Raw genomic sequence first — 57671 nt, 5'->3', positions numbered from 1 at the left:
CGAAGCGCGGCAGGAGAGCGAGATGAAGGTCCGGCAGTTCGTGGCCGACGCCTCGCACGAACTCCGCACCCCGCTGACCGCCATCCGCGGCTACACCGAACTGATGCGCATGACCGAACACTTCTCGCCCGACGGCGCGAAATCCCTGGCCCGCGTCCAGAGCCAGTCCGAGCGGATGACCACCCTCGTGGAGGATCTGCTGCTGCTGGCCCGGCTGGACGAGGGGCAGCCGCTGAAGATCACCGACGTCGACCTCACCCAGCTGGCCGTGGAAACGGTGAGCGACGAAAAGGTCATGGCCCCCGACCGCCGCTGGCAGCTCGAGCTCCCGGACGAACCCGTGGTGGTCCGCGGCGACGCCACCCAGCTCCACCAGGTCCTCGCCAACCTGCTCTCCAACGCGCGCAAACACACGGACCCCGGGACGAAGGTGGTCACCGGTGTGATGCGCTCAGCGGACGGCAGCGCCGTGGTCACCGTGACGGATAACGGCAACGGCATCGCCCCCGAATTCATCGGCCGGGTCTTCGCGCGCTTCGCCCGGGCCGACGCCTCCCGCGCCAACCCGGCCACGGCGGCTGTGTCTACCGCTGCGGCGCCCGCGGTTTCGTTGCCCGGGCGGGGCACGACGGCGGTCGCCGCCACGGCGTCCGAGGGCACCAGCGGCCTGGGGCTGTCCATTGTGCAGTCGATTGTCGCGGCCCACGGCGGCACCGTCGAAGTCTCGTCCCGGCCCGGACGGACCGAGTTCGCCGTCCGCCTTCCGGCAGTGCCGCCGTCGTCGTAATCCGCCGCGGCCCGGACTTCCACAGCCCCAGCACAGCTTGACCCTAAAGCCCTCTAATGGGCGGCCTGAAAAGTGGAACCATGACGTTCACAGACCAGGCCCCAGGAACCCTGCCCCACTCCCCGGCGACGCCGGCCGGCCCGGTGTTGACCGGCCCCGGCACCCGGCGCGCAGCTATCGTCCCGCGTACCAGCAGTCCGCTGCTGGACGTCACCATTCCCGTTTTCAATGAGGAACGCGACCTCGAAGCCTGTCTGCGCCGGCTCCACGCGTATCTGCGGGGCTCGTTCCCGCACTCGTTCCGGATCACGGTGGCGGACAACGCCAGCACCGACGGCACACTCCAGACAGCGGAGCGCGTGGCCCGCGAACTACGCGAAGTGACGGTGGTCCACATGGCCGAAAAGGGCCGCGGGAATGCCCTGCGGAAGGTGTGGCTGGCTTCTTCGTCGCCCGTTCTGGCCTACATGGACGTGGACCTGTCCACCGACCTCGCGGCGCTGGGCCCGCTGCTGGCCCCGCTGATTTCGGGCCACTCGGACCTGGCGATCGGGACCCGGCTGACCCGTAACTCGCGGGTGGTCCGCGGGCCGAAGCGCGAATTTATCTCACGCGGCTACAACCTCCTGTTGCAGTCCCTGATGGGCGCGCATTTCAGCGACGCGCAGTGTGGATTCAAAGCGATCAGGGCCGACGTGGCCCGGCAGCTGCTGCCGCACACGCTGGACAACGCGTGGTTCTTTGACACCGAGCTGTTAGTCCTGGCCGAAAAGTGCGGCCTTCGGGTCCATGAAGTCCCCGTTGACTGGACCGACGATCCAGATTCGAGCGTGGACATCGTCCAGACGGCCCTCGCCGACCTGCGCGGGATGGCCCGCCTCAGCCGGGACCTGCTCTCGGGCCGCATTCCGGTTCCCGAGCTCCGCGCCGCCCTGGCCCGCGGACCACTGCCGGCGTCGTCCCGGGCGCAGGAACAAAGCCCCGGCGGGAGCCTGTTCGGTCAACTGGTGCGGTTCGGCAGCATCGGGGTGGCCTCCACCCTGGCCTACCTGCTCATCTTCTTGTTGTGCCGCGGTCTCATGAACCCCCAGCTGGCGAACTTCCTGGCGCTCCTCAGCACCGCCGTGGCTAATACGGCCGCCAACCGGCGGTTTACGTTCGGCATCCAGGGCAGCAGCCAGGCCGCGCGCCACCACTTCGAGGGCCTGCTGGTCTTCGGGATCGGGCTGGCCCTCACCTCGGGCGCACTGGCCCTGGTGCACGGCATGTCCGGCACGACCGACCGGTGGCTGGAGCTGGCCACCGTCACCGCGGCCAACCTCGCCGCCACCGCCGTAAAGTTCCTGCTTTTCCGGCTGGTGGTCTTCCGCCACCGGACCGTCCCGGTGCCCGCTCCGGCTGGCGACCCTGCCCTTCCCCTCCCCAGCACAGAAACGGCCAAGTAAATGACCGCAACCATTAGCCCCGCCGCCGAAACCACCAACGGCGTCCCCGCTCCCCCGGCGCAGACCGCCCGGGCGCCCCGGCCCGCCGATCTGCCCCCGGGCGGGGTCCAGAACCGCCGCGGGCGTTTGCTCTTCGGGGCCCAACCGCGCTGGGTGCGGCCCTCGGCGGCCCTGTTGCTGCTCCTCACCGAGGCCCTCTACCTGTGGAACCTCGAAGCGACCGGCTACGCCAACTCCTTCTACGCCGCGGCCATCCAGGCGGGCACGAAGGACTGGACCGCCTTGCTGTTCGGTTCCCTCGACGCCGGCAACGCCATCACCGTGGACAAGCCGCCGGCGGCCCTCTGGATCCCGGCCCTGTCCGGACGGATTTTTGGCTTCTCTGCGTTGAGCATGCTCATCCCCCAGGCGCTGATGGGCGTGGCCGCCGTCGGCGTTCTCTATCTGGCCGTCAAGCGCGTCTCCGGCCCGGCCGCCGGCCTGCTGGCCGGCGGCGCCCTGGCCCTGACCCCCGTGGCCGCCCTGATGTTCCGCTTCAACAACCCCGATGCCATGCTCACCCTCTGCCTGGTGCTGGCCGCGTACTTCACCACCCGCGCGATCGAAAAGGCCGGCTGGAAGTGGCTTGCTGCCGCCGGCGCGGTGGTTGGGCTGGCGTTCCTCACCAAGATGCTGCAGGGCTTCCTGATTGTGCCCGGACTGGCCCTCGCCTACCTCTGGGCCGCCCCGACAACGCTGGGCCGCAGGCTCCTGCACCTGCTGGCGGCCGCCGGCGGCATTGCCGTCGTGGCGGGAAGCTACCTGGCCCTGTTCCAGCTCACGCCGGCCTCGGCGCGGCCCTACATGGCGGGGTCGGAGACCAACAGCTTCCTGGAACTCACGTTCGGCTACAACGGCCTGGGCCGGATCACGGGAACTGGCGGAGGAATGCCCGGCGGCGGCTTTGGCGGCAATGCCGGAGGGCCGGGCGGCAGCGGCAACGTGGGCTTCGGCGGCACGGCCGGCCTCACCCGGATGTTTGGCACCAGTTTCGGCGGCGAGGTGTCATGGCTTCTGCCGGCGTCCCTGATCCTGCTGGCCGCCGGGCTGTGGTTCACCCGGCGTGAGGCCCGCACGTCATCCACCCGCGCTGCGCTGGTGCTGTGGGGCGGATGGCTGGTGGTCACGGCCGGCATCTTCAGCTTTATGAGCGGCACCGTGCATCCGTACTACGCCGTGGCACTGGCCCCGGCAATTGCGGCCCTGGTCGGCATCGGATCCGCGGAGCTGTGGCGGGGCCGGATGCACTGGCCGGCGCGGATCGTCCTGGCCGTCACGGTTCTCGCCACCTCGGCATGGTCGGCCGCCCTCCTGGGCCGCGACCCGGCCTGGCTGCCCGGCCTCCGTGTGATCGTGGTGGCCCTGGGCGTACTGGCCGCCGCGGCCCTCCTGCTCCAGGTCGACAGCATGGCCGCGCTCCCGGTGCGGCTCCGCAAAGCCGCCACGGCCGCCGTCGTGGTCCTCTCCCTCCTGGCCGGCGGGCTGGGAACCGCCGCGTGGACGCTGGCGACGGCGGCCCAGCCGCACTCGGGTTCGATCCCCACCTCAGGTCCGACGGCGTCCGCGATGGGCGGCGGATTCGGACCCTCGGCGGGCCCGGGCGGCGCGACATCGTCGTCCGAACTCTCGACCCTGCTGAAGTCCTCCGGCACCAAATGGTCCGCGATTGTCTCCGGCGCCACCGAAGCAGCCAGCCTGGAACTCGCCACCGGCACCAGCGTCATTGCGCTGGGCGGCTGGAACGGCGGCGACCCCTACCCGACGCTCGCCCAGTTCCAGGCCATGGTGGACCGCGGCGAGATCGGCTACTTCATCTCCGGCGGCATGGGCGGGGGCCGCGGGGGCAACTCCGAGGTCGCCACCTGGGTGGCCGCCAACTACCAGGCCCAGACCGTGGGTAACGCCACCGTGTACAAGCTGGCAGGCTAGGCCGCCATGGCTGGGATCCTGTGCACGCGGACCGGAGTGTCAGACGGAATGTCCGACGGGGCGGCTGCAGGGGCGGTGGAGGGACGTCGCCTGCCGGGAACGGCGCGGGCACACCTGGCCGGGGTTCGCTCGATGCGGGCACGGGTGGAGCTGGCGGTCCTGCTCCTGGCGACGGCCGGGCTGTACCTGTGGAACCTCGGCGCCTCCGGCTGGGCCAACGCCTTCTATTCGGCCGCGGCCCAGGCAGGTTCGCAGGACTGGACGGCCTGGTTCTTTGGCTCGTCCGACGCCGCCAACGCCATCACCGTGGACAAGCCGCCGGCGTCGTTGTGGGTGATGGGACTCTCGGTGCGGTTGTTCGGGCTCAACTCCTGGAGCATCCTCGTCCCGCAGGCGCTGATGGGTGTCGGCACGGTCTGGCTCGTTTATCTGGCCGTCCGCCGGGCGGCGGTACCCGCTGCGGCCGACCGGGTCCTGGCCCACCGCGCCGGGCTGCTGGCCGGCGCGGTGATGGCGCTGACCCCGGTTGCCGTCCTGATGTTCCGGTTCAACAACCCCGACGCCCTGCTGGTGCTCCTCATGACGGCGGCCGCCTACGCCGTGCTGCGCTCCATCCAGGACGCGCGTCTGCGGTGGCTACTGTTCGCCGGGGTGCTGCTGGGCTTCGGGTTCCTGACCAAGCAGCTTCAGGTGCTGCTGGTGGTTCCCGGGTTCGCCCTGGCGTACCTGCTCGCGGCACCGGCCGGAATCGGCAGGCGCGTCCTTCATCTCCTCGCCGCCGGCGGTGCAATGGCCGCCGCGGCGGGGTGGTGGCTGGTCGCCGTCGAGGTCATCCCGGCGCCGGACCGGCCGTATATCGGCGGGTCACAGAACAATTCCATCCTGGAGCTCACCCTTGGCTATAACGGCCTGGGCAGGCTCAGCGGGAACGAGACCGGGAGTGTGGGCGGCGGCAACGGCTGGGGCACCCCGGGCCTGTTCCGGCTGTTCAACACTGAGTTCGGCGGCCAGATTGCGTGGCTGATCCCCTCGGTGCTGTTGCTCGGCGCCGGGTTGTTCTGGCTGGGGCGGCGGGCCCCGCGGACCGACGCCGTCCGGACCTCCGTGATCATCTGGGGCTCGTGGGTCCTGGTCACCGGCCTGACCTTCAGCCTGATGGCCGGCATTATCCACCCGTATTACATGGTGGCGCTGGCTCCGGGGATCGCCGGACTGGCCGGGCTGGGCGGGGTTCTCCTGTGGCAGCGGCGGGAGCAGCCGGTGGCCGCCTTTGTGCTGGCCGGCGCCCTCGCCGCAGCCGGATTCATGGCCACCGCCCTCCTCGGCCGCACGCCGGCGTTCCTGCCGTGGTTGCGCTGGGTGGTCCTGCTGGGCGCCCTCGCGGCCGCGGCCCTGGTGCTGTTCGCCGGGGCACGGGGCGTTCTGGGGTCCGGTGGAGCGCGGGCGACGGGGCTTGGAGGCACGGGTCCCCGCACCGGCCCCGGCTCGCTTTCGCTCCTAACGCGCACGACGGCGTCCCTCGCAGTTGCCGTTGCCCTCTCCGGTCCGCTGGCGTACTCGGTATCCACCGCGGCCACAGCCCATAGCGGCGCGATCGTCTCTGCCGGCCCCGCGGTGTCCGGCCGCGGCGCACCCGGAATGGTGCCGGCATTTGGCGGTGCAGGCGGGTTTGGCGGTCCGGGCGGCGGCAGGGGTGGCGGGATGGGAGGTCTACTCGGCGCCAGCACGCCGTCGGACGCCCTCGTCACCCTGCTCAAGGCTGACGCCGGCACCTTCACCTGGGCGGCCGCCGTCGTCGGCTCCAACAACGCTGCCGGCTACCAGCTGGCCACGCAGCTGCCCGTGATGGCCGTGGGCGGATTCAACGGGACGGACCCGGCCCCGACGCTTGAACAGTTCCAGCAGTACGTGGCCGCCGGGAAGATCCACTACTTCATCGCCGGGACCATGATGCAGGGCGAAACGGGCTCGGACGACGCCGCCCGGATCGCCTCGTGGGTCGCGGCCAACTTCACGGCCCAGAGTGTCGGTGGGACCGAGGTGTACCTGCTGGCGGGGTAGCCGCCGCCGACGCACCCCGCCATTTCGACGGTTCCTTGCCGACTCGACGTTCATAAGCGTCGAGTGGGCGCGGAACCGTCGAAACGGGGCCGATGGCGGCGACGGAGACGGCCTCAGCACAGACCAGGTCTGCGGCAAGACGCCACGCTGCAGCTCGTGATCTCCGTTACCAAAATGTGACTTCTGAATGAAAGTACAGTACCGTTTTAGAGTGCGGCAATCGATCTGGCCGCATATCCGGATTGACGCCATGCTCTGCCGCTTCCCGGATTCCGATGGACCAGGCAGAGGCGGGGGACCCAGTGTTCCCGGGCATTCTGCATCCATGCACCCAAGGGGTTAAGCCGCACGTCGATTATCCGTGCGGCCGGATATTGCATCCGAACCCGACAGCTAACTCCGTAGGCGTTGAGAGGCGAACATGACTGAATTCAAGGTACAAACGCGCCCCGAGGGCGCTAAACGCACATCCGACGCCGACACCGCGCGTCACCGGGCCGAGCCGTCCAAGCGTTCGTCGGCCCTGTCGCGGGTCGGCACCCGCTCCAACGGCAAGCGTGCCGCCGTCGTTGCCACCGCATTCGCCGTCCTGCTGGGGGCCGGCGCCGCGGGGCAGGCTTCCGGTACGTCCGCCCACACCACTGAGGCGGCCAAGGACTCGAAGGCTTCGCTGGAGACCCTGGACTTCGAACGCGTCGGAAGCACCAGCACACCGTCGCCCACGGCCATGAGTGTCGAGGCCCAGGCCTCCACGGTCAAGCCCGCCAAGGCTCCCGCCGCAGCGGCTCCGAAACCGGCTGCCGCCCCGGCGCCCGCTCCCACTAAGCCGGTGGCAGTCGACGACCCCGCAGGCGCCCAGGCCTACGCCGCGTCCCAGCTGCCCGCCCACGGCTGGGCGCCGAGCGAGATGCAGTGCCTGATGAAGCTCTGGACCCGGGAATCGGACTGGAAGACCACCGCCACCAACGCCAGCAGCGGCGCCTACGGTGTGGTGCAGTCGCTGCCGGCCGAGAAGATGGCCAGCGCCGGCGCCGACTACCTGACCAACTACAAGACCCAGATCAACTGGGGCCTGCAGTACGTCCAGGAACGCTACGGTTCGCCGTGCGGTGCCCTGAACTTCCACTACGCGAACAACTGGTACTAAGAAACACCCCGCGGCCCTGCCGCACATAAAGCTCAGGCGAGGCCCCGGATCCACTGGATCCTGGGCCTCGCCCTCGTCTGCCGTCATTTGTCGCCGGCCGCGGCCCGCGAGCCCCGCGGCCGGGTGCGAGCCCCGCTAGCCGTTCGTGCGGCCGGGGATGTACTGCACGGCCCATTTGTTGCCGTCCGGGTCGGCGAAGTACAGGAAGTGCCCCCAGTCCTGGACGTCGACGTCGCTGACGTCCACACCGTTGTCCTTCAGCTGCCGGTGCGCGGCCTGGATATCGCTGACCACCAGCTGGAGGCTGGGCGCAGTGCCGGGCGGGGCATCTATGAGGCCCTCGCCGATCGCAATCGAACACCCGGAGCCCGGCGGAGTCAGCTGGACAAACCGGATGCCTTCCGAGGGGCGCTCGTCGTAGTCGGCGTTGAAGCCCACCTTGTTGACGTAGAAATCCTTGGCCCGGTCCACGTCGGACACCGGCACCATAACAAGTTCAAGTTTCCAGTCCATGGGCACAGGCTAGCCCGGGACACGTTTCGCCGGAACCCCCGACGCCGGCACCCGCGAACGAATACCGGCGGACGGAAGCCTAGACCGCGATCCCGTACAGGCGGTCGCCGGCGTCGCCCAGGCCGGGCACAATGTAGGACTTTTCGTTCAGTTTCTCGTCAATCGAGGCCAGCACGATGGTGACGTTGGCTTCCGAGAGCTCTTCTTCGAGCTTGGCGAGGCCCTCGGGGGCGGCCAGCAGGCAGATGCAGGTGACGTCGGAGGCGCCGCGCTTGAAGAGGAACTTGATGGCCTCGCGCAGGGTGCCGCCGGTCGCGAGCATGGGGTCCAGGACGAAGATCTGGCGGTCCGTCAGGTCCTCGGGGAGACGCTCGGCGTAGGTGATGATGTCCAGGGTCTCTTCGTCGCGGGCCATGCCCAGGAAGCCGACCTCGGCGGTGGGAACCAGCTTGGTCATGCCCTCGAGCATGCCGAGCCCGGCGCGCAGGATCGGGACCACCAGCGGGGTGGGTTTGGTGAACGCCGTGCCGATGGTCGTGCTGACCGGCGTCTCGATGGTCACCGGTTCGGTGCGGACGTCCCGGGTTGCCTCGTAGGCGAGGAGCGTCACGAGCTCCTCGGTGAGCTGGCGGAAGACCGGGGACGGGGTGTTCTTGTCCCGCAGAACGGTGAGCTTATGGGCGACCAGCGGGTGGTCCACAACGAGAGTGCGCATGGGTCAAAACTATCACCCGGACGCTGAGGACCGTCCCGCGCTGCCGGACGAATCGGCGTCGGCGGCATCACCGCCGGGCGCCCCCGCGCCGCCTGCGACGCCGGGGGCACGGTCGCGCAGGTGCGCCTCGTTATCGAACGTCGGGGCGGGCCCGGTGTGCTCCCGGTGCCGCAGCACATGGAAGAGTCTGTGGGCCAGGATCACGATCCCCACCCAGCCGAATCCGAGCACCCAGCCGATGATCACGTCGGTCATCCAGTGGTGGCCCAGGTAGACCCGGCTCATACCCATCGCGAAGATGAAGAGCACCCCGGCGGCGATCAGGCCGACACGTGCGATGGTGCGGTGCACCTGGAGGCAGGCGAGGTAGACCACCAGCCCGATCACCACCGTGGTGTTCAGGGTGTGGCCGCTGGGGAACGACGGCGAGTTCTCGTAAGGGGGGACGGCGTCGGCGTGGTCCGGGCGGGCCCGTCCGATCAGCTTTTTGCCCAGCGACGTGGCGGTAATGGACACGGCCGCGGCGCCGCCGATGAGGATCAGGGGCCGCCAGGTCCGCGAGACCCAGGTCAGCCAGGCCGTCAGGATGCTGGCCAGGATGGGCATCCCGATGCCGCCGCCGATGTTGGTGAACCCGGTGACGAAGGAGTCCAGGCCGGGACTGCGCAGGTGCTCCATAAAGGAGAGGGTGGGTTTGTCCAGGTTGGCCAGGCCGGCGTCATCCACCACGTTGTCGTAGACCTCCGCACTGAGGAGGGCGAGCATCACGATCACGACGCCGCCGATCAGCATGGTGATCCACAGGGCGGCGTACGGCACCACCCACTTACCCCAGCGCCGCATCAGCCAGCTCTCGGTCCTGGTACTCACTGCCGTCTCCCGACTTTCCGGTGCACCGCCCGGGTGCACAGCCTGCTTAGGATCGAAACTACCATTGAGCCATGACTACCCCCGAGCCGCGCCATGCCGAATGGATGAGCCTGGCCCTTGCCGAAGCGCGCCGGGCGCTGGCCACCGCGGACGTGCCGATCGGCGCGGTCGTCATCGGCCCGGACGGTTCGGTGCTGGGCACGGGGCGCAATGAGCGCGAAGCCCTCGGGGACCCGACGGCGCACGCCGAGGTGATCGCGATCCGGGAGGCGGCTGCCCGGCTGCGGGGCAGGCGTTCCCTGGAGGGGGCGGCCGACGACGGCTGGCGGCTGGAAGACTGCACCTTGGTGGTCACGCTGGAGCCGTGCGCAATGTGCGCCGGCGCCGTGGTGCTGGCCCGGATCCCGCGGGTGGTCTTTGGCGCCTGGGATGAGAAGGCCGGGGCCGCGGGTTCCGTGTTCGACATCCTGCGCGAACGCCGGCTGAACCATTGGGTGGAGGTCTACGCCGGGGTCAGGGAGCAGGAGTGCGGCGCACTGCTGCGGGGGTTCTTCGCCGGGCACCGCGGCGCCTGAGGAGCGCCGGCGGCCGGCTGGAAGGCCAGCGGTCAGCCCACGCGAGGCCGCCGGGCTACCGCGCTGCCCGCTCGAGGCCGCCGGGCTACCGGCTAGCGGTGGCCGTGGTGGACGCGCGCAGCGCATCGATCCGCTTTTGCCGCGACGCGGGCGAGTCCAGGCTGAAGGCACGGAAGTCGCCCAGGTCCTCCCTGATCCAGTCCTCCACCTCGGCGATCCGCCGGGTCACGGCCGGCGTTGCTGTGCCGAACACCCAGGCGGCGATCCCTTCCCGGCCCGGATCGTACTGCCAGAGCCCGATGATCCGGCCGCGGTCGACGATGGGGTGGTCCGGAAGGTCGGCCTGCAGCGCCAACGGGGCCAGGGCCGCTTTGCTGTGATCCGCCCCGGCCAGCAGTTCCGCCGCGTTCCGGCGCAGCAGCACCAGCGAATCGGTCCCGGCGAGCAACTGGATCTGTTCCTCGGCCGGTTCCTCGAATGCGGCCAGGAGTTCGACGTCGTCCGGCAGCATCCAGAGCGGGTCCCCGCCGGCGGCGGTGGGAACCTCGACGGCACCGACGGCGGCGAGCGCGGTTTTGCTCTGCGCGACGGTGAAGCCGGTGAACCACTGCGACTGTTTGAAGCTCGCCCCGCCGGTCCAGCCGAGGTACCGCCGGATCAGCTGGGCGCGGACCTCGTGGTCGCCCAGGGTGCTCGGCCGCAGTCCCCAGGGTTCGTAGGCGTAGCGCTGCTGGTCGAGCCGGCCGTTGGCGGGGACCCGCCGGATCCGGCCGTCTGCCTGCAGGATCCCGAGGGCGGTGGGCAGCGTGGTCGCCGCGCCCTTCTTTTTGCCCTCCTCGCCGAGGTTGCGGACCGAATCGCCAAGTTCCTCCTTGAGCTGGCGCGGGTCCATGGGAACCCCGGCCTCCGCGAGGACGTGCAGCACCTGCTCCTCCAGCAGGGTGATTTCCCCGCGGTCGACGCCGAGCCGTCCCACCACCTTGAAACCGGCCTCGGCCGCGTCCCGCCCCAGCCGCAGCGCCCAGCCGAAGTCGTCACTGCCCAGCACATAGGTGCAGCCGCGCGCCGTCGGGAGCTCCAGGATCCGTTGCGCCAGGACCTCCCCGTCCACCTGTTCCCGGCGCAGGCCGGCCCGGGCAAAGAGCGTGAGGTAGGGGTTGGCGCCGCCTACGGAGCGGGCCCAGCCAGCCCGGGCGAACACCTGCTCCGCGGTGCACCCGGCCAGCGAGCCGTCGAGCCCTTGCCGGTGCCACGACCAGGCACGGAGCCGTTCAGGGGTGAGGCTCTTGGCGGGAGGCAGCTGCACGGTCATCGGCTCGGTGGTCATGGGGCCATTCTCCATCAGCTTCGCCCGGCTGGCTCGCAATAATTGCCGGCAGGTGTCGCCCGGGGGCAACTGCCGCGGGCTAGTCCGCCGGGCGGCGTCGCCGAGGGCCGCCAGGACTGCCCTCGCTGTGGCGTCCCAGCCGGGCAGGTGGTCCCGTGCCGTCAGGGCGGCCGTCCGCCAGCCGGAGCGGAGCGTCGGTTCTGTCAGCCAGCGGCGCAGCAGCGCTGCCAGCGGCGCCGGGTCATCGGAGAGGGCGACGGCGGCGCCCGGCAGCGCCGCTCCCCCGCCGTCGGGGGCGGCCGGGAGCGCCGTCCGGGCGGGGGTTCCGGCCGCGAGGGCTTCCACTGCACCGGTCCCCTGCCGGACTACCACCGGGATGCCGTGGGCCAGCGATTCGGTCACTACCAGCCCGTAAGTTTCGGCCTGTGAAATCAGCAGGCTCAGGTCGGCGGCGGCCCATTCGACTTCCAGCGCGGGGCCGCGCAGCTCGCCCGGAAGGCTGACGCGGCCGTGGAGTCCGAGGCGCTCCGTTTCTTGCCGGAGGCGGGCCGAGTAGCGGGGGTCGGCGGTATCGGATCCGGCGAGTGTGGCCGTCCACGGCAGGTCCGTGAGGCCGGCCAGGGCCCGTACCAGCAGCAACTGGTCCTTGTTCGGCAGGAGGGCGGCCACGGCGAGGAGGTGCGGCGGGTGGGAGCCGGTGGCGGCTGGGGCAGGCTCGGTGCCGGGCAGGGCGACGCAGATTTTTGCGGCCCTGGCACGGCCGGCTCCTTCGTGCGGGGTGACCAGCGCGTGCCGGTCACGCAGCGCCGCCGCCGCGAAGTTGCTGGTGCAGATCACTCCGGCGGCGGCGTCCAGGGCGCGGTGTTCCAGCTCCGCGTGCCCCTCCAGCGGCATATGCAGCAGGATCCACGCCGGGGTGCCGGCCGCGGCGGCGGCCTCCAGCTCAGCCGGCGCCCCGAGGGCCACCAGTCCATCCACCAGGGTGACCTGGCCGCCGTCGGACCCGGTGAGCAGTTGGCTAAAGCGCTGCCGGTCAGCCGCGCTGCCGACGGGCCAGCCGCCGTCGGCCCCGCAGGATTCCACCGCTACCCCGAGGTCCTGCAGGGCACGAAGGAGCGCGGCGTTGTAGGCGTTGCCGCCGGAGTTGTGGCGGACGTTGCCGGGCAGGATGAGGCGGACGCCGGGCGCTCCCACGGGGTTTAGCCGGCGTCGAACTCGAGGGAGTAGCTGGCCCAGGCGTCAGGGGTTTCGCGCAGCGTGACGTCGAGGCCGGCGAGGGCTTTCCCGTCCTGCCCGTCCCGGATGCGCCCGGCTACGGAGTCGGCGATGTACTGGGCGACGGCTTCAGTGGTGCTGAGTTTGCCGGCGAAGTCGGGGTGTTCGTCGAGGTTTTTGTAGTTCAGTTCCGCCAGGACGGCGTCCAGCACGTCGCCGGCCTCGCCAATGTCCAGGACGATCGAGTCCTCGTTCAGGGCGCGACGCCGGAAGGTCACCTCGGTGACGAATGTGGCCCCGTGCAGGCCCTGGGCGGGACCGAAGGCAGGCCGAGGGAGGCTGTGGGCGATCATGAAATTACGGCGGACGGTCAGGCTGAACACGGATTACCTCGTGGTTTCTGTTGCCGAATGGTTCGGGACGGGTGAGCCGGTGGCTGCTGAGTCACTGGCGGGGTATTCGATGACGTGGCAGAGGGCGTCCAGGGTGCCGTCGGAGAGGCGCTGGACGACGTCGGGCAGCTCGGCGAACGGCGACGCCCCGGAGAGGAAGGTGTCGAAGACGGGGTCGCTGAGCAGGGAGACGGCGAGGTTGAGCCGGTCCGCGGTGGTGCGGCGGTGCCGGCGGGCCCGGGCCACCACGCCTACCTGGCTGGCGCGGAGGGAGAGCCGGCGGGCGTGGAAATCCTCACCGAGCGGGAGGGTGACCAGGCGGTCGGCGTACCAGGACATCTCGATGATCTCGCCCTCGTCCCCCACCAGCTGCAGGGCGCGGCGGAGCCCGCCCCCGGAGGCCGAGCAGTGGATCACGATGTCGCAGTCCGGCAGGGCGTCGTCGGGATGGCAGAAGTCGACGCCGAGGGTGTCGGCGAACGCGCGCTTGGCGGGGTCGACGTCGATCAGCTGCAGCCGGCCGAGCGGGAAGGTTCCGAGGAGCTTGGCGACCATGCCGCCCACCAGGCCGGCGCCGATCACGGCCACCCTGTCGCCCAAGCGCGGGCCGGCCTCCCAGAGGGCGTTGACTGCGGTTTCGACGGTGCCGGAGAGCACGGCGCGGCGGGCGGGAACGCCGTCGGGGACTTCGGTCAGGGCCTCGACGGGGACGATGTAACGGTCCTGGTGGGGGTGGAGGCAGAACACCGTTTTGCCCTGCCAGTCCGCCGGGCCCTGCTCGACGACGCCGACGGACAGGTAGCCGAACTTCACCGGCGACGGGAAGCTGCCCTCCTGGTGGGGTGCCGCCATTTCGTCGGCAATACACTCGGGCACCCGGGCGTTGTGCACCACCATCTCGGTGCCCTTGCTGATGCCGGAGTACATTGCGCGCACCAGGGCTTCGCCGGGTTGCAGCTGGTGCAGTTCCTCGGTCCGGAGCTCGCCCTGCTCCGGGCCGACCGTCCAGTAGGCGGTGGCCGTGGTGTGGTCCGGGCTCGATACGCGGCCGGTGCTGGTGGAGGTAGTCATCGTGCTTACGAATCTAGCGCCGGGGGCCGACACGGGGAAGCTTCGGGCCGGGCACGGGCGTGGCGGACCCTCTTGCGGCGGCCGTTTTGGGGTTGGGCGCCTTGCTCCGGTAGCCTAGTCAGGTTGGTGACGTGTCCGAGCGGCCGAAGGTGCAACACTCGAAATGTTGTTTGGTGTAAAAGCCAACGTGGGTTCAAATCCCACCGTCACCGCCAAATTGCGGGGCCCCTGCATCCCTAGAAGGGAAGCAGGGGCCTTTGCTTTGCCCTAAATGTAGTCCTGGGTTCGATGGCCCGATTGCATGCGGGAGAGGACAACCTGGTGGAGGGCGCCGTTGGCTTGGCGGGCCACCCTGAGCACCCGATCGGGCACGATCCCTGGGCGCGATCTCTGAGAACATGCTTCCCGCCAGCTGCCCCGGGGATGCGCTCGTGCGTCCTCGTGTCTTGGACGAGCTGCCGGCAGCGATGCCGGAGGCACCGAAGCCAGCCCGGGCGAGAGAACTCTCAATCTGGGCGGGGTGCAGTTCTATCGAGCCCGTCTTCTGGGTGCTTCTTTGGGAGTTCTGGCGTGCGGAACAGTCACAAAATGCGCACAGCAGGATGAAGGTAGTCCGACAGGCTTCCCTCCGAGGATAAGAACAGCTTCGAAAGCCGGAGTGGAACCAGCAAGGAGAACAATCGTGAACATCATCCGGAAAATAGCAGCACGCACCAGCCTCATCGCCGTACCCTTCGGAGGTGGTGCCCTGACCGCCATGGCACAACCAGCCAACTCCGCAACCACCCCTACCCCGTCCGCCACATCAACGTCAGTGAGCGATGCCAGCCACGGAAACAAAACCGATCTCACCGGGGACGCCGCAATCAACGTCAAGGCCGCCGTGCTGGCAGCCAACGCGGGTGCGACCGTCGAGAACATGACGACCGAGGATGACGGCAGTGCAGCTTACGAAGCCCTTATCACCAAGACTGACGGCACGCACGCGACCGTCAAGCTCGACACCAACTTCGCCATCACCGCCGCCGAAGCCGGCGCACAGGGCGGTCACGGCGACTGATCCTGTCGCACTCCTTCGGGCGGGCGCCCCATTGCGGGAGCCGTCCGAAGACCACCGGCGGGCGCTGCCTAACAGCAGTCCAAGTCGTCATCACAACGCCCGGTCTCGGTGCAGCATCCGGCATCCATCCAGATCGCCTCCCTAGCACGTGGGCTTCAGGCGTGGGCAGGTTCCCTCAGGCAGCGTGGGTTAGGTGGCGGCCGGGGTTAGGGATTGGATGAGACTCTCGATGCGGCTCTTGATCTCGTCCCGGATCGGTCGGACAGCATCAACTCCCTGCCCGGCAGGGTCTTCCAGGATCCAATCCTCGTAGCGCTTGCCCGGGAAATACGGACATTCATCGCCGCAGCCCATGGTGATCACGACGTCGGAATCTTGCACCGCTTCGGCGGTGAGGACCTTCGGGATTTCGGCGGACATGTCGATCCCCAGCTCGGCCATGGCCCGCACGGCGGCCGGGTTGACCTTCTCAGCCGGCTGGGAGCCAGCGGACCGGACCTCGATCCGGCCCTCGGAAAGGGTGGTGAGGAAGGCTGCGGCCATCTGGGAGCGTCCGGCGTTGTGGACGCAGACGAAGTGGACGGAGGGCTTGTCGGTCATGAGGGGACCTTTCGATCGGCCGCGGGTCGATCTGCCGCGGGAACTGCTGGGCCGGCAACGGTTGGGTAGAGGACTCGAATCAGGTAGAAACCGGCGGCGCCGCCGAGTAGCTGGGCGAGGATGAACGCCGGCGCGGATGCCGGAGCAATGCCGGCGACGGTGTCGGTGATTGTCCGGGCCACAGTCACGGCCGGGTTGGCGAAACTGGAGGAGCTGGTGAACCAGTAGGCCGCCGTTATGTAGCCGCCGACGGCAAAAGCCACCCGCTCCCCCCGGCCCGAACGGACCGTGCCGAAGATGACAAGGAGCAGCCCAAACGTGGCGATAATTTCGCCGAGCCACAGCCCTGACCCTGCGCGTTCATGTGTCGAGAGCGTCACCGGGTCCAGGCCGAACATCAGGTTGGCCAGCATGCTTCCCGACAGGCCGCCGGCGAACTGGGCCGGGATCAGGGCCAGTGTGGTGCGAGTGTCCACCGCCCCCAAGGCCCGTTCGACCAGGGTGACCACGGGGTTGAAGGATGCCGAGACCGGTTGCAGCGCCAGGATCAAGGCCACCAGCGCCGCGCCTGTGGCGGTGCTGTTCTCGAGAAGCTGCAGCCCGACGTCGTTAGGGGACAGCCGCGAGGCCATGACACCGGACCCGACTACGGCCATCACCAGGAAAGTTGTCCCGGCGAACTCCGCCACGGCCCGCCGCAGGAGTATGCTCATCGGCTCAGTCCGCTGATCAGCTTGGAAAGGTTCGTCAGGGCATCGGTGCGCGCACGGTAATAGACCCACACGCCGCGCTTTTCCCTCTCCAGCAGCCCCGCTTCATGGAGGATCTTCAGGTGGTGGCTAATGGTCGGCTGTGAGAGCTCGAAGGCGTCATTCAGGTCGCACACACAGGCTTCACCGCCTTCATGGGAGGCCACCAGGGACATCAGCCGCAGCCGCACCGGATCACCCAGCGCTTTCAGTAGCGGCACGACTTCCCCGGCCTCCACTTCCGACAACGGTTCCCTCGACAGGGGCGAACAGCGCGCCACGGACTGGACGGGAGCGACGTTGACAGATATAGACATATGTCTATATTTACACCTATCGATGCCTAGCCAACGCAGGGCTACAGACTCGCCCGGGAGGAAACCGGCCACACCACTGCAACGAGTGCGAAAACGTATACAATGGGGACCTATTTCCGTACAGATCTACGTAACATCCCTAGCCCCTAGGCGCCCCGGCTGTTCGGAAAACCCGTCGGTAAGGCCTGCCAGCAGAATAGTGATGCCGCCGTCGAGCTCTTTCTTTCCGTCATAGTCAGTCAAGACCGGGACGAGGGACCGCAGATGGGGGAAATCCTTCGGCGGCAGCCGGTACAGGCCCAGACGGAGCAGGGCCTCGTTTTTCTCAGGGTCGACGACGACCTCCTGCAGCTCGTTGAGGACATGCCCGTACAGGAAGCCGTAGTAAGCGCGGTACACGTGCAACGCCTCAGGAGCGGCAAACCCTGCGCCAACCAGCAGCGACAGGATTTGTTCCAGCGGCCGGAGTGTTCCCATCGGCCGACGGCCCAGCGGGGTGGAAAGAGGCCGCGTCACCAACAGCGGCACGACATTCGGATGCCGCAGTGCGAGGTCCCGGAAATCATGCGCGATGCGCCGGAGCTGGGCCCGCCAGTCAGGATCAGCAGGATTGACAGGCAGCTCATTGAAGACCAGCTCCGTGACACCATCCAGCAGGTCGGCCCGGCTCCGGGCGTACCGGTACAGTGCCATCGGGTCCCGGCCCAACTTCTGCCCGAGCCGACGCATAGTAAGGGCCTCCAGCCCCCAGCCGTCTACCAGCTCCAGTGCGGCCGAGAGCACCAGCTCCCGACTCAACCGGCTCTTGCCCACCGAACCCGAGGGCGGATCGTCCGCGACCATACGGCTCATCCCCTCCGCCCCGACGGTAACAGCCGTGCCTGCGCCACCACCGGGGGCTATCACTGCTCCGCCACCGGGGCTATCACTAAGCATCCTTGCCTCTTCTGCAGTCTACGCGCGACGTCTGCTGCCTGGAGGAAATGACGTCGGCTTACCCTCGGGACCATCAGCAATGATGAGGCCTGCGGATGCCCGGCTACCAACACCCAAGATCGGCGCGTGTCGCGGCGAGGGCGCCGGCAAGCCGACCGGCGTTGTCTTTCCGCACCGCCTCCGTAGGCAACACCGGGGAAACATCGCTGGTACAGACCAGCAGCGCGTCCGTGACCTCCGCCACCAGGTCCGGGAACCGGCTGCTCCGGTAATCACCGTCGGTCTCTGAATGGCGGTTTAACGCATTCACTACATGCACGGCGACCTGCGATCTGCGCTCCATGCCAAGCTTCGCCAGAATACTCGAGATCATGTTCTTGACTGTTTTTTCCGAGAGAAACATTCTGTGGCTGATCTGACGGTTACTCAGTCCCCGGCCAAGGGCAGCAGCCGCGACAGCCTCCTGGCGGGTGAGCATCCCAAGTTTCTCCTCCCGGTCGGGCTCAACAATGAGCAGGTTCGGAGCCCGGAGAGCCGGCTGAAACACGCCACTGAAGGCGGTGTACCCGTCCAAGGCTCGGGAGATCAGCCGGAGCTGTTCGGCGTTGTCGTCCTTTTTGGACAGACACCCCCAGGCGCCGGACATTATGGACTCGATCAAGACTGCTTCGTCGGCCGCCGCCGTCATCAGGAGGCACCTGATACCCGGTGCCGACACGGCGATCCCACGGCAGACCGCAGCACCGGAACCGTCCGGAAGATCATCATCAACAATAACCAGCGCCGGCCGAAGCGCAGGGATCCGCCGCAGTGCCTCGAGCGCCGACGCAGACTCCCCCGCAACGCCCACACCCGAGGACTCCAACAGATAACGCAGACCGCGCCTCACGACTTCATGGTCGTCCAAAAGGTAAACACCCTGGCCCCTCAGCGGCAGGGCCACTTCGACCTCCGGTTCAGCCCGCATTGCTGCTCCATCCAAGCCTCCGGGACTCCAAAGGCGCCGTCGTCCGTCACTGTCGTCGGCCCCGCCCGATGCGAAGACGAACCCGGACCCCATCCGGTCAGCCCGGCCCCGGCGCAATTATCCACGCGGACCTTGCCCCCAAACTAGACCTGATGGCTCCGAAAGAACACCCCGATCCCGCCTTGCCCCATTTCAAGGAACCGGCCTTCGGCGAACCGGCCGCCGCTTCCGTCCGGGCCCATCAGGGTCGGAGCGCAGGCGTCCTGCAGCACGGAGGGAGCGCAGAACGGTCTTCGCTCCCGAGCCAGCGTCGCTCTGCCCCGTCTACTGAAGATCGAGGATCCCAGGTATCCAAGGGCGGCCCGCACCCCCTCAACTCTTTGATCGGGACTCACATTCGAACTTCGCGGGAGTGACCGTGCCCGGCTTTTAACATGGGCCGCTGGCCTCACGCCAGGCCCGGACCGCTCTGTCCATTCGCTTACACGCCTCCTCCATATATAAGCCAGGCGAATAAGGGTGCTGAACGCTTGCTAACTGCTGAGGACGGTTTATATTCTGGGTCAAGTAAGGAGTTAAGCAGTTGGCTTCCACGGATCTGCTTACGGGGAGACGTAATGGAACACAAACTGCAACTCACAATCCGCACCGACGTGGACGCCCTGGGCCTCGGCCTTCAGGTCTCCGGTTGCCTGACCGGCGCTGCGTACCCTGTCCTTCTGCGCGCACTAGCAAGGGCCGGACAGGTATCTAAGGGCCCGCTAACCTTGGATTTGCGCGGTGCCAGGCATCTGGACCCTGACGTGCTACTCCATCTGCGGGCCTTCAGCGGCTCCGCCACAGCACCAGCTCCGAACAACGCCGAACCCGGAAAAGGACTCCCCGGGGTCTTCCTAAAGGAACCGTCCGAACTGCCGGTCTGCCTCGCTCACGTCGCTATCGACGGAGCCGTCCTGGAGCACCTCACGGACGCTCAGGGCGCTCACGCCGCCGGCTGCACCGTCACCCACGGACCCGCCGGGACCGAGCTCATCGACGACCTCCAGCTCTGCCAATACTACGAAGGAAGCCTCGACCCGGCGTCAACCGTACGTGCCCTCTCGGATGAAGCGCTTGGCCGATTGGTCGACGCCCTGTACCGCCACCTTGATTCACCCGGCCCGTCCTTCGGGGCCCGGACCTGGTTCGAGCTCGCGACCGATGAGATGGACCGACGGGACCTCCCCGGCTCTTCACTCAACGAGTCCGCCTCAGACAAAGGCACTGTGATGGCTCGAAAGCTCCAACTGCCCTCACAGACCGATGAACACCGCGAACCCGTTCAGCTTTGAACAGGGCCGCGGGTTCATAGTTGGGCTGTGGAGGCGTGCCCACGCCCGTCATCGTCTCCCGGGCAGGAATAATGCACCAACTATCCCAAGCCGCCTACCTTCGTGACGCAGCTTTCGCCATAATTCCGGTAGTGCCCCCGGCCTCGCAACTGATCGATCTTCTCGGAAGAACACCTGCCAGTAAAGACAGCCGTACCGTTTTATTAGTCGGGCCTGCGGTGACGGCCTGCGGGGGCCAACAGACGGGGTTTACTGCGCCCTATCCCGGCAATCGAATGCCGCGGTCGGGGACGCCGCTGGCTATTGGGCCGATTTGGGCGCATGCTGGTCGTGGATCCGCAGCTTGAAGGCGAAGTTTTTCGCCACGGGCGGTCCCCGCGTACCAGGCCGCCTAAACACCGGTCCGGGCTGCGTCGGAGCCGTCAAGCAGCCGGCGGCTTCGAAGGCGGAAATCAATCATCCCCGTGATCGGCGCAGTCACAGCCAAGACGCCGACATTCTCTCGGGCCCGTCGCCACCCTGATTTTCATAACGGTGACAGGATTTGGGCGTCCCCGGATGCCACAAGACACAAGCTATTCCCTATCGCCCGCCAGCCTTGCCCATGCCGTGCTGCCCTGTTGCCAAACGGAAGGCGACGTAGATGAGCCAGGGAGATATGCAGTTACGGGGAGCAGGATCGATCTTAATCGGATCGAAACCACTCGGTTACGGTTCTCCTACATGTGGTGGACTGCCCTCAGCGTGCTGCAACTCCATGTGTTGTGAGGTAAGTGCGCCACCACTGCAGGCACTCGTCCGCCAATTCCAACGCATCGACCGTATCGGTCGGGTCCTCAATGAAGCGGAAGCTGGCCCTGGAGTTGTCATGGATCGCCATGCCTTGAACCCCCTCCGTGGCACGTTGGTTGGCGGTATTCGCCACCGCCCAGCACCGGCGCATGGAGAGAACCCTGGCCTCGATGTCCATCAGATCCTTACCGAAGGGAACCGTGTCATCGGTCATGATCCAGTCGCGAAGGTTCCAGCACAGGATGAAGAAGACCATTATGTCTGCCTTCAGGGTTTCCGGATCCGAACCGCTCTCATATCCGTTCGCAATTTTGGTCCGTGTGCGCCGCATTGCGTCCCACAAGTCGGTCCACACCGGGGGACCGTACTCCATTGCAACGTCCGAGGCGGCTTCCGTCCCGGCGCTCCCGGCAGTCTCGGGAATTTCTGGACGTTTAGGTTGACTACCGCTTCCGGTACTTGACATGTCTTGAGACTATCCCGGGCAGTGTCTTACTGACTACATCACCAACACCCAGTTGATTATTTCAGAGGAGCCGTCGTTGCGCCCCTCTCCAATGATCCCCAACCGCCGACGCATGTCGGCAACCGCAGCGCCAAACCATACGTAGCCTTGTGAACATGGAACTCGTCGCTCAAGGAGCCGGGTGCCGCAAGATCGTGGAGTTCGTCAACGGCTTCGTCGTCATGGCAATCCATCACCGGTCGGGCAGTGGCCCCGTTCCCTAACGCCGACGGCCGGCTCTGGTCATCGTTTTGGACGGCGGCAAGGTTATCGGCGCCTATTTCTCCGGCCGGACATTTCTGACGGCTCCTTCTGATTCAGCGGCTTGATGGTGTTCATTCTTCTGACGTGCTTCACGCAGGTGAGAGCCCAGCTTCTCTTCCGATTCCCGCCGGCGTTGCCCTACGGTAGGCACCGGCTGCGTACCCGGCGCCGACTGCCCGTGCTGATGCGAGCTTTGGTCCTGCTCGTCCTTGCTGTGTTGATCGCTCATAAGGGCATCGTCCCACCGCCCCTGCTCTGGAGGAAGCCCAGTTGGGAATCCCGAAACATCCTCGTCTTCCTGATGGCAGCTGTGGCACCTGGCCTCGAATTTTATTTCGCCGGTAGTGTTTTCGGTTTCCGCCTAGGCACTGTCAGCTGCTACTTTCGGCGCCCCAGCGGGTGTACCACGGTATGGTTGTGATCGTAGACGTGCTGCACGTTCCATTCAAGGAAGCTGCGAGGTGCAGGTGTGAACGAGTATGAGGCATCATTGGTCATTAGGTCCGGAGCCGAGCAGCTGTCGGCGGCGTCTTCTGACCCCCGTTCGGAGGAAGGCTACGCGGCGGTCAAGGCCAATATTTCCGAAGCGCTTGAGCGCATAGCGGAAGCTCTTGGTAACTTTGAGTCCAGTTCGGGGGCACCGCGCCGTTCAAGCGGATGGGTTCAGGACCTTCGCCGCGTAGCGGACGACCTGGGGGAATGACAGGGCTGAAACGCCGATGACAGCGAGTGGCCCTGACGGGGCGCCTGAAGCACGTTTTGACCGGGCTGTGCTGGTCTTCAATCCCGGCAAGTCTGGTATGACCGCCAGGATCAACGGGCTGCGACGGGATCTCGCCGCCGGAGCCCCGGAACTTCAGGTTGATTTGCTGCCGACCGGCTTTGCGGGGCATGCGCGAGACCTTGCACGGTCCGTCGCGGCGGCAGGGTCCACGCTCATTGTTTCAGTAAGCGGTGACGGCGGGTACAACGAGGTTGTCAACGGGGTGATGGACGTTCCGGGCAGCAAGGCGGTGTGCACGGTCGTCGCGGCAGGCAATGCCAACGACCATCACCGGAGCATGCCTGCAATATCATTGCCGGAGGCTGTGCGGATAGGACAGGGACAGGTCCGGCACATCGACCTGTTGCGAATAACATTTGGGGAGGAGCCGCAGGCACAGGTTCACTACGCCCATTCCTACATCGGTTTCGGACTTACGCCCCTGATGGCGATCGGAATCGAGAGCGGAGGAAAGGGCAAAATCCTCGAACTCCTGTCCGTGGCGCGCACGCTCTCCCACTTGAGCCCCTTCGAGCTCGTTCGGGCAGACGGGGCCATCGCCTGCTTGGACAGCCTGATCCTGGCCAATATTTCGCGGATGGCCAAGTATGGGAGGGTCAGCGAGGCGGCGGGTCCCGACGACGGCCGTTTCGAGGTTGTGACGCTCCCCCATTCCGGCCACTGGAAGATGGCACTGATGACTCTTCGGGCCGTGACGTTGGGGCTCGGGAATCAGCCAAGCGTCAGTAGCTACGCGTTCAGCACGCGCGACGCTGTTCCTTGCCAGATTGACGGCGAGGTCAGACATCTTCCCGCCGCCACCCATGTTCTTGTCGAAAGCGCGAAAAATGCCCTGGCGGTTCTCTGATCCTCGGCGCCCTTGACATGTACTCAATGGGGCGGCCAGCACCCAGGGAATCTCCGCCGGCGATGACGAACACGGACCATTGATGGCCTTCGCGGCACCACCGGGACTACGGCAGGAGACTCAGCGCCGTCGTCATCGGCTTCGGCGCCACAGCCCGTGGGTGCACAACGCCCTCATCGCCGACGGCATCCATGACCTCCAGAGCCTGACCAACCGCGGGGGCGCCACCATCGGTTCGTCCATCCATCCGTGCTGATTCTCCAGTCCGATCTCGGTCCCCGATGCGCCGTTCCTCCAGCTGGCGCCCTTCCTGGCCGAAAGCGACATCGTGGTCACGCTCAAGAAAATCCCAGTCCACCACTGAGGTATTTGCGGACCGAGGACCCGGATGTTTTCCGACCCTGATCGCGGACGTTTCCTGCGATGAGGGAATGGGCTTCAGCTGGACGAAAACCACCATCTGAGAGATCAGCGAAGCACGGTTGCCCTTCCTTGAACCATCTTCGCCAGTTTTAGGGCGCAGCAGCAATTTTGATGGAAGGGCGCTGCCCGGACTGGTAGGCAGACGCGATGACTGGTTCGAGTTCGTCAATTACCGTCCGGTTCCCGGGTAGAACCACATGGGCGAGAAATTCCGACTCAAGCGTAGCAACCCCGGCTGCCACCGCTGCGAGTTTCGCGTCTATCGACAAAGCGAAAGAATGCCAAAACCTTCGGGCGCTGAGCTCCGACACTCTTACTGTAACCTCCGGGCCGTGGACCTTCCCGGAACCACCGCCGACACCAGCGACCACGTGCGGATCCGGTAAACAGATGACGATGCGGAACTGCCTTCCGCCGGCCCTGAACGCGATGGCTGTGAAATCGCCGCGTTGGCTGGAACGGACGTCGGTTGCCCCGAAGGTAACGAGCGCCCGCTCGGCATGTTCCTTTGAGTCCCCAATGCTGAATGAGTCACCACGCGTGTAGAAACTGCGGTTATCAAGAGGTCCCATAGTCCAACTATGCACCCCCTTGCCAAACCTTCGAGACTTCAGCCTATCGGCGGGACGAACAAAGCAGCACGAAGGACTCTTTGGGGAATTCCAGGTGCACAATGTTGGGGCGGCCTGGTGTCCGAGGGGCGCGCCCCACACACACTCTTATAGGCGTAAGCTATCGATGCGCGCGTGCGAAGCAACTGCGCCCGCGCGGAGCCCGGCATCGGACCCTGAGCCGATGTCGCCCGACGTCAGTCCCAGCGCCGGCACCCGGCGTCGGACCCTAAGGCAGGACCCCGAACCGGGGCCGAACCAGACCGAGCCATCGAGGAGCCGCATGGACACGCGCAAACTGAAGTACTTCCTTGCGGTGGTTGACCACGACGGCTTCAGCCGGGCCGCGGAGCATCTGCTGATCGCGCAACCCTCCCTGTCACAGACCATCGCCGGGCTGGAAAGAGAGCTAGGGGTTCCGCTCTTCCACCGCATCGGCCGCCGGGTGGTCCTCAGCGAGGCGGGCAACGAACTTGTCGGCCCGGCCCGGCTGGTGATGCGGGACCTGGACGCCGCGCAGTCAGCGGTGCGGGCACTTCAGGGGGTCCGCAGCGGCCGCCTCGACATCATCACCATGCCCTCCCCGGGCATCGAGCCGCTGACCTCCATGATCGCCAGTTTCACCCGCCAGCATCCTTCGGTCCGGCTGAACGTCAGCGCAGCGTTCACCCCTGAAGAGGTCATCGAATCCGTCCGGACCGGCAGCACCGAAATCGGCCTGGCCGGGTCGCCCGATCCCATCCGCGTGCCCGGCGTCCAGGTCATGGAACTGGAACGCCAGCCCCTCATCCTCATCGTCAACCCGCAAGCCGACACCTTCGGCCCCGGACCTGCCATCCAGAGGGAGGACCTTGGCGGCCACCGGCTGATAGCCAGCCAACGCGGTTCCCTGATGCGCTGGCTGGTCGACGACGCCCTGGCACGCGGCGTCAACACCGAGATCGTTGTCGAGGTCGCGCACCGGACATCGATCCTCCCCCTCGTCCTCGCCGGCGTAGGACACGCGGTGATGCCCTCGTCCTGGGCGCCTACAGCCCAGAAGTCCGGGCTCCGGACCCTGCTGATCGAGCCGGTCTCCCAGCTTGATGTCGCAATCCTCAGCCGAAAGGAAGACCTGACACCTGCTGCGCGGGCTTTCCTGAAGGTTGCCGAACTGCACGTCACGCCCTGATTCCGCGGGGATCCGCCCGAGTCCATAGGTCGAGCCTATGTGGCGCATCGGATCTTGGTCTTGGACGCCCAGAGGCGTCAGCCCGTCTACTTGAAGAGGACCAGCAGTGTGACGCTGCTAACACACACTCAACGAGGAGGTAGGCACGTGAGCGCCACCCAAACATTCAGCATCGCTTCCATTCCGGCCGACGGCGTCGGCAAGGAAGTCATCTCGGCCGGACGCCAGGTCCTGGACGCCCTCGCGGAGAATTCCGGAGGCAAGTTCGCCTTCGAATGGAACGAATTCCCCTGGGGTTGCGGCTACTACGAAAAGACGGGCCAGATGATGGACCCGAAGGGCCTGGACGCCCTGAAAAACTTTGATGCCATCTACTTCGGAGCTGTCGGCTGGGAAAACGTCCCCGATCACATCAGCCTCTGGGGCCTTCGGCTGAACATCACCCAGAATTTCGACCAGTGGGCCAACGTCCGGCCGGTGAAGTTCCTTCCCGGTATCGAGTCCCCGCTCCGTAAGGCCGACACCACGGAGCTCGACTGGGTGGTGGTCCGGGAGAACAGCGAGGGCGAGTACGCCGGGCTGGGTGGCCGGAACCTCAGCGGCCGTGGCCCCGGCAACGAGGTTGCGCTGCAGACCGCGCTGTTCACCGAAAAGGGCTGCGAACGCATCATGCGCTTCGCCTTTGATCTCGCACGGACGCGGACCGTGAAGAAGGTGTCCTCGGTGACGAAGTCCAACGCCCAGCAGTACGGTATGGTCCTGTGGGACGAGACGTTCCAGCGCGTGGCCCCGGACTACCCGGACGTTGCCACCGAAAGTGTCCTGGTGGATGCGATGAGCGCGAAGTTCATCCTGAAGCCGGAAGAGCTCTCCGTCGTCGTGGCGTCCAACCTGAACGCGGACATCCTCTCCGACCTGGGGTCCGCCCTCGCCGGCAGCCTGGGCCTGGCCGCGAGCGCCAACCTCAACCCGGAGCGCCGCTTCCCGTCCATGTTCGAACCAGTGCACGGCTCCGCCCCGGACATCGCCGGCAAGGGCATCAGCAACCCGATCGGCGCCATTGCGAGCGCCGCCCTGATGCTGGACCACTTCGGCCTGCACGCCGAGGCGCGCCAGGTCGAGGCCGCGATCGAGCGGACCACCGCGGCCGGATACCTGACCCGCGACGTCGGCGGCGATGCCGATACCACCGACGTCACCGACGCCATCATCAAGGCCCTGACCCACACCCTGGCCGCCGTCTAGCCACACCGGCCGGCCTCCGGAACATCGGGGGCCGCCACCAGCCCGGGACGGGCGGCGCAGCACAACCACCGCCCGTCCCGACACCCCTGACTTTCGAACGCTCTTCCAGCGACATTCCACAACGAGGTAGGAATTATGGATCACATCTCCACCGCCGCAAAGGCACCGCGGAACCCCAAGGTCCGCTGGTACCGGCAGCTGTACTTCTGGGTACTGACCGCCATTCTCATCGGCATACTGGTCGGCTGGCTCGCCCCCGCCGCCGGCACCGCCCTGGAACCGATCGGCACGACGTTCGTCAATGCGATGCGGATGCTCATCGGCCCCATCGTGTTCCTGACCATCGTGGGCGGCATCGCCGGCGTCGCAGACCTCAAGAAGGTCGGCATGACGGGCCTGAAGGCGCTGACCTATTTCCAGGTCGGCACCATCCTGGCCCTGGTGTTCGGCCTGGTCGCCATCAATATCTTCCGCCTCGGCGACGGCGTCAACGCCGACGCAGGCTCCATCAAGACCTCCGAATCCGCGGCCAAACTCATCGACGCCGGCGCCAAGCAGGAGTGGTGGCAGTTCATCACCCACATCATTCCCAACAGCGTGATCGGCCCGTTCGTTGAAGGCGACATCCTGCAGATCATCTTCATCGCCGTCGTGTTCGGCATCGCCCTGAACGCCATCGGCAAAGCGGGCGCCCCCGTACTGGACGGGGTGCAGCGGCTGACCGGGGTCATGTTCAAGATCCTGGGCTTCATTATGAAGGCGGCCCCGATCGGTGCCTTCGGCGCGATGGCCTACGCCGTCGGTAAGTACGGCGTCTCCTCGCTCACCAGCATGGGCGGCCTGATCGCCCTGTTCTACGCCACCTCGATCCTGTTCGTTGTGGTGGTCCTCGGATCAGTGATGGCGTTCCTGAAGCTGAACATTTTCTCGATGATTCGCCACCTCAAAGAGGAATACCTGCTGATCCTGGGCACCTCCACCGCCGAACCAGCCCTCCCCGGGCTGATGCGCAAACTGGAACACGCGGGCGTGAAAAAGGAGACCGTGGGGCTGGTGGTGCCCACCGGGTACAGCTTCAACCTCGACGGCGCCGCCATCTACCTCTCCCTCGCTGCCGTCTACATTGCGCAGGCCACGAATACCGACCTCAGCATCGGCCAGCAGTTGGGCCTTATCGCGGTCATGCTGCTCACGTCCAAGGGCGCGGCAGGCGCGGCCGGCGGCGGCTTCATCGCCCTCACCGCGACCCTGGCCACGATCGGGACCATCCCGGCCGCCGGCATCATGCTCATCTTCGGCATCGACAAGTTCATGTCCGAATGCCGGGCCTTGGTCAACTTCACCGGCAACGCCGTCGCCACCCTCTTCATCGCCTGGTGGGACCGCACCCTCGACGCCGACCGTGCCCGCCGCGTCTTCGCCGGAGAGGTAGTCGAACCACTCCCCAGCAACGCTCCCGTCCCCACCGGCGAGCCCACGGACGGTGCCCGCACCGTCCACGCCGCCAGCGCATCAGACGAGGCAGGCACCACCGGCCCGTCACCGGCCGCAGACGGCCGCCGCCCCGCCTACTCGGAAACGCTCTAACGTGACCCCGGCAGAAAACACCATCCGCACCCTTATCGCACCCGACAAGTTCAAGGGCAGCCTCACGGCGGCTGAGGTCGCGGATGCCCTGGCGGCGGGGCTCCGCTCCGCCGCCAGGACCGGCGGGGTGCTCTGCGAACTCCTTCCGCTGGCGGACGGCGGCGACGGGAGCGTGGACGCCGCCGTCGCGGCCGGCTTCAGTCGGCATGATTGCACCGTGGCGGGCCCCACGGGGCAACCGGTCCAGGCCAGTATCGCGTTCGACGGCGTCACCGCCGTCGTCGAGGTGGCCAACACCTGCGGGCTCGGGACGTTGGCGGGCGGGCGGCTGGAGCCCCTCAACGCATCAAGCCGCGGCTTCGGTGAGGCGGTCCTGGCCGCCCTCAGCCTCAGGCCGGTCCGGATTGTCATGGCCCTGGGCGGGAGCGCCAGCACCGACGGAGGGATGGGCATGCTCACCGCTTTGGGCCTCAGCTTCCGCGACGCGACGGGCCGGCCCCTCACCGGCAGCGGCGGGGACCTGGAGATGATCGACCGCATCCACGGCGCGTTGCCCCCGGAATTGGCCGGCACGGAACTCGTCGTCGCCAGCGACGTCAGCAACCCCCTGCTCGGTGCTGCCGGCGCGGCGGCTGTCTTCGGGCCGCAGAAGGGCGCCGGACCCGCGGAGGTCGACGTCCTCGACGGCGGCCTGGCGCGGCTGGTTGCCAGGATCGCGGAGGCAGGATTCGACGACGCCGCGACCGTGGCGGAGCACGACGGCGCTGGCAGCGCCGGCGGGATCGGCTTCGCCTGCCTGCTGCTCGGGGCGCGGCAGGTCTCGGGGGCCGATTACTTCCTGGATCTGCTGGACTTCGACGCCCGCAAGGACCAGTGCGACGTCGTCATCACGGGCGAGGGGAGCCTCGACGAACAGACGCTGGCCGGGAAACTGCCCGCCGCCGTCGCCCGTCGTTCCGGAACCCGTCCCATCATCGCCGTCGCCGGACGCTCCCTGCTCCCCCGGGAACGCTGGCACGAACTGGCCCTCACCCGGGTGTACACCCTGGCCGACTACACGGACCTCGACTCGGCCAGGGACCCCGCGCTGTCCGCTGCGTTGCTGCGCCGGATCGGCACGGACATCGGAACGAGCCTGCTGTAGCTTCGCGCTCCCGGGTGCCGGCTCCCGGCGCCCGGCAGAACCGTTGCCAACAGGACCCCGGCCGATTAGCGTGTCCTGACGTGGACATGACCTTCGACGCGGAACTGTTCGAATGGCGCGGACCGGCGCCGTTCTACTGGCTGACCCTGCCCGCGGACGCATCCGATTTCGTCCGGGCCGAGGCCGCAGAGGCAACCTACGGGTGGGGTGCCATCCCGGTGGCCGCGCGGATCGGCGACACCGAGTGGGAAACCTCGCTGCTGCCCCGCAACGGAGACTACGTCCTTCCGGTGAAGAAGCACGTCCGCCTGCAGGAGGGGTTCGGCGACGGCGACACCGTGACCGTCTCCCTGTCCGTGGCGCCCCGGGGTGGCCGGGCCGCCAACGGCACCGGCCCCACCATGTGAGGCCGTGATTCCGCGGCGGTTCGGTTCTGGCGCGGCGGACAGGGCCGGACGCGACGGTTCGTGCCCGGCGCGGCGGTTTGCGCCCCGCGCTACGCAAAATACCCAGCGCGGTGGGTATTCCGGTCGCGAGGGGTATTTTTCGCGTCGAAGGGCAGGATACGCAGCGCCAAGCGTCCGGAGCACCACAAGATGACGCCCGCTCGGCCACCCATCACCCCGCCGTCTTCGACACCCAGTAGAATTGGGGCGTTTGCAGCCCGCGTCGAACGGTGAAGGAGGCCCCGGTGCGTACATCCCGTGCCCGGACACCCTTCCATTCGCTCCGCGCCGCCATGGTGGCCGCCACCATGGTGACGCTCGCCGCCGCCGCGCACGTGATCGCCGGCGGCCAGCTTCCCGCCCCCGCCATCCTGGCCGCCGTCCTCGCCCTCACCGGCCTGACGTCCACCGCGGCCACCCGGCTGAAGCTGAACCTCCCGGCCATGGCAGCCCTCCTCGGGGCCGGCCAGGTGATCCTGCACGAGGCATTCGCCGCTTTCAGCACCCCCGCCGCGGCCGACGCCGGCACGGGCGGCACTGCCAGCGACGCCGGAGCCGCCGGCTCTGCGGGCCTCGCCAGCGCTGCTGCCACTGCCGCGCACCACACGGGATTCGTGCAACTGCCGCATCCGGCCGGACACCTGCAGCTGCACGAACTGGACTCCGTGGCCTCCTGGTCGATGCTGGCGGGCCACGCACTGGCCACACTCGCCTGTGCCCTGCTTTTGGCCAAGGGTGAAGATGCCCTCTGGTCGCTCGCCGCATGGCTCCGGCCGCTCATCGAGCTCCCCGCCCCTGCTCCGCTCAGGCCTGCAGTCGCCCGCGCCGTACCGCCGCACCCCAGGGCCGCCGTTCCGCTCCCCTGGCGCAACCTCCGGGCCGACTGCCGCCGCGGGCCGCCCGCCGTCGTCGTTCCTTCCTAACCCTTCTTAAGGCACCGGCCGTACCCTCCGCTGAACCCAGCGACGGGAGGCCCGCCGTGCCTCCCTGTTTCCGCGCGCCGCCTTGCCGCCGCGCCCGCCTGAAAGGCACCCGTTTTGACCACTTCACAGCACAAATCTGCCCTCCGCCGCGGCCTCACCGCAGCCGCCGTCACCGCCGCCACCTCGGCCCTTATGCTCGCCGGGATCAGCGGCGCATCGGCCCACGTCGAAGCAACCCCGGACCAGACGGCGGCGGGCTCGTACGCCCTGCTGACGTTCGCCGTCCCGCATGGCTGCGGGGAATCCAGCACCACCAAAATCGCCATCAGCCTGCCGAACGAGCTCGACGACGCCCTGCCCACCGTGAACCCCAGCTGGACTGCAGCGAAGGTCACCGAGAAGCTGGCGCAGCCCAAGAAGCTCGCGGACGGTTCCTCTATCACCAAGCGCACCAGCCAGATCGTCTACACGGCCAAGACCCCCCTGAGCCCGGAGCTCCGCGACACCCTGGTCCTGTCCGTGAAGCTGCCGGACGAGCCCGGAAAGACCCTCTACTTCCGGACCCTGCAGACCTGCGAAACCGGAACGGTCGACTGGTCACAGATCCCTGCGGCCGGCCAGGACGAGCACGATCTGAAGTCCCCGTCGCCGTCGGTGACCATCACGGCGGCAGCGGCGGACAGCCACGGCGCTGCCGCCTCCGGCGCGCACGACGCGGAGGCAGCCGGGTCTGTCACGGCAGCGTCCTCCGCGAAGGACGACGACGGCGGCCAGGCCCTGAGCTGGGCGGGCCTGGTTGCCGGTATCGGCGGCCTGGTGCTGGGCGGACTGGCCCTGCTGCGGAGCCGGCGGGCCACCCCCGCGCGGGTTCCGGCCGGCGGCACCGCACCCAAGGACTAGCGCGCCCGAAGTCGACGGCGCCACGGTGCTCCACCCGGTTGATGCCCGGAAATCACAATCCGGGCGTCAATCCGGGCCCTGCGTCGTGGCGTCGTTGACTAAGGCAACTGTGGAACATCACAGTTATGCCATGAGGTCTCAGCAGATGAAAAACAAACTCGTATTCATGTCCGTGACGGCGGCTGCCGGGGTGGCGCTGCTGCTCAGCGGCTGCGCGACCACCCAAAGCCAGACCCAGGCCACCAGCAGCTCCTCCACGCCGTCTGCGTCCGCCAGCGATACCAGCCAGCCGAGTTCCGCTGCCGCGACCCCGACGGCCTCCGGCGCGGCCACCGCGACGACGGCCACCACGTCCGCGTCCGGACCTGCCCTCTGCAAGGCTGCGAACCTCAAGGGCTCCCTGGACGCCAGCGGCGGCGGCGCTGCCGGCAGCGTCTACATGCAGCTGATCCTAAAGAACTCCGGCTCCGCTTCCTGCCTGCTGAAGGGCTTCGCCGGAGTGTCCCTCACCGCCAGCGCCACCGGAAACCCGCTTGGAGCAGCCGCCACCCGCGACGACTCCACCCCGGTCGCCAGCGTGCTGCTGGCCCCGGGGCAGTCCGGTAAGGCCACCCTGCGCTACACCCAGGCCGGGAACTACCCCAGCTGCACCCACGTCCCGGCAGCCGGCTTCCGGGTCTACCCGCCCGAAGACACAGCATCACTGTTCCTCCCGGCCGCGAAAGACGCCTGCAGCGAGTCGGCCATCAAGCTCCTGACCATCGGGGCCTTCGCGGCGATGTAGCTCGGCGCGTCCTGCCGGAGGCCGGGCGGCGATGAGCCCGCGAATTACTGTCGGTGCCGTAAGGCATGATGGAGGAATGAAGGGGCAGGAGCTCGCCGGCGGCACACTCGAGGCCGAGGCAATGGACCGGTTCAGCCGGCCGACCCGTGAGTGGTTTTTGGGTGCCTTCAGCGCGCCCACCCCGGCCCAGAACGGCGCGTGGAATGCCATCTCCTCCGGCTCCCACGCCCTGGTGGTCGCGCCCACCGGCTCGGGCAAAACGCTCGCAGCTTTCCTCTGGGCCCTGGACCGGCTCCTTGTCTCCGTCCCGGCGGAACCCGAGGAGCTGCCGGGCCTGGACGCCGCAGCCGCCAAGCCTGGACGGCGGAAAACGCCCAAGCGGAAGACCCGGGTCCTGTACATCTCCCCGCTGAAGGCCCTCGGCGTCGACGTCGAACGCAACCTGCGCGCGCCGCTGATCGGCATCACCCAGACCGCCAAGCGGCTCGGGCTTCCCGCGCCGCTGACCACTGTGGGTGTCCGTTCCGGAGACACGACGGCGGCGGACCGCCGCTCGCTGCTGAGCAACCCGCCGGACATCCTCATCACCACGCCCGAGTCCCTCTTCCTGATGCTGACCTCCAAGGCGCGCGAAACCCTGGACGAGGTCGACACCATCATCGTGGACGAAGTCCACGCCGTCGCCGGCACCAAACGCGGCGCCCACCTGGCCGTCTCCCTGGAGCGCCTCGACGCCCTCCTGCCCAAGCCCGCGCAACGGATTGGGCTCTCCGCCACCGTGGAGCCCAAAGAACTGGTGGCTCAGTTCCTCGCCGGATCCGCCCCGGTGGAAATCGTGGCGCCTCCATCGAAGAAGACCTGGGACCTCACCGTTTCCGTTCCGGTCGAGGACATGTCCGACCTCCAGGGCGCCGCCGGGGCCTTCGATTCGGGGCCTGCGTCGGGGCTGCAGCCACAGGCGTCCATCTGGCCGCACGTCGAGGAGAAGATCGTGGACCTGGTGCTGGCGAACCAGTCCACCATCGTGTTCGCCAACTCCCGCCGGCTCACGGAGCGCCTCACGGCCCGGCTGAACGAAATTTACGTCGAACGCCAGCTGATGGCGGAGGGCGGAGGCTGGGACGACGCCGCCCCGGCGTCGTCCGGCGGCCCCGCCACCTCGACGGCCACGCCGGCGCACATGATGGCCCAGGCCGGCAGCACCGCGGGCGCGGACCCGGTGCTGGCCAGGGCGCACCACGGGTCCGTATCCAAGGACCAGCGCGCCCTGATCGAGGACGACCTGAAGTCCGGGCGGCTGCGCTGCGTGGTGGCCACCTCCTCGCTGGAACTCGGCATCGACATGGGCGCCGTGGACCTGGTGGTGCAGGTCGAATCCCCGCCGTCGGTGGCCAGCGGGCTGCAGCGCGTGGGCCGCGCCGGCCACCAGGTCGGCGAAGTCTCCCAGGGTGTGCTCTTCCCCAAGCACCGGGCGGACCTGGTCCACACGGCCATCACCGTCGAACGGATGCTGGACGGCAAGATCGAGCGGCTCTACGTCCCGGCGAATCCGCTGGACATCCTCGCCCAGCAGACCGTCGCCGCGACCGCACTCGGCGGGATCGACGTCGAGGAATGGTTTTCCACCGTCCGCCGCTCCGCGCCTTTCGCCTCGCTCCCGCGCTCCGCGTTCGAGGCCACCCTGGACCTGCTGGCCGGACGCTACCCCTCGGACGAATTCGCCGAACTGCGGCCCAGGATTGTCTGGGACCGCAATGCAGGCACCATCGAGGGACGCCCGGGCTCGCAGCGGCTGGCCGTGACCTCCGGCGGCACCATCCCGGACCGCGGCATGTTCGGGGTCTACATCATCGGCACCGAGGCGGAGGGCACCGGTAGCGACGGCTCCAGCGAGGGCAAGGCCCCCAGCCAGGCGTCCACCGCCAAGGGCGGGCGCCGGGTTGGCGAGCTGGACGAGGAGATGGTCTACGAATCCCGGGTCGGGGACATCTTTGCCCTCGGCGCCACCAGCTGGAAGATCGAGGACATCACGCACGACCGCGTCCTCGTCTCCCCCGCCTTCGGCCAGCCGGGCAAGTTGCCGTTCTGGCGGGGCGATTCGCTCGGCCGGCCGGTGGACCTGGGCCGGGCCCTCGGCGCATTTATGCGCGAACTCTCGGCATCCGACGTCGGCCCGGCCACCGAGCGCTGCAAGGCCACCGGCCTGGACGACTTCGCCGCCAACAACCTGATCCAGTACCTCGCCGAACAGAAACTCGCCACCGAGGTGGTCCCCAGCGACACCACCCTGGTGGTGGAGCGGTTCCACGACGAGCTCGGCGACTGGCGGGTGGTGCTGCACAGCCCCTTCGGCATGCCGGTGCACGCGCCCTGGGCCCTGGCCGTCGGCCAGCGCCTGCAGCAGCGCTACGGGCTGGACGGCTCCGCGATGGCAGCCGACGACGGCATCGTGCTGCGGGTGCCGATGATGGAGGACGAACCGCCCGGCGCCGAACTGTTCCTTTTCGAGCCCGAGGAACTCGAACAGATTGTCACCGCTGAGGTCGGCGGCAGCGCACTGTTCGCCTCCCGCTTCCGGGAGTGCGCGGCCCGGGCCCTCCTGCTGCCGCGGCAGACGCCCGGAAAGCGCCAGCCGCTCTGGCAACAGCGCCAGCGCTCCGCCCAGCTGCTGGACGTCGCCCGGAAGTACCCGACCTTCCCGATCGTGCTCGAGACCGTGCGCGAGTGCCTGCAGGACGTCTACGACCTTCCCGCCCTGAAGGACATCGCCGCCTCGATCGAGCGGCGCGAACTGCGGATCCTGCAAACCACCACGCAGCAGCCCTCGCCGTTCGCAAAGTCGCTGCTCTTTGGCTACGTGGCGCAGTTCCTCTACGAGGGTGATTCGCCGCTGGCCGAACGCCGGGCCGCCGCCCTGGCGCTCGATTCGACCCTGCTCAACGAGCTCCTGGGCAGGGTGGAACTGCGCGAACTACTCGACGCCAAAGTCATCGAGGCCACCGAGCTCGAACTTCAGCGCCTCGCCCCGGACCGCCGGATGCGCGGACTGGAAGGGGTGGCCGACCTGCTCCGGCTGCTCGGCCCGCTTACCGCCGGCGAAGTCGCGGCCCGGCTCGAGGCGCAGGACCAGCCGGAGGGGGCGGATGCGGCGGCCGCCGGGGTGGCCGGCGAAGCCGCGGCTGCGCCGGATGCGGCTGAAGCCGCGCCGGAGGAGGAAGCCGTCGCGGCGGTTGCCGTGGGCGCCGACGCCGCAGAGGCCGCCGCGCACTTGGCCGCGCTGCAGCGCGCAAACCGCGCGATCAAGGTCAACATTGGGGGCGCCGAGCGGTTCGCCGCCGTTGAGGACGCCGCGAGGCTGCGGGATGCGCTCGGCGTTCCGTTGCCCATGGGTGTGCCGCTGGCGTTCATCGAGCCCGTCGCCGACCCGCTGGGCGACCTCGTCTCGCGCTACGCCCGCACCCACGGGCCCTTCACTGCCGGCGAAGCAGCCACCCGGCTGGGACTCGGCGTCGCCGTCGTCGGCACGGCCCTGAAACGGCTGGCCGCTGACGGCCGCGTCGTCGAGGGCGAGTTCCGCCCCCACGCAGCGGCTCCCAATGCAGCACCCGCGGGCACCGACGGTGCGGACGACGGCGGCGCCGACGGTGCCGCGGCCGCCGCTCCGGCCGTCGTTCAGCCTCTGGCGGGGGCCAGCGAATGGTGCGACGCCGAGGTACTGCGCAAGCTCCGGCGCCGGTCACTGGCCGCGCTGCGCGCCGAGGTCGAACCTGTGGACACGTCGGCGTACGGGCGGTTCCTTCCAGCGTGGCAGCACGTGCGGACCCCCGGCGGCCGGGGCCAGTCGGCACTGCGCGGGCTGGACGGCATCATCACCGCCGTCGACCAGCTCTCCGGCATCCCGATTCCGGCGTCGGCCTGGGAACCCCTGGTCCTGGCGAGCCGGGTCTCCAATTACCAGCCCGCCATGCTCGACGAACTCATGGCGGCCGGGGAAGTCCTCTGGTCCGGGGCCGGCTCCCTGCCCGGCAACGACGGCTGGGTGAGCCTGCACCTCGCCGACTCGGCCGAACTGACGCTGAACCCCGCCATCGACTTCGAGCCCGGGGACGCCCAGCAGCGGCTCCTTGACCACCTGCAGAACAACGGCGGCGGCTACTTCTTCCGGCAGCTCACTGACATTGCCGGCGGGATGGACACGGTCCTGAGCGACCAGGACGTTGTGTCCGCGCTCTGGGATCTGGCCTGGGCCGGCCGGATCACCGGCGACACCTTCGCCCCCGTCCGCGCCCTCATCGCCGGCGGCCACACCGCGCACCGCCAGGTGGGGCGGGCTCCGCGGGCCCGCGCCCCGCGGCCCAGCCGGCTGGGCCGCGCCCACGGCAGCGGGCTGCTCGGGTCGCCCGGGCTCACCGGCGGCCGCTACGGTTCGGTCAGCGGAACCACACCCACACCGCCCCTGGCCGCGGGGCGCTGGTCCGCCCTCCCCTCCCCGGAACTCGACGCCACCATCCATGCCCGGGCCACCGCCGAACTGCTGCTGGACCGCTACGGCGTGGTCACCCGGGGCTCGGTCATGGCGGAAAACATCCTGGGCGGGTTCGGCCTGATGTACAAGGTGCTGGCGCGGCTGGAGGAGGCCGGGCGATGCCGCCGCGGTTACTTCATCGAACACCTCGGCGCCGCGCAGTTCGCGGTGCCGGCCACGGTGGACCGGCTGCGCTCCTATGTTGAGGACGCCCAGCTGGAGAATGCCGAACCGGTCGCTTTGGCGCTCGCCGCCACAGATCCCGCCAATCCCTACGGCGCGGCCCTGCCGTGGCCTGCCCTGGACGTGGAGGCGGGAACGGGCCACCGCCCCGGCCGGAAGGCCGGCGCCCTGGTGGTGCTGGTGGACGGCGCCCTGGTCCTCTACGTCGAACGCGGCGGCAAGACTTTGCTGGCATTCAGCACCGACGCCGGGCTGCTGGCCGCCGCCGGCGCCGCGCTGGTGGGGGTTGTGACCCGGGGCGCCGTCGACAAGCTGATCATGGAGAAAGTCAACGGCCACGGCATCCTGGACACACCGGTCGCAGCCGCCCTGGCCCAGGCCGGCGCCTATTCCACCCCGAAGGGACTGAGGATCCGTGCCTGAGGGGGATTCGGTTTTTCGGGCCGCGGCGCAGCTGCACGCCGCGCTGGCCGGCAAGGAGCTCCTCGCCTCCGACTTCCGGGTGCCCCGGTTCGCCACGCTGAAGCTGGGCGGCTGGACTGTCCAGGAAGTTGTCCCCCGCGGCAAGCACCTGCTGATGCGGGTGACTGGCCCGACGCCGAAGGACCCGCTGACCATCCACTCGCACCTGAAAATGGAAGGCACGTGGCAGGTCTATCCCCCGGGCGGGCGCTGGCGGAAGCCCGGATTCACGGCCCGTTGCGTGCTCCGCACCGCGTCCGCGGACGCCGTCGGATTCTCCCTGGGCATTCTCGAGGTCATCCCCACCGCGGAGGAAGCCAGTGTGGTCGGCCACCTCGGACCGGATCTCCTCGGCCCGGATTGGGACATGGCGGAGGCCGAACGGCGGCTGCTGGCGGACCCCGACGTGCCGATCGGCGTCGCCCTCCTGGACCAGCGCAACCTCGCCGGCATCGGCAACATCTACCGCTGCGAGGCGTGCTTCCTCTCCGGCATCCACCCCGCAGCCCCGGTCTCCGCGGTGCCGGATTTGGCCGCGATGATCACCGACGCAAAGGTACTGCTGACGGCGAACCTCGGCCCGGGGCGGCGGGTGACGGTGCTGAACGCCCGCGGCGTCCCGGTGGGCCGGACCGCGGGACGGCCCGGCTACTGGGTGTACCGGCGCGAGCACCAGCCCTGCCTGAAGTGCCGCACCCCCATCCGGCGCGGGGTTTTGGCCAAGGCCAGCGGAACGGAGGAACGGGACATCTACTTCTGCCCCACCTGCCAGCCCCCGCCAGGTATGCAGAACGGGTGAGGCGGGGCGCGGTGTGCCGGGGCCGCGGGGTGGGCCGTTCCGAGGGGTGGCCTGTCGACTCGGCGACGTGCCAGCGACGCGCAAAATGCCTTAGGCGACGGTAATTCCCCTAGCGAGCGGTAATTTGCGCGTCGAGGGATGTTTTGCGCGTCGAAGTCGATGGCCTGCAAACGTCCGGGGCGGAGGGAACCGCGCACTCCGTCAGGGAGCCCCACCAGTTCCCGGGCCACCAGACGGTCAGAGAGTGGCCACCGCCGGGTCGGCTGCTGATACCGGTGGTTCGGGCGACTCCTCCTCGGGCACCTTGGCCTCGGGCACCGTGAACCGCGGCAGCAGGAGTTGCACCAGCGGGCCGATCGCCAGCGCGTAGAGCACCGTCCCGACGCCGACCGAACCGCCCAGCAGCCAGCCGGCGGCCAGCACCACCACCTCGATGGCGGTCCGCGCGCCCCTGACGGGCCACCCGGTGCGCCGTGCGAGTCCGGTCATTAGGCCGTCCCTCGCCCCGGGGCCCAGGCGGGCGCCGATGTAGAGCGCCGACGCCACACCGTTCAGCAGCACGGCCCCCACCAGCAACGCGATCTGGCCGCCCAGGTGTGAGAACTTCGGAATCAGGGCCAGCCCGATGTCGGCAAAGACGCCCACCAGCACCGCATTGAAGACCGTGCCGACGCCCGGCCATTGCCGAAGCGGGATCCACAGCAGCAGGACCAGGAAACTGACGATGATGACAACCGTGCCCAGGCTCAGGCCGGTCCGGCCCGCGAGTCCCTGGTGGAAGACATCCCACGGAGCCGTGCCGAGGCTGGCACGGATAACCATGGCCAGCGAAACGCCATATAGGGCGAGGCCAATCTGGAGCTGGAGGAGTCTGCGCGTCATCATGCCTTCAATCATTGCCAAAACTGGCCTTGCAATCCATAGCCAGTTTGAAATACTGGCCTTATGTCCGCCTCCCTGAATCCGAGTTCCCTTGCACGCCTGCTGGGTGAGTGGAACGTCGGCGCCTCGCCCGCTTACCGCGAGCTGGCCGACGTCGTCCGCCTCCTGGTGCTGGACGGGCGGGTCCCCCTCGACGTCGCACTGCCCAGTGAGCGGGCACTGGCCGCGACCCTCGGCATCAGCCGCACCACGGTGACGGCGGCTTACGCCCTGCTGCGCGAACAGGGGTACCTCAGCAGCGGCCAGGGCAGCCGGAGCCGGAGCTGCATCCCCAGCCAGGGGCCCGTCCATGCGGGGGCGAACGACGGCGGACTCCGGCTCAGCGGCGCACCCGGGCTGGCGGTGCCGGACGGAATCATCGACCTCGCCTACGCCTCGCTGCCCGCCAGCGGCGAAGTGGTGCACCGCGCGTTCGCCGCGGCGCTGACGGAACTGCCGGCGCTCCTGCCCGGATTCGGGTACGACGCGCTCGGCGTCGGACCGCTCCGTGAGGCCATCGCGGCCCAATACACGGCGGCCGGCGTGCCCACCACGGCCGGGCAGATCCTGGTCACGTCCGGCGCGCAGCACGCGCTGAACATAGTTTTGCGGACCCTGGCGGGGCGTTCGGAGCGGGTCCTCGTCGAGCATCCGAGCTACCCGAACGCCCTCGACGCGATCCGGGCAGCGGGCTGCCGGCCGGTCACGGTGGCCATGCCCGCGGCAACTTCCGACGGCGGCCACCATTCCGGCGGCCTGCGCGCGCCGGGCGGCAACGGGCACCCCGGCTGGGACCTCGACGCGATGGAGTCCGCACTCCTGCAGCAGCGGCCGGCGATGGCGTACGTGGTGCCCGACTTCCACAATCCCACCGGCCGCCTGATGCCCGACGAGCAGCGGCGCCGCCTTGTCGCTGCTGCCGCGGCGGCGGGCACTGTATTGGTGGCCGACGAAACGCTCCGCGAGCTGAACCTCGACGGCGTCCGCTCCACGCCCATGGCCGCGTTCAGCCCGGCGGTGGTTTCCCTCGGATCCCTGAGCAAGTCGCACTGGGCGGGGCTGCGCACCGGCTGGATCCGTGCCAGCGAGCCCCTGATCCGCCGCTTCGCCGCCGCCCGCACCACCCTGGACCTCGGCGGCCCCGTGGTGGAGCAGCTCGCCGCGGCGCACCTCGTGAGCGATCTTGCCGAGCCGCTCCCGGCGCGGCTCGCGTCGCTGCGCGGAAACCGGGACGTCCTGCTCGATCTGATCCGCAGCCAGCTTCCGTCGTGGCAAGCGGAACGGCCCGACGGCGGGCTGTCCGTCTGGTGCCGGCTGCCGGCGCCGGTGAGCACCGCCCTGGCCGTGATCGCCCCGGACTTCGGCATCCGGCTCGCGGCGGGACCAAGGTTCGGCGTCGGCGGCGCGTTCGAACACTACCTGCGCGTCCCGTTCACCCTGCCGCCGGAGCAACTGGAGACTGCGGTGCTCGCCCTCCGCGCGGCCCAGGATCGGCTGGACAGCTCGCCCCAGCTGCGCCGGAACCTGGCCGCCCAGCCCGCCGTCGCCATCGCCTGACCGCTGGGCCACCACGCCCGTTTCGACGGTTCCCTGCCGGTTCGACGCCCAGAAACATCGAGGCGGCGCGGAACCGTCGAAGTGGCGAAGCGTGGTCGCGTGGAAACGGGGGGGCCGCGGAGGAGGGACCTAGGCGTAGACCTTCGCGAGGAACCCGGCCCACGCATCCGCCGTCGCCGCGGAGTCGCCCCGGCCGCTGAAGTCGTGCACGGTCATGCCCACCGGCGCTCCGAAGTTGTTGCGTCCGAAGAACCGGTACATCGTGTCGGCGGTCCGAATTCCGAGGAAGTTTTCGTTGGCAAAGTCCACTTCGCCGGACAGGTGGCCGACGCCGTCGATGTCCAATGCCACCCCATCCCCCGGGGCCGAGCCAGCCACTCCGAGGGCCTTCTTGAGCCGGTCGAAGCCATCCGGCGCCTGCGACGGGGCCGGGGCCTGGATATCCGTGAAGACCACGGGCCTCCCGCTGAAGTGCTGCAGGTACTGGCCGAGGGTGTGGAGGTAGAAGGCGGTGTGCTTGCTGGCGCCGTTGTACTGTTCGACCCAGTTGTCCGCAAAGATGCCGCTGTGGACGTAGTGCAGCCGCGCCCGGCCGCCGTCGGCCGGTTCCAGAACGTGCTCCAGCTGGTTGAACCAGCCGTCAGGTCCCTCCATCCGGGACACCAGGTGGGACGGGTAGTCCTCGACGGTGCGGACCGCGGGCCACTGGTCGGTGGGGAACATCCAGGCGGGAGTGTCCTTGGTGACGGCCTCCCAGACCTGCTCGGGGGTGCCCGGCAGCTCAGCGTCGTAGACGATCTCGAATTCGCGCTTGTCAGTCATTGTTCTGCTCCTTGGCTTGTGGGGTCGCGCCCTGGGGGCTGCGTGGGGTGCTATTCGGCGGCGTCTTCAACGCCGGGTGGAGCGCGACGACGAGCCGGTGCTTGCGTCCGGCAGGCGGCCTAGCGGCCGGGGCCCCGTCCTGGCTGGCCGCGGGACCGGTCGGTCCGCCGTCGTGGTACTTGTCCACGAGTCGGGTGACTGCGACGCCGAGTTCCTCCGCAAACGCCGCCCGGTCGGCGGCCGTCCTGAACGTCACCTCGCCATCGATCGCAAAGGTGGCGAGTTTCTGCCTCGCCGCGGCGGCACCGGCGATCAGCTGGCCCACCTCCTGGACCATACGGGCCGCGAGCGCCAGCAGCCAGAACGCGGAGAACCGGTCCGAGAAGCGGCGCGGGTCCGGGGCCACGGACGCCAGCGCCGACGGCGAAATCAGGTACGACGACGCCGTCGCCCGCAGGAGGCGTTCGGTGACGTTTCCCCGCCGGCGCTCCTCGATGAGTTCCACCAGCCCGTGCCGTTCGAGCGCTTTCAGGTGGTAATTCACTTTCTGCCGCGGCAGCCCCACCTTCGCGGCAAGCTGCGTGGCGGAACCGGGCTCGGCAAGCTCACGGAGGATCCGGGTGCGGATCGGGTCCAAAGAGGCCTCCGCCGCGGCCGGGTCCTCGATCACTTCGATGTCTAGCATGCTCCAAGTCTCCTTGCCGACAGTTTTATTCGTCAAGAACTTTTTTGTCGTCGGCGCCGTTTCGACGGTTCCCTGCGGGCCCGATGCTCAGATACGTCGCGCCAGCACGGAACCGTCGAAGTGGCCGGGGCGGAGGCCGGCGAACGGGAGCGAGGGGTGGGCGCAAGGGCGGGGCACGTAGAATGGACCGGTGATGCAATCCCCCCTGCCCGTACGTGACGGCGTGAATGCGACCCGCCTTCGCCTGCCGGAGGAGGGGCCGTGGGACACCGCCATGGAGTACATGATGCACCGCTGGGGCCACATCGACCCGCAGGGCATCGAGGACCGCTTTGACGCCGGCGAGATCGTGGGCGAGGCCGGCGTCCCGCTGGACCGCACCACCCCCCTGCGCCGCCACACCTTCATCTGGTACTACCGCTCCCTGCCGCCGGAGACGCGTATGCCCGTGGAGCTGAACATCCTGCACCAGGATGAACACCTGCTGGTGGTGGACAAGCCGCACTTCCTCCCCACCACGCCGGGCGGCACCTACATCCAGGAATCGGCCCTGGTCCGGCTGCGCAACCAGCTGGAGCTGCCGGACCTGATCCCCATGCACCGCCTCGACCGCATGACCGCCGGGATCCTGCTGCTCTCCACCAACCCGGAGACCCGCGGGAAGTACCAGGTGCTCTTCGAAAAGCGCCAGGTCCAGAAGGAGTACGAGTGCGTGTCCGCCGCGGAGCCCGCCGCCGGGCACCCCGCCGTCGACTTCCCCGTGGTGGTCCGGAACCGGATGACCAAGTCCCGCAGTTACCTGCTCGCCGAGGTCATCCCCGGTGAGCCCAACGCCGAGACCCGGATCGAGCGGCTGCGCTGCTTTGACGGGCCCGCCCGGGCGGGAGCGGCCGACGACGGCGGCCCGCGCCGCGCGCTGTACCGGCTGGAGCCGCACTCGGGCAAGACGCACCAGCTGCGAGTGCATATGGCGTCGCTGGGACTCGGGATCGTGAACGACGCGTTCTACCCCGACCTGCTGGATAAGGCGCCGGACGACTACACCAGACCCCTGCAGCTGCTGGCGCGCGGCATCCGCTTCGTCGACCCCATCTCGGGCGCCGCGGTGGAGTACCGCAGCCGGCTTACCCTTTCCGAGTCCCGCTAGCCCGCTAGCCCGCTAGCCGCGGGCGCGCCGCGCGCCCACCCGCATCGAACCACACCGCGCCCACCCCGCCGGATATGCGATACCTTGTGCCCATGGACCTGGCCAACGCGGACACCTGGGGAGCCGCGATCTATTTCTGGATCATCCCCGTGGTCCTTGGCGACGCCATCTTCCCGCCGGTCCCCTCCGAAATGCTGGTCATCACCGGCGGCGCCCTGTCGGCCGACGGCCGCGCCAACGTTTTCCTCGTGGCGTTCCTCGCCGCGGTGGCGTCCTGGCTCGGCGACCTCCTGGTGTTCCAGCTGTTCAAACGGCGGCTCAGCCATGTGCTGGACCGGTGGAGCTGGGGCCGGAAATTCCACAGCGGGGTCCACCTCGCCATCGCCCGGGCCGGCCGCTCGTCAACTTACGGGGCGATCATCGGGATCCGGTTCATCCCCGGCGGCCGGCTCGCCACCACGGCAGCGGCCGGGATTGCCAACGTGTCCACCCGCGGCTTCAGTTTCTGCGCGGCCCTGGGCGGCACGCTGTGGGCGGTGTGGTCCGTGGCCCTCGGCTACGTCACGGGCTCGGCCACCAAGCTGCCCTTTTGGGCCAGTTCGCTGATCGGGGTGGGAGTGGGCCTGGTGATCGGCGCCGTCGTCGGAGTGATCGTCACGCGCCGCCGCGGCAGCCGCTCCCCTGTGGTGGAGCCCGGTTCCCCCGGCGCGGATCCCGACGCCGAACTCGACTTCTAGGCCGGCGCTGCCGCCGACGGGCCGCTAGACCGGGGCCCAGCGGCCGCGGTTGCGCCGAAGCACCGTAAGCGTCCCGGTGACTGCCACGCGCTCGACGGCGTCGCGCATCATGGCGGCCGACTCCAGCGCCTGGCTGTTCTCCGCGGCATAGGCCGTGGCGTCCACCAGGAAACGCAGGTTCAGCTGCGGGACGCCGCCGGCGAGTTCCAGCTGGTTCGACTCCATGTGGTGCCGCGTCCCGAGCACCTCCACGGCCGTTGCCATCACGGCCTCCGGCGGGTTGCCCGGCTTGAGCCCGGTGATTTTGAGTCTGGTCTGGAACGACGGCATAAAACCACCCTAGCCGGAGCCAGCAGGACGCAAGCCAGCGCGGACCGCCCCGGCCGAGAGCGCCCCGGCCGAAACCCCGGGCCCCTACCCCGTATTGCGCAGCCCGGCAGCCACACCGTTGACGGTGATCAGCATGGCGCGCTGGAGCCGCTCGTCGATCTCGGCATTGGACATGTCCGTCCCGGCAGCGGATTCGGCGCGGACACGGCGGAGCAGCTCCACCTGCAGGTAGCTGATCGGATCGAGGTACTGGTCCCGGATTTCGAGCGAGCGCTTGAGGGTGGGCTGGGCGTCCAGCAGCAGGTTCTCACCAGTCAGGTTCTGGATTTCGGCGACCGTGAGCTCGTACTCGGCCCGGATGGCGTGGAACAGGTGGTGCAGCTCCTCCGGGACCAGGGTAGAGACGTAGTAGCCGGCGATGTCCATGTCGGTCTTGGCCAGGGTCATTTCGACGTTGGAGAGCACCGAACGGAAGAAGTGCCACCCGTCCATCATCTCCACCAACTGGGCCGTGTGGCCGGCCTCGCGGGCCGCCTTGAGTCCCGAGCCGACGCCGAACCAGCCGGGAACGATCTGCCGCGACTGGGTCCAGCCGAACACCCACGGGATGGCCCGGAGCCCCTCCAGCCCGGCCCCGGAATCGGGGCGTTTGGACGGCCGGGACCCGATGTTCAGCGACCCCAGCTGCTCCACCGGGGTGGAGGCCATAAAGTAGGCCGGCAGGTCCGGGTCATCGATCAGTGTCCGGTACCGGGCGAACGCGGCGTCCGAGATGGTTTCCATCACGTGGCCGTACCGCTCCCGCTGGTCCTCGGAGGTGCGCGGGGTGCGGTGCAGCGCGGAACCCTGGAGCACCGCGGCGAGGGAGAGTTCCAGGTTTTCGCGGGCGAGCTCCGGCAGCGAGTACTTGTCCGAGATCACCTCGCCCTGTTCGGTGAACTTGATCTCGCCCTCCAGGACGCCGTTGGGCTGGGCCATGATGGCGTCATAGGTGGGCCCGCCGCCGCGGCCCACCGACCCGCCGCGGCCGTGGAAGAGCCGCACCCGCACGCCGTGCTTCGCTGCGACGTCGCGCAGCTTCCGCTGGGTTTTGTAGATTTCCCACTGGCTGGTCATCACCCCGGATTCCTTATTGGAGTCCGAATAGCCAAGCATGATCTCCTGCACGTCGCCGCGCAGCCGGACCACCTCGCGGTAGGAAGCGTCGGAGAGCAGCGCATCGACGATCTCGGCCGAGGCCCGCAGCTCCTCCACGGTCTCCAGCAGCGGGGCGAACCCGATCTTCGCGTAGGGCGCCTCACCGAAGACGTTCACCAGCCCGGCCTCGCGGGCCAGCACGACGGCGGCCAGGACGTCGTCTGCGCCGCGGGTCATGGACACAATGTAGGTCTCGATGACGTCCGGGCCGTAGGTGCGCAGGGCGCGGCGGATCTCGCGGAAGACGTCGTAGGTGCCGTCCGCGACGCCGTCGAGCTTGATCGGGTGGCCGGAGAGCGGTCGCCGGGACGCGAGCTCGGAGCCGAGAACCTCCAGCCGCTCGGCCCGGCTCAGTTCGGCGTACCGCACGCCGGGGCCGCCGAGCCGGTCCATCAGCTGGCCGACGGCGTCGTGGTGGTGGTCGGCGTGTTCCCGGATGTCCAGGGTGGCCAGGTGCAGGCCGAAGGAGGAAATCGCGCGCCGGACGCGGGCCAGGGCACCGTCGGCGGCGAGGGCGGCGTGGTGGTTCCGGAGCGAGGTTTCCAGCAGTCCCAGCTCGGCCAGGAGTTCGGCGGTGGCGGCGTAGTCCCGGCCCGGCTCGTGGGCGGACCCGGCCGCAACCCGGCGCCCGGTGTTGAGCAGCTTCGCCTTGATGCAGGTGAGTTTGAGCCTGTACGGTTCCTGCGCGTTCAGTTCCAGGACGCGGCGGTCCAGGCCCGGCAGGTTCTTCAGGTCGACGTCGATCGAGTCCAGCAGTGCCTGGTCCGCCCCGGCGAGCGCCGTGGAGTTGGACAGGATGGAGATCAGCCCGTCGATCAGGCCGATGCTGATCCGGACGGCGTGCTGGTTCTGGATCTGCAGGATTTCGCGGGTGACGGCCGCGGTGACGTTGGGGTTGCCGTCCCGGTCCCCGCCGATCCAGGACCCGAAGCGGATCGGCGCCTTGGTGACCGGCAGGCTGACCCCGTGGTCGCCGAGGAGTTCGGAGAGGTCCGAGAGCATCTCCGGCATGGCGTCCCCGAGGATCCCGGTTAGGTAGTAGATGGCGTTCCGGGCCTCATCCACGGGGGTGGGCCGGACCTGCCGGAGCTCGTCGGTCTGCCACATCTGGTCGATTACCTCGGCCAGCTGGCGGTCCTGGCGGCGTCGGGCCGCGGTCCCGTCGAGGGTGGCCTCGGACAGCACGTCGGAGAGCCGGCGGATCTTGTCCAGCACGGAACGGCGCGAGGCCTCCGTGGGGTGCGCGGTGAAGATCGGCCGCACGTCGAGCTCATCCACCACGTCCTGCAGCACACCCGGGCCGGCCTGCTCCGCGATGTCCGCGACGGCCCTGGCCAGCCAGCCGTCCTTCTCCTGCCGGTTCCGCAGCCCGCGCACCCGGTGGACCTGCTCGGCGGCGTTGGCCAGGTGGAAGTAGAACGCGAAGGCCCGGACCAGGTCGGTGGCCTGCTCGAGCGGCAGGGAGCCGAGCAGTTCCCGGACCTGGGCGACGACGTCGTACGAGCTCCAGGGACCCGTGGCGTCGGCGCCGCCGCGGGCAGCCTCCTTGGATTCCTTGGTCAGCAGGCGCACCTGCTCCACGAGGTCCAGGAGTTCCGGGCCGTGCTGGCGGACCAGGGATTCGCCGAGCAGGGTGGACACCCGGCGGACGTCAGCGCGGAGTTCGGAGGCGAGGTCCGAGGCGGAAGTCATTGCAGTGTCAGCCATGGAAACAATCTTTCGAGGGTTCGACTTGGCTCGTACACTGCGCTGGATACTGTGAGCCGGGTTACTTATACCCATGGGATGTTACCCGGCTCACGGTGCGCCGTGGAATCCGTCTCAGATAGTGTCCGCCCCCTTGCCGTTCGAGGCCCGGGGCCTAGCGGGCGATCTTGAAGTTGAAGTCCGCGTTCCCGAGGGCACCCCAGAGCCGCAGCCAGACCGGCAGGAGCATCTCCGTGCCGCGGGCCGTGGTGATGTCGCCCAGGTCGATGATGTCGCGGTGCCCCAGGTCCGCCAGCAGGCCGGACACCGCGGCCTTGGCGCCGGCGTCGTTGCCGGAGACGAAGACCGAGTGGTCGCCGCCGGCCACACTTGCCGGGTCCACCATGATCGCGGCGTTCATCGTGTTGAGGGTCTTGACCACCCGGGCGTCGGGGAACGCCCGCTGGATCTGCTCGCCGAGGCTGTCCGTGTTCACCGGGTTCAACGACGGCGGGAAGCCCTGGGAGAAGTCGAGCGGGTTCGCGATGTCCACAATGACCTTGCCGGCCAGGTTGTCGGCGCCGGCGGCGTTCAGCGCCTCCAGGGATCCGGTCCCATTGGTGGCGTTGACAACAATGTCGCTGCCGGCCGCGGCCTCGGCGAAGGTGGCCAGCGCAATGTCGGAATGTTCCGTGTGCCACTGGGCGAAGGGGACGCCGCCCATCGGGCCGGCCTCGGTCCGGGCCAGGGTGGCCTGCGGGTCCCGGGTGCCGATAGCGACGTTGTGGCCGAGCTTTGCCAGGGCGCCTGCGACCGTGGGGCCAACGGTGCCGGTGCCGAAGACTGCGATTTTCATGGGGACCTCACGGGTTTCGGATTATGGGGTAGACAGAACCGTCTACCATCTGGCGAGACGTTATCAGACAGAACTGTCTACGGCAAGACCCGGCAAGCTGGATAGACAGACTGGTCTGTGTACCATGAAGCTATGACCGCGACAGCCCCAGCGCCCACTGCCGGGCCCCGGGCTGTCCGGACGCCGGCCGGCCAGGCGAAGGACAAGATCCTGGCAACGGCATTCCGGCTCTTTTATGCCCAGGGCCTCCGGGCGGCCGGGATCGATACGATCATTGCCGAGTCCGGCGTCGCCAAGGCCACCTTCTATAAGTACTTTCCGGCCAAGGACGACCTGATCCTGGCCTATCTCGAGCGGGTCGACGGGGTCTGGAGCGGGCAGCTGCACGCCGCCGCCGACGCCGCTGGGCCGGCACCCGCGGACCAGCTGGTGGGCCTCTTCGACGCCCTCTCCACCGCGTGCCGCCGGGACGGTTACCGCGGCTGCGCGTTCATCAATGCCGCCGCCGAATCCGCCGCCGGCACCCGGGTGCACGAACGGACTGTCGCCCATAAGCAACAGATCCTGGCGTGGATCAGGTCCCTGGCCGCGGAGGCCGGCGCCCCGGACCCGGACGGCCTGGCGCGGAGCCTGACCCTGGTCCTCGACGGCGGCCTGGCCAGCGGGGTCCTCGACGCCGACCCCGCCGCGCCCGCCGCAGCCCGCGCCACCGCCGCCGCGCTGGTCGCGGCCGCCCTCGCACCCCCGCCCGCTACCAGGAGTGACGCCCGTGACCACAGCTGAGACCCCCGCCGACCCGCAGCTTGCCCGCTGGCAGCGCTTCCGCACCAGCCGGAACACCGCCCTCGCGAGTGACTACGGCTGGCTGACCCTGACCTCGTTCCAATGGCTGGAGGACTCCCCCGCCGCCGTCGACCTCGCGCCGGGGCTGTGGTCAACGGACGGCACGGCAGCGTTCCTCACCGCCGCCGCGGCGGACGGGCTGACGCTGGTGGAGTCCGGCGACCCCGTGGACGGGACAGTCAGCGCGGAACTGGCCGACGAGGAATCCCTCCTGTGGGTCCAGTACGGCGGCACGGACGGCCGGCAGGTGGTGGTGGAACTCGCCATGCGCGCGGACAAATACGCGATCCGGACCCGCGATTCGGCGTCGCCGGTCTTCACCGGGTTCAGCGGCGTTCCCACCTTCGACTACCGGCCCGACCTCGTCATCGAGGCGCGCTACACGCCCTACCCCGAGCCGGTGGACGTGCCCATCGGAACCGCCAACCCGCTGGTCGACGGTGTGCACCGCTCCGTCGGCGAGCTCGTCTTCCGGCTTCCCGGCCAGGAGCACGAAAGCCGCCTGCAGGCCGAAGAAGAGAAGCTCGGTGCCCTGACGGTCACGTTCCACGACGAGACCAACGGCGAGAGCACCGACGAGTGGCGCAAGGTCTCCACGGCCCGGCCGCGGCCGGACAACACCGTGATCCTGGACTTCAACCGGGCCATCAACTACCCCAGCGCGTTCACCCCGTACGGCACCTGCCCCATGCCGGTGAAGAACAACAGCCTGGACTACCGGATCGAGGCCGGCGAGAAGCAGCCCTTCGCCTAGCGGTACCCCGGACAGGCGGCCGGGGTCAGGCGATCGCGGAGACCCCGGTGACCGCGCGGCCCACGATCAGGGTGTTGATCTCGTAGGAACCCTCGTAGGTGTAGATCGCCTCGGCGTCGGCGAAAATCTTCGCCATCCGGTAATCGGTGACGATCCCGTTGCCGCCCAGCAGGGACCGGCCCATCGCCACGGTTTCCCGCATCCGGGCGCTCACGTAGGACTTCGCCAGCGCCACCTGGGGCATATCCGCCGCGCCCCGGTCCTGCAGCTGCGCGATCCGGACCATCATGCCCATACTCGCCACCGCGTTCCCCAGCATGGTCACCAGCTGCTGCTGGACCAGCTGGAACTTCGCCAGCGGCCGGCCGAACTGCTGGCGTTCGACGGCGTGCTGCCGGGCGACGTCGAACGCCGCCAGCTGCTGCCCCACACCCTGCCAGGCGACCATGATCCGCGACCCGCGCAGCAGCTCGTTGGTGTCATCGAAGCTGTTGATCCCGGCGAACCGGTCCGATTCGGCCACCCGGACGTCCTCGAAGACAATGTCGGCGTTCTGCACGGTCCGCAGCGCGATCTTGTTCTCGATCCGGCTCCGGCTCACACCCGGCAACGTGGCGTCGACGATGAACCCGCGGATGCCGCCGTCGGCCTCGTCGCGGGCCCAGACCAGCATGTAGTCGCAAAACGTCCCGTTCCCGATCCAGCGCTTGGCGCCGTTGAGCACCCAGTAATCGCCGTCCTCCCCGCCGGAGACCCGGCGGGCGGTGGTCTCCATGCCGCCGGCGACGTCGGATCCGTGGTCCGGTTCGGTCAGCGCGAAGGCCCCGGTGGTGCGCAGGTTGGCCGCGTCCGCGAGCAGCCGGGCCTTCTGGTCCGCCGAGCCGAACCCGTAGAGGGACTCCACGAAAAGGTCATGGTGGACCAGGAAGAAGGTGGCCAGCGAGGTGTCCACCCGGGTCATCTCGGCGATGACGAGGCCGGCGAAGAGGTTACTGTAGCCGCGCTGGGTGGGCGCGCTGAGTTCGAGCGCCGCGAGTTTGGGCAGGATGTGTGCCGGGAACTCGGCGTCGTTCCACCACCGGGTGGCGAACGGCGCCACCTCGCGGGCCAGGAACTCCCGCAGCTCGGCCACTTTCGCCTGCTCGGCGGCGCTGAGGAGCGACTCGAAATCGAAGAAGTCGGCGGTCGGCAGTCCGGAGAGGGCCGGGTCCACGGGGGCAGTGGCGTCCACGGCGAGGGTCACTTCGGTCCCATCCGGATGGCGCCGTCGAGCCGGATGGTCTCGCCGTTGAGCATGGCGTTCTCCACGATGTGCGCTGCCAGGTTGGCGTATTCGGCGGGGCGGCCCAGCCGGGACGGGTGCGGTACCTGGCTGCCCAGCGAGTCCTGGGCCTCCTGCGGGAGTCCGGCCATCATGGGGGTCTCGAAGATCCCGGGGGCGATGGTGACGACGCGGATCAGCGAGCGCGCCAGCTCGCGGGCGATCGGCAGGGTCATCGCCGCCACGGCCCCCTTGGAGGCCGCGTAGGCGGGCTGGCCGATCTGCCCGTCGAAGGCTGCGACGGAGGCCGTGTTGATGATGACGCCGCGTTCGGCCCCGCCCAGCTCCGTGTGCGCGGGCTCGGTGGCAGCCATTGCGGCCGCGGCCAGGCGGATGACGTTGAACGTGCCCACGAGGTTGATCTGGATGACGCGGCTGAAGGTCTCCAGCGGGAGCACTCCGTCGCGGCCCAGCACCTTGCCGGGGGTGGCAATGCCGGCGCAGTTGACCACGATCCGCAGCGGGCCGAGGGCGACAGCGGCGTCCACGGCGGCCTGCACCTGCTCTTCGCTGGTCACGTCCGCGGGGACGAAAACGGCGCGGTTTGCCGTGTCGGCCCGGCCGCCGGCCTGTGCGTTCAGTTCGGCCGCGAGGCCCTCCCCGGCGGAGGCGGGGAGATCAACCAGCACAACCGAGGCGCCGGCAGCGAACAGCCGCCGGGCCGTGGCGGCACCCAGCCCGGATGCACCGCCCGTGATCAGCGCGACAGTACCCAAGACGTCCATACATCCTCCTTGATGTGGAACCGCACCCCGGCCGTGGACTTCACGCAGCCCACCGGCGCCAGGGAACATTAGTTAGTACAGGTTAACTGGAATGCCAATATTGCGCACGTCGGACGCGGGAATCCGTGCCGGGGATACCGCCGCCACTAGGCTTGGTCCCATGACCGCAGCATCCGCCCATGCCCCCGCCACGAACTGGTCCTTCCGCGCCGACGAGGCCGCCCGTTCCGTGACCCGGCTGTTCGGGCAGCGCCTCTTCTTCCTGCCCGGCACGCACATCGCTGCGATCACCCGCCCGTCGGGCCGGCTGAAGAACCTCGCACGGCCGTGGCACTACTGGTGGCAGGCGCACTACGTTGACTGCCTCGTGGACGCCGGACGCCGCGAACTCGGCGGCGAGGGCCACACGCCGGCGAAGTTCGACGGCGACAACCTGCCCAGCGCCGGCAAGCTCGCGTCCCGCCTGGTCACCGGCATCCGGCTGCGCAACTTCCTGACCGTGGTCAACAGCTTTTACGACGACATGGCCTGGCTGGCCCTTGCCACCCTGCGGCTCGAGACGCTGGCCGAGGACACCCGCAAAAGCTCCGGGCGGCGGCGCAACGCCAAGGTCCTCAAGAGCCTGACCCTGCAGTTCGACTCGGCCTCGACCGACGACCTGGGCGGCGGCACGTTCTGGAGCAAGAAACGCGACTTCAAGAACACGCCGGCCACGGCCCCGATCGCCCTGTACTACGCCCGCACCGGACAGGCGGCCCGGGCGCAGGCCCTGCTGGACTGGCTGGACGCCAGGCTCTTCGACCCCGAGCAGGGGATGTACCAGGACGGCCTCCGGATTGCCCCCGGCGGCGACCTGGTGCTGGAGAGCGCCATCTATACCTACAACCAGGGCCCGGTACTTGGCGCCCTGCTGGAGCTGGGCGGGGAGGCGAACCTGCAGCGGGCGGCCGCACTGGTGGCGGCGGTGGGGCGCAGCCTCACGGTCGAGGCGCCGCTGATGGGCCGCAAGGCCACCGTCCTGCGCTCCGAGGGAACCGGCGACGGCGGCCTGTTCACCGGGATCCTGGTCCGCTACCTCGCCCTGGCCGCCGTCGACGAACGGCTGCCCGACGAGACCCGGACCGAGGCGGCCCGCCTCGTCACGGACACCGCGGAGGCCTTCTGGGAGGGCCGGCGCCTGGTGGCGGCGCAGGAGCCTCTGGCGCGCAACGGCGCACGGCTGGTCTTTGCGGCCCGGCCCGAGCTGCCGGCCCGGCGCAGCTACCCGGCGGGTTCCGCCGTTGAACTCTCCACCCAGCTGCAGGCCTGGATGGTGCTGGAGGCAGCGGCGTCCATCGCCGGGAAGCTGCCCGTCGTCGAACCTGCCAAGGTCGACGCCGAGCGCGGGGCAGCCAGCGCCCCGGACGTTTCGGACGCTTCGGAGGCCCTGGAGACGCCCGAGGCCAATTAGGTCACGCAATAGTTTCGTAATTCATGTGATCCTCCTCACTTAAGGCACTCTCGGCTTGGTTGCTTAGGTTTGGCTAACCTACAGTTTTTCGTAGTGAGCATCCCCTAACTTCCCCGCTCACGGAGGTTAGGCACCTACGACCTTTTCCTTGCAGAAAGTAGCCTCATGAAGATCCGCAACAACGCGCTGGCCGGCATTGCCCTCGCCGCCACCGCCGCGCTCAGCCTCGCAGCCTGTGGCACCGGCGCCTCCTCCGGCAGCACTACCGGAGCCGATGGCAAGCCTGCCCGTGAAATCACCGTCTACAACGCCCAGCACGAATCACTGACCAAGGAATGGGTGGACGCCTTCACGGCGGAGACCGGCATCAAGGTCACCGTCCGCCAGGGCGACGACACCGAGATGTCCAACCAGATCATCCAGGAAGGCGCGGCCTCGCGGGCCGACGTGTTCCTCACCGAAAACTCCCCCGCCATGGCCCAGGTGGAAAATGCCGGCCTCTTTGCGGACGTGGACAAGGCCACCGTCGACCAGGTCCCCGCAGGGTTCCGCCCGTCCACCAACAAGTGGACGGGCATCGCCGCCCGCTCCACCGTGCTGGTCTACGACAAGGCCAAGCTGAGCGCTGACAAGCTGCCCAAGTCCATGCTGGACCTGGCCAAGCCCGAGTGGAAGGGCAAGTGGGCGGCGTCGCCCTCCGGCGCCGACTTCCAGGCGATCGTCTCGGCCCTGCTGGAACTCAAGGGCGAGGCCGCCACCGAGGAATGGCTCAAGGGCATGAAGGAGAACTTCAAGGCCTACAAGGGAAATAGCACGGCCATGAAGGCCGTCAACGCCGGTGAAGTGGATGCCGCCCTGATCTACCACTACTACTACTACGGCGACCAGGCCAAGACCGGCGAGAACTCGAAGAACGTCACGCCGTACTACTTCAAGAACCAGGATCCCGGCGCGTTTGTCTCGGTCTCCGGCGGCGGTGTGCTCAAGTCCTCGAAGAACGCCGCAGCCGCCCAGGCGTTCCTGAAGTTCATCACCGGCAAGAAAGGCCAGGAAGTCCTGCAGAAGGGCACGTCCTTCGAGTACCCGGTGGGCTCCGAGGTCGCGGCCAACGGGAAGCTGGTACCGGTGAAGGAACTGCAGGCACCCACGGTCGATCCGGCCAAGCTGAATTCCGCCAAGGTCACCGACCTGATGACCAAGGCAGGCCTGCTCTAAGCGGTGACAAAAACGCTGGCTGCTCCCGGAACCACCGGCGGCACGACGACGGCGGGCAGGGCCACGCGGCCCCGCCCGCCTTTCGGCGTCTCGGTTGTGTCGATCCTGGCCGTCCTGATCGCCCTGTTCTCCCTGGTCCCGCTCGGCTACGTGGCGTTTATGACGGTCGCGACCGGCTGGGACACCGCCGTCGGCCTGATCTTCCGGGCCCGGGTGGGTGAACTGCTGCTCAACACCGTGCTGCTGATGGTGATCACCGTGCCGCTGTGCGTGGTCCTCGGCGTCGGCGGCGCCTGGCTGGTCGAACGCACCAACCTCAAGGGCCACAAGTGGTGGGCGGTGCTGCTGGCCGCGCCGCTCGCGGTGCCGGCGTTCGTCAACAGCTACGCGTGGGTCTCCGCCGTCCCCTCGATGGGCGGGCTGTGGTCCGGCGTGCTGATCGCCACCCTGTCCTACTTCCCCCTGGTCTACATCCCGGCCGCCGCGACGCTCAGCCGCCTCGACCCCGCCATCGAACAGTCCGCCGCGTCCCTGGGCCTTGGCGCGTGGCGCGCCTTCTTCCGCGTGGTGCTGCCCCAGCTCCGGATCGCGATGACCGGCGGCGCGCTGCTGGTCTCCCTGCACCTGCTGGCCGAGTACGGCGCGTTCGCGATGATCCGCTTTGACACCTTCACCACCGCGATCATGGTCCAGTACCAGTCCACCTTCAACGGAACGGCCGGAAACATGCTGGCCAGCGTGCTGGTCTTCTTTTGCCTGATCCTGCTCCTGGTCGAAGTCCGCGGCCGCGGCACTGCCCGGTACGCCCGGGTCGGTTCCGGCGCGCAGGCCAGGGCGCTGCGGCTGCCGCTGCACGCCTACCAGCTGCCGGCGCAGTTCTCCCTTCTGGCCCTCACCGCCCTGGCCTTCGGGCTTCCCCTGACGTTTGTGGTGCGCTGGATCGTCGCCGGCGGCCCCGCTATCTGGTCCGCGGACGAGTTCCTGCCGGCACTGCTGCAGACCCTCGGCTACGGCCTGGCCGGGGCGGCGGCCACCACCGTGGTCGCGTTCCCCATGGCCTACCTCGCGGTGCGGCATCCGGGCTGGTTCAGCAAGGCCCTGGAACTCTCCAACTACGTCACCAGCTCCATGCCGGGGATCGTCGTCGGCCTGGCCTTCGTGACCGTGAGCATCCGGATGGCCCCGGACCTCTACCAGACCACGGCCCTGCTGGTCTCCGCGTACGTGTTGCTGTTCCTGCCCCGCGCCCTCGTGAATATCCGCTCAGGGCTGTCGCAGGCGCCCAAGGAGCTCGACGAGGCAGCCCAGGCCCTCGGCAAACCGCCGCTGCTGGCCTTCCTGCGGGTCACCCTGCGGCTGACCGCACCGGCTGCCGCCGGCGGGGCCGCCCTGGTGTTCCTGGGGATCGTCAATGAGCTGACGGCCACCCTGCTGCTCTCGCCCAACGGCACGCGCACCCTGGCCACGGAATTCTGGAGCAAGAGCAGCGAAATCGACTACGCCGGCGCTGCGCCGTACGCCCTGTTGATGATCCTGATCTCGGCGCCCATGACCTACCTTCTCTTCCAGCAGTCCAAGAAAGCAGCGGGACAGTGACCGAACAAAACCCCTCCCGGCTCCCCGAACCCCGGATCGCGGCCTCCGTGGCGCCCAGCACCAACAGCCACCTGGAAGTCGAGGCCGTCACGAAGAACTTCGGCTCCCAGGCGGTCCTCAAGGGCGTCAACCTCTCCGTCGCCAAGGGCGGGACGACGGCGATCGTGGGACCCTCCGGCTCGGGCAAGACCACCCTGCTGCGCCTGATTGCCGGTTTTGAACACCCCGACACCGGCACCATCGCCCTCAACGGCCGCACCGTGGCCGGGGACGGGCTCTGGGTCCCCGCGCACAAACGGCATGTTGGCTACGTCGCCCAGGACGGCGCCCTCTTCCCGCATCTGACCGTGGGGCAGAACATCGCGTTCGGCCTCGACGCCGGCAAACTCGACGGCGGCCACCGCGGCGTCAAGGCACGCGTGGCCGAACTGCTCGAAATGGTTGCCCTGGACCCGGCCATGGCCAAGCGGCGCCCGCACCAGCTCTCCGGCGGCCAGCAGCAGCGCGTCGCCCTGGCCCGCGCGCTGGCCCGCGAGCCGGAACTGATGCTGCTGGATGAGCCGTTCTCCGCGCTCGACGCCGGGCTGCGTGTCGCCACCCGGCGGGCCGTCGGCACTGTCCTCCACGACGCCGGGGTCACCACCATCCTGGTCACCCACGACCAGGCCGAGGCGCTGTCCTTCGCGGACCAGGTGGCCGTGATGCGCGGCGGCAAACTCGCCCAGATCGGCAACCCGTTTGTGGTCTACACCCGCCCGGCGGACCGGGCCACCGCGGAATTCCTTGGCGACGCGGTCATCCTCGACGCCTGGATGGAAGGCTCCCTGGCCACCTGCTCCCTCGGCGGCATCCCCGTCCGCCGGCCCCCGGCGCAGGGCCGCGTCCAGCTGATGCTCCGCCCCGAGCAGATCCGCATCGCCGAGGACGGCCCCATCCGGGGCACCGTGGTGGACACGGACTACTTCGGCCCCGAAACCACCGTCCGGCTGAAACTGGCCGTTCCCCCCGTCCTGGCCGAAGGGGCCGTCGCGGACCACCGCTACCCCGGCGGCGGCGAGGTCATCACCATCCGGCACTGGAACGCCTCCATCGCCCGTCCCGGCACCGAGCTGTGCCTGCGTGTGGTGGGCGAGGCCGTCGCCTTCCCGATGGAGGACCCGGCCGACGGCTGAGGCCCCCCGCTGTCCGCACATACCCGGCGTTGCGGCGCTGCCTGGCCATGCCCGGCCCGCGGTCAGCCCTAGGTGTACTGGGCCGGGACGTTGTTGACACTTAGGGCTTGAAAACGAGGAGGACCTCCGGGCTAAGTGGAGCTGTCTAATTCACACACTTCGCGCTCGGAGGTCCTCGTGTCCCACGTTAATGCCCGACTGACAGTTCATGGAAGA

Annotated in this window: 49 protein-coding genes, 1 tRNA gene and 1 riboswitch (1 of these 51 running past the window's edge); of the genes, 29 read left to right on the top strand and 21 right to left on the bottom strand. The window is 68.6% G+C overall.

The window, feature by feature from the left end; all coding sequences use genetic code 11:
- From AC1DHY_RS14500 to AC1DHY_RS14480, 5 genes are all read left to right on the top strand, one after another.
- A protein-coding gene (locus AC1DHY_RS14500) for a HAMP domain-containing sensor histidine kinase (RefSeq protein ID WP_476880353.1) crosses the window boundary here: on the top strand, positions 1–787 show its 3' portion. It extends 767 nt beyond the left edge of the window; only the last 787 of its 1554 coding nucleotides appear in the window; the start codon falls outside the window, past its left edge; it ends in the stop codon at positions 785–787.
- 80 nt (positions 788–867) lie between these two features.
- Entirely contained in the window at positions 868–2232 is a 1365-nt protein-coding gene (locus AC1DHY_RS14495) for a bifunctional glycosyltransferase family 2/GtrA family protein (RefSeq protein WP_476903812.1), read from the top strand.
- Complete coding sequence (locus AC1DHY_RS14490; RefSeq protein ID WP_476903811.1) at positions 2233–4200, top strand: glycosyltransferase family 39 protein; 1968 nt, start codon at positions 2233–2235, stop codon at positions 4198–4200.
- Positions 4201–4206: 6 nt separating this feature from the next.
- Positions 4207–6261 carry an ArnT family glycosyltransferase gene (locus AC1DHY_RS14485; RefSeq protein ID WP_476903810.1) on the top strand — a complete coding sequence of 685 codons (2055 nt, stop codon included), beginning with the start codon at positions 4207–4209 and terminating at the stop codon, positions 6259–6261.
- A gap of 253 nt (positions 6262–6514) precedes the next feature.
- Positions 6515–6684, top strand: a riboswitch (cyclic di-AMP (ydaO/yuaA leader).
- Positions 6683–7408: an aggregation-promoting factor C-terminal-like domain-containing protein gene (locus AC1DHY_RS14480; protein WP_476903809.1), complete on the top strand. Its 726-nt coding sequence runs from the start codon at positions 6683–6685 to the stop codon at positions 7406–7408. (Overlaps the previous riboswitch by 2 nt.)
- Positions 7409–7543: 135 nt before the next feature.
- On the opposite strand, the gene AC1DHY_RS14475 is transcribed toward AC1DHY_RS14480, so the two are convergent.
- The 3 genes from AC1DHY_RS14475 to AC1DHY_RS14465 form a co-directional block, all read right to left on the bottom strand.
- The gene (locus AC1DHY_RS14475) at positions 7544–7921 is read right to left on the bottom strand and encodes a VOC family protein (RefSeq protein ID WP_476879130.1); all 378 of its coding nucleotides are present in this window, start codon (positions 7919–7921) and stop codon (positions 7544–7546) included.
- 79 nt (positions 7922–8000) lie between these two features.
- On the bottom strand, positions 8001–8636 hold the full coding sequence (upp, locus tag AC1DHY_RS14470; RefSeq protein ID WP_056736007.1) for a uracil phosphoribosyltransferase: 636 nt from the start codon (positions 8634–8636) through the stop codon (positions 8001–8003).
- 12 nt (positions 8637–8648) lie between these two features.
- Positions 8649–9479, bottom strand: coding sequence for a phosphatase PAP2 family protein (locus AC1DHY_RS14465; protein WP_476903851.1), 831 nt, complete (start codon positions 9477–9479; stop codon positions 8649–8651).
- Between the two features lie 98 nt (positions 9480–9577).
- Between AC1DHY_RS14465 and AC1DHY_RS14460 the strand changes: the two genes are divergently transcribed.
- Positions 9578–10081: a nucleoside deaminase gene (locus AC1DHY_RS14460; RefSeq protein WP_476879129.1), complete on the top strand. Its 504-nt coding sequence runs from the start codon at positions 9578–9580 to the stop codon at positions 10079–10081.
- Between the two features lie 85 nt (positions 10082–10166).
- Here AC1DHY_RS14460 and AC1DHY_RS14455 read toward each other — a convergent pair whose 3' ends face one another.
- The 3 genes from AC1DHY_RS14455 to AC1DHY_RS14445 are packed head-to-tail and all read right to left on the bottom strand — an operon-like array spanning position 10167 to position 14086.
- The gene (locus tag AC1DHY_RS14455) at positions 10167–12602 is read right to left on the bottom strand and encodes a DNA glycosylase AlkZ-like family protein (protein ID WP_476903808.1); all 2436 of its coding nucleotides are present in this window, start codon (positions 12600–12602) and stop codon (positions 10167–10169) included.
- Positions 12603–12607: 5 nt separating this feature from the next.
- Entirely contained in the window at positions 12608–13006 is a 399-nt protein-coding gene (locus tag AC1DHY_RS14450) for a 6-pyruvoyl trahydropterin synthase family protein (RefSeq protein ID WP_476879127.1), read from the bottom strand.
- A 3-nt stretch (positions 13007–13009) separates the two neighbouring features.
- Entirely contained in the window at positions 13010–14086 is a 1077-nt protein-coding gene (locus AC1DHY_RS14445; RefSeq protein WP_476879126.1) for a zinc-dependent alcohol dehydrogenase, read from the bottom strand.
- Between the two features lie 125 nt (positions 14087–14211).
- Here AC1DHY_RS14445 and AC1DHY_RS14440 point away from each other — a divergent pair.
- A tRNA-Ser gene (locus AC1DHY_RS14440) sits at positions 14212–14301 on the top strand.
- A 467-nt stretch (positions 14302–14768) separates the two neighbouring features.
- Positions 14769–15146, top strand: coding sequence for a hypothetical protein (locus tag AC1DHY_RS14435; RefSeq protein WP_476879125.1), 378 nt, complete (start codon positions 14769–14771; stop codon positions 15144–15146).
- Between the two features lie 189 nt (positions 15147–15335).
- Here the strand turns inward: AC1DHY_RS14435 and AC1DHY_RS14430 are convergent, their stop codons facing one another.
- The 5 genes from AC1DHY_RS14430 to AC1DHY_RS14410 form a co-directional block, all read right to left on the bottom strand.
- Complete coding sequence (locus AC1DHY_RS14430) at positions 15336–15746, bottom strand: arsenate reductase ArsC (protein WP_476879124.1); 411 nt, start codon at positions 15744–15746, stop codon at positions 15336–15338.
- Positions 15743–16459 (bottom strand): aquaporin, encoded by a 717-nt coding sequence (locus tag AC1DHY_RS14425; protein ID WP_476903807.1) that lies wholly within the window; start codon positions 16457–16459, stop codon positions 15743–15745. Before AC1DHY_RS14425 ends, AC1DHY_RS14430 begins: the two co-directional genes overlap by 4 nt.
- The gene (locus AC1DHY_RS14420; RefSeq protein ID WP_476879454.1) at positions 16456–16812 is read right to left on the bottom strand and encodes an ArsR/SmtB family transcription factor; all 357 of its coding nucleotides are present in this window, start codon (positions 16810–16812) and stop codon (positions 16456–16458) included. Before AC1DHY_RS14420 ends, AC1DHY_RS14425 begins: the two co-directional genes overlap by 4 nt.
- A gap of 126 nt (positions 16813–16938) precedes the next feature.
- The gene (locus tag AC1DHY_RS14415; protein ID WP_476879455.1) at positions 16939–17655 is read right to left on the bottom strand and encodes a TetR/AcrR family transcriptional regulator C-terminal domain-containing protein; all 717 of its coding nucleotides are present in this window, start codon (positions 17653–17655) and stop codon (positions 16939–16941) included.
- Between the two features lie 196 nt (positions 17656–17851).
- A complete protein-coding gene (locus AC1DHY_RS14410) occupies positions 17852–18715 on the bottom strand; it encodes a response regulator (protein WP_476879456.1) in 864 nt (287 codons plus the stop codon).
- A 617-nt stretch (positions 18716–19332) separates the two neighbouring features.
- Here AC1DHY_RS14410 and AC1DHY_RS14405 point away from each other — a divergent pair.
- Positions 19333–20046 (top strand): hypothetical protein, encoded by a 714-nt coding sequence (locus AC1DHY_RS14405; protein WP_476903806.1) that lies wholly within the window; start codon positions 19333–19335, stop codon positions 20044–20046.
- 739 nt (positions 20047–20785) lie between these two features.
- Here AC1DHY_RS14405 and AC1DHY_RS14400 read toward each other — a convergent pair.
- Positions 20786–21304, bottom strand: a complete 519-nt coding sequence (locus tag AC1DHY_RS14400; RefSeq protein WP_476903805.1) for a hypothetical protein — start codon at positions 21302–21304, stop codon at positions 20786–20788.
- A 1022-nt stretch (positions 21305–22326) separates the two neighbouring features.
- Here AC1DHY_RS14400 and AC1DHY_RS14395 point away from each other — a divergent pair.
- A complete protein-coding gene (locus AC1DHY_RS14395) occupies positions 22327–23238 on the top strand; it encodes a diacylglycerol/lipid kinase family protein (RefSeq protein WP_476879459.1) in 912 nt (303 codons plus the stop codon).
- A 512-nt stretch (positions 23239–23750) separates the two neighbouring features.
- Here the strand turns inward: AC1DHY_RS14395 and AC1DHY_RS14390 are convergent.
- Positions 23751–24233 (bottom strand): hypothetical protein, encoded by a 483-nt coding sequence (locus AC1DHY_RS14390; protein WP_476903804.1) that lies wholly within the window; start codon positions 24231–24233, stop codon positions 23751–23753.
- Between the two features lie 322 nt (positions 24234–24555).
- Between AC1DHY_RS14390 and AC1DHY_RS14385 the strand changes: the two genes are divergently transcribed.
- From AC1DHY_RS14385 to AC1DHY_RS14340, 10 genes are all read left to right on the top strand, one after another.
- Positions 24556–25443, top strand: coding sequence for a LysR family transcriptional regulator (locus AC1DHY_RS14385; protein ID WP_476879460.1), 888 nt, complete (start codon positions 24556–24558; stop codon positions 25441–25443).
- Positions 25444–25590: 147 nt separating this feature from the next.
- Positions 25591–26688, top strand: a complete 1098-nt coding sequence (locus AC1DHY_RS14380; RefSeq protein ID WP_476903803.1) for a tartrate dehydrogenase — start codon at positions 25591–25593, stop codon at positions 26686–26688.
- Between the two features lie 135 nt (positions 26689–26823).
- On the top strand, positions 26824–28275 hold the full coding sequence (gene dctA, locus AC1DHY_RS14375; RefSeq protein ID WP_476903802.1) for a C4-dicarboxylate transporter DctA: 1452 nt from the start codon (positions 26824–26826) through the stop codon (positions 28273–28275).
- Between the two features lies 1 nt (position 28276).
- On the top strand, positions 28277–29419 hold the full coding sequence (locus tag AC1DHY_RS14370; RefSeq protein WP_476878870.1) for a glycerate kinase: 1143 nt from the start codon (positions 28277–28279) through the stop codon (positions 29417–29419).
- 86 nt (positions 29420–29505) lie between these two features.
- A complete protein-coding gene (locus tag AC1DHY_RS14365; protein WP_476878873.1) occupies positions 29506–29826 on the top strand; it encodes a DUF1905 domain-containing protein in 321 nt (106 codons plus the stop codon).
- 284 nt (positions 29827–30110) lie between these two features.
- A complete protein-coding gene (locus AC1DHY_RS14360; RefSeq protein WP_476878869.1) occupies positions 30111–30788 on the top strand; it encodes a hypothetical protein in 678 nt (225 codons plus the stop codon).
- A 192-nt stretch (positions 30789–30980) separates the two neighbouring features.
- Positions 30981–31688 (top strand): YcnI family copper-binding membrane protein, encoded by a 708-nt coding sequence (locus tag AC1DHY_RS14355; protein ID WP_476878872.1) that lies wholly within the window; start codon positions 30981–30983, stop codon positions 31686–31688.
- 130 nt (positions 31689–31818) lie between these two features.
- Entirely contained in the window at positions 31819–32472 is a 654-nt protein-coding gene (locus tag AC1DHY_RS14350; RefSeq protein ID WP_476878868.1) for a DUF4232 domain-containing protein, read from the top strand.
- Between the two features lie 76 nt (positions 32473–32548).
- Entirely contained in the window at positions 32549–37603 is a 5055-nt protein-coding gene (locus AC1DHY_RS14345; RefSeq protein WP_476903801.1) for an Lhr family helicase, read from the top strand.
- Positions 37596–38441, top strand: a complete 846-nt coding sequence (locus AC1DHY_RS14340; RefSeq protein WP_476878866.1) for a DNA-formamidopyrimidine glycosylase family protein — start codon at positions 37596–37598, stop codon at positions 38439–38441. Before AC1DHY_RS14345 ends, AC1DHY_RS14340 begins: the two co-directional genes overlap by 8 nt.
- 237 nt (positions 38442–38678) lie before the next feature.
- Here AC1DHY_RS14340 and yczE read toward each other — a convergent pair whose 3' ends face one another.
- On the bottom strand, positions 38679–39326 hold the full coding sequence (gene yczE / locus AC1DHY_RS14335) for a membrane protein YczE (protein ID WP_476878865.1): 648 nt from the start codon (positions 39324–39326) through the stop codon (positions 38679–38681).
- A gap of 60 nt (positions 39327–39386) precedes the next feature.
- Between yczE and yczR the strand changes: the two genes are divergently transcribed.
- The gene (yczR, locus tag AC1DHY_RS14330; protein ID WP_476878864.1) at positions 39387–40919 is read left to right on the top strand and encodes a MocR-like transcription factor YczR; all 1533 of its coding nucleotides are present in this window, start codon (positions 39387–39389) and stop codon (positions 40917–40919) included.
- Positions 40920–41048: 129 nt separating this feature from the next.
- On the opposite strand, the gene AC1DHY_RS14325 is transcribed toward yczR, so the two are convergent.
- Both AC1DHY_RS14325 and AC1DHY_RS14320 read right to left on the bottom strand, forming a co-directional pair.
- Positions 41049–41741 carry an SRPBCC family protein gene (locus AC1DHY_RS14325; protein ID WP_476878863.1) on the bottom strand — a complete coding sequence of 231 codons (693 nt, stop codon included), beginning with the start codon at positions 41739–41741 and terminating at the stop codon, positions 41049–41051.
- The gene (locus AC1DHY_RS14320; RefSeq protein ID WP_476878862.1) at positions 41734–42426 is read right to left on the bottom strand and encodes a helix-turn-helix domain-containing protein; all 693 of its coding nucleotides are present in this window, start codon (positions 42424–42426) and stop codon (positions 41734–41736) included. The genes AC1DHY_RS14325 and AC1DHY_RS14320 overlap by 8 nt, the downstream gene beginning before the upstream one ends.
- A gap of 193 nt (positions 42427–42619) precedes the next feature.
- Between AC1DHY_RS14320 and AC1DHY_RS14315 the strand changes: the two genes are divergently transcribed.
- Positions 42620–43573, top strand: a complete 954-nt coding sequence (locus tag AC1DHY_RS14315) for an RluA family pseudouridine synthase (protein ID WP_476878938.1) — start codon at positions 42620–42622, stop codon at positions 43571–43573.
- A gap of 92 nt (positions 43574–43665) precedes the next feature.
- Positions 43666–44310, top strand: a complete 645-nt coding sequence (locus tag AC1DHY_RS14310) for a DedA family protein (protein ID WP_476878926.1) — start codon at positions 43666–43668, stop codon at positions 44308–44310.
- A 24-nt stretch (positions 44311–44334) separates the two neighbouring features.
- Here AC1DHY_RS14310 and AC1DHY_RS14305 read toward each other — a convergent pair whose 3' ends face one another.
- The 3 genes from AC1DHY_RS14305 to AC1DHY_RS14295 all read right to left on the bottom strand — a co-directional run bounded on the left by AC1DHY_RS14305 (position 44335) and on the right by AC1DHY_RS14295 (position 48379).
- Positions 44335–44640 (bottom strand): hypothetical protein, encoded by a 306-nt coding sequence (locus AC1DHY_RS14305; protein WP_476878927.1) that lies wholly within the window; start codon positions 44638–44640, stop codon positions 44335–44337.
- Positions 44641–44724: 84 nt separating this feature from the next.
- Positions 44725–47544 (bottom strand): phosphoenolpyruvate carboxylase, encoded by a 2820-nt coding sequence (gene ppc / locus AC1DHY_RS14300; protein ID WP_476878928.1) that lies wholly within the window; start codon positions 47542–47544, stop codon positions 44725–44727.
- Positions 47545–47698: 154 nt separating this feature from the next.
- Entirely contained in the window at positions 47699–48379 is a 681-nt protein-coding gene (locus AC1DHY_RS14295; protein ID WP_476878929.1) for an NADPH-dependent F420 reductase, read from the bottom strand.
- 132 nt (positions 48380–48511) lie between these two features.
- Here AC1DHY_RS14295 and AC1DHY_RS14290 point away from each other — a divergent pair, with 132 nt between their 5' ends.
- Complete coding sequence (locus AC1DHY_RS14290; protein ID WP_476878930.1) at positions 48512–49162, top strand: TetR/AcrR family transcriptional regulator; 651 nt, start codon at positions 48512–48514, stop codon at positions 49160–49162.
- Positions 49149–49976: a DUF1684 domain-containing protein gene (locus tag AC1DHY_RS14285; protein WP_476878931.1), complete on the top strand. Its 828-nt coding sequence runs from the start codon at positions 49149–49151 to the stop codon at positions 49974–49976. Before AC1DHY_RS14290 ends, AC1DHY_RS14285 begins: the two co-directional genes overlap by 14 nt.
- A gap of 25 nt (positions 49977–50001) precedes the next feature.
- Here the strand turns inward: AC1DHY_RS14285 and AC1DHY_RS14280 are convergent, their stop codons facing one another.
- Both AC1DHY_RS14280 and AC1DHY_RS14275 read right to left on the bottom strand, forming a co-directional pair.
- A complete protein-coding gene (locus AC1DHY_RS14280) occupies positions 50002–51219 on the bottom strand; it encodes an acyl-CoA dehydrogenase family protein (RefSeq protein WP_476903800.1) in 1218 nt (405 codons plus the stop codon).
- The gene (locus AC1DHY_RS14275; RefSeq protein ID WP_476878933.1) at positions 51216–52022 is read right to left on the bottom strand and encodes an SDR family NAD(P)-dependent oxidoreductase; all 807 of its coding nucleotides are present in this window, start codon (positions 52020–52022) and stop codon (positions 51216–51218) included. Before AC1DHY_RS14275 ends, AC1DHY_RS14280 begins: the two co-directional genes overlap by 4 nt.
- A gap of 160 nt (positions 52023–52182) precedes the next feature.
- On the opposite strand from AC1DHY_RS14275, the gene AC1DHY_RS14270 reads away from it, so the two are divergent.
- The 4 genes from AC1DHY_RS14270 to AC1DHY_RS14255 all read left to right on the top strand — a co-directional run bounded on the left by AC1DHY_RS14270 (position 52183) and on the right by AC1DHY_RS14255 (position 57455).
- A complete protein-coding gene (locus tag AC1DHY_RS14270; protein ID WP_476903799.1) occupies positions 52183–53472 on the top strand; it encodes a glycoside hydrolase family 76 protein in 1290 nt (429 codons plus the stop codon).
- Between the two features lie 165 nt (positions 53473–53637).
- A complete protein-coding gene (locus tag AC1DHY_RS14265; RefSeq protein ID WP_476878935.1) occupies positions 53638–54687 on the top strand; it encodes an iron ABC transporter substrate-binding protein in 1050 nt (349 codons plus the stop codon).
- A gap of 3 nt (positions 54688–54690) precedes the next feature.
- Entirely contained in the window at positions 54691–56283 is a 1593-nt protein-coding gene (locus AC1DHY_RS14260) for an ABC transporter permease (RefSeq protein WP_476878936.1), read from the top strand.
- Positions 56280–57455 carry an ABC transporter ATP-binding protein gene (locus AC1DHY_RS14255; RefSeq protein ID WP_476878937.1) on the top strand — a complete coding sequence of 392 codons (1176 nt, stop codon included), beginning with the start codon at positions 56280–56282 and terminating at the stop codon, positions 57453–57455. Before AC1DHY_RS14260 ends, AC1DHY_RS14255 begins: the two co-directional genes overlap by 4 nt.
- Positions 57456–57671 lie beyond the last annotated feature (216 nt).

Source organism: Arthrobacter sp. 05L44, from assembly GCF_056397605.1.
This window is presented reverse-complemented; position numbering and strand designations above follow the sequence as displayed.

Bases quoted from the DNA above. Each gene is read 5' to 3' on its own strand.
- AC1DHY_RS14495 (WP_476903812.1), top strand. From the start codon at position 868: ATGACGTTCACAGACCAGGCCCCAGGAACCCTGCCCCACTCCCCGGCG.
- AC1DHY_RS14490 (WP_476903811.1), top strand. From the start codon at position 2,233: ATGACCGCAACCATTAGCCCCGCCGCCGAAACCACCAACGGCGTCCCC.
- AC1DHY_RS14485 (WP_476903810.1), top strand. From the start codon at position 4,207: ATGGCTGGGATCCTGTGCACGCGGACCGGAGTGTCAGACGGAATGTCC.
- AC1DHY_RS14480 (WP_476903809.1), top strand. From the start codon at position 6,683: ATGACTGAATTCAAGGTACAAACGCGCCCCGAGGGCGCTAAACGCACA.
- AC1DHY_RS14475 (WP_476879130.1), bottom strand. From the start codon at position 7,921: ATGGACTGGAAACTTGAACTTGTTATGGTGCCGGTGTCCGACGTGGAC.
- upp (WP_056736007.1), bottom strand. From the start codon at position 8,636: ATGCGCACTCTCGTTGTGGACCACCCGCTGGTCGCCCATAAGCTCACC.
- AC1DHY_RS14465 (WP_476903851.1), bottom strand. From the start codon at position 9,479: ATGCGGCGCTGGGGTAAGTGGGTGGTGCCGTACGCCGCCCTGTGGATC.
- AC1DHY_RS14460 (WP_476879129.1), top strand. From the start codon at position 9,578: ATGACTACCCCCGAGCCGCGCCATGCCGAATGGATGAGCCTGGCCCTT.
- AC1DHY_RS14445 (WP_476879126.1), bottom strand. From the start codon at position 14,086: ATGACTACCTCCACCAGCACCGGCCGCGTATCGAGCCCGGACCACACC.
- AC1DHY_RS14430 (WP_476879124.1), bottom strand. From the start codon at position 15,746: ATGACCGACAAGCCCTCCGTCCACTTCGTCTGCGTCCACAACGCCGGA.
- AC1DHY_RS14425 (WP_476903807.1), bottom strand. From the start codon at position 16,459: ATGAGCATACTCCTGCGGCGGGCCGTGGCGGAGTTCGCCGGGACAACT.
- AC1DHY_RS14420 (WP_476879454.1), bottom strand. From the start codon at position 16,812: ATGTCTATATCTGTCAACGTCGCTCCCGTCCAGTCCGTGGCGCGCTGT.
- AC1DHY_RS14415 (WP_476879455.1), bottom strand. From the start codon at position 17,655: ATGGTCGCGGACGATCCGCCCTCGGGTTCGGTGGGCAAGAGCCGGTTG.
- AC1DHY_RS14410 (WP_476879456.1), bottom strand. From the start codon at position 18,715: ATGCGGGCTGAACCGGAGGTCGAAGTGGCCCTGCCGCTGAGGGGCCAG.
- AC1DHY_RS14405 (WP_476903806.1), top strand. From the start codon at position 19,333: ATGGAACACAAACTGCAACTCACAATCCGCACCGACGTGGACGCCCTG.
- AC1DHY_RS14400 (WP_476903805.1), bottom strand. From the start codon at position 21,304: ATGTCAAGTACCGGAAGCGGTAGTCAACCTAAACGTCCAGAAATTCCC.
- AC1DHY_RS14395 (WP_476879459.1), top strand. From the start codon at position 22,327: ATGACAGCGAGTGGCCCTGACGGGGCGCCTGAAGCACGTTTTGACCGG.
- AC1DHY_RS14390 (WP_476903804.1), bottom strand. From the start codon at position 24,233: ATGGGACCTCTTGATAACCGCAGTTTCTACACGCGTGGTGACTCATTC.
- AC1DHY_RS14385 (WP_476879460.1), top strand. From the start codon at position 24,556: ATGGACACGCGCAAACTGAAGTACTTCCTTGCGGTGGTTGACCACGAC.
- dctA (WP_476903802.1), top strand. From the start codon at position 26,824: ATGGATCACATCTCCACCGCCGCAAAGGCACCGCGGAACCCCAAGGTC.
- AC1DHY_RS14365 (WP_476878873.1), top strand. From the start codon at position 29,506: ATGACCTTCGACGCGGAACTGTTCGAATGGCGCGGACCGGCGCCGTTC.
- AC1DHY_RS14355 (WP_476878872.1), top strand. From the start codon at position 30,981: ATGCTCGCCGGGATCAGCGGCGCATCGGCCCACGTCGAAGCAACCCCG.
- AC1DHY_RS14350 (WP_476878868.1), top strand. From the start codon at position 31,819: ATGAGGTCTCAGCAGATGAAAAACAAACTCGTATTCATGTCCGTGACG.
- AC1DHY_RS14345 (WP_476903801.1), top strand. From the start codon at position 32,549: ATGAAGGGGCAGGAGCTCGCCGGCGGCACACTCGAGGCCGAGGCAATG.
- yczE (WP_476878865.1), bottom strand. From the start codon at position 39,326: ATGATGACGCGCAGACTCCTCCAGCTCCAGATTGGCCTCGCCCTATAT.
- yczR (WP_476878864.1), top strand. From the start codon at position 39,387: ATGTCCGCCTCCCTGAATCCGAGTTCCCTTGCACGCCTGCTGGGTGAG.
- AC1DHY_RS14325 (WP_476878863.1), bottom strand. From the start codon at position 41,741: ATGACTGACAAGCGCGAATTCGAGATCGTCTACGACGCTGAGCTGCCG.
- AC1DHY_RS14320 (WP_476878862.1), bottom strand. From the start codon at position 42,426: ATGCTAGACATCGAAGTGATCGAGGACCCGGCCGCGGCGGAGGCCTCT.
- AC1DHY_RS14315 (WP_476878938.1), top strand. From the start codon at position 42,620: ATGCAATCCCCCCTGCCCGTACGTGACGGCGTGAATGCGACCCGCCTT.
- AC1DHY_RS14310 (WP_476878926.1), top strand. From the start codon at position 43,666: ATGGACCTGGCCAACGCGGACACCTGGGGAGCCGCGATCTATTTCTGG.
- AC1DHY_RS14305 (WP_476878927.1), bottom strand. From the start codon at position 44,640: ATGCCGTCGTTCCAGACCAGACTCAAAATCACCGGGCTCAAGCCGGGC.
- ppc (WP_476878928.1), bottom strand. From the start codon at position 47,544: ATGGCTGACACTGCAATGACTTCCGCCTCGGACCTCGCCTCCGAACTC.
- AC1DHY_RS14295 (WP_476878929.1), bottom strand. From the start codon at position 48,379: ATGAAAATCGCAGTCTTCGGCACCGGCACCGTTGGCCCCACGGTCGCA.
- AC1DHY_RS14290 (WP_476878930.1), top strand. From the start codon at position 48,512: ATGACCGCGACAGCCCCAGCGCCCACTGCCGGGCCCCGGGCTGTCCGG.
- AC1DHY_RS14275 (WP_476878933.1), bottom strand. From the start codon at position 52,022: ATGGACGTCTTGGGTACTGTCGCGCTGATCACGGGCGGTGCATCCGGG.
- AC1DHY_RS14270 (WP_476903799.1), top strand. From the start codon at position 52,183: ATGACCGCAGCATCCGCCCATGCCCCCGCCACGAACTGGTCCTTCCGC.
- AC1DHY_RS14265 (WP_476878935.1), top strand. From the start codon at position 53,638: ATGAAGATCCGCAACAACGCGCTGGCCGGCATTGCCCTCGCCGCCACC.